This window comes from Janthinobacterium silvisoli (assembly GCF_014200725.1).
Classification (GTDB): domain Bacteria; phylum Pseudomonadota; class Gammaproteobacteria; order Burkholderiales; family Burkholderiaceae_D; genus Janthinobacterium.
The window spans coordinates 801,830-857,141 of sequence record NZ_JACHCL010000001.1; the positions used below are offsets into that span (position 1 = coordinate 801,830).

Here is a 55,312-nt window from a genome sequence, read left to right on the forward strand (position 1 = left end):
GACAGCGCCACATTGACGGCGGTGACATCGATCATGGCCATGACGAAGCCGAAGGCCAGGGTCGCCAGGACGAGGAAATTACCTGGGCGAGAGGAAACGGGGGGAGCAGCAGAAGACACGGTCTTTCCTTCAAAGCAGACAAGGCAGTCATTGTAGGAGTGTTGCGTGATGCAGTAAATACGCATAAAATCGGCGCTCCGATGCAAAAATGCATCACTTAAAAGATTGCTATATGGATTGGGACAACGCGCGCATCTTCTTGGCCATCGGCCGTGCCGGTACCTTGCGCGGCGCAGCTGCCTTGCTGCACATCGACCAGGCCACTTGCGGGCGCCGGCTGGCTGCGCTGGAAACATCGCTGGGGGCGCGCCTGTTCCTGCGCACGCCGTCCGGCTACCTTCCCACGCCCGCCGGGGAACTGGCCCTCAAGGCGGCCGAAGCCATGGAAAAGGCGGCCGACAAGCTACAGCGCGACATGCAGGGTGTCGACAACCGCCTGTCCGGCCTGGTGCGCGTGGCCACCACCGACACCATGGCCCGCCATTTTGTCATCAGGGCGATCCAGGGCTTGCAGGCGCTCCACCCCGATATCCGCGTGGTGCTCAACGTAGCGCCGCAGATGGCCAGCCTGACGCGGCGTGAAGCCGACCTGGCCGTGCGCGCCGCCCGCCCGCTGGACCCCGACCTGATTTCGCGCCACCTGGTCAAGCGCAGCCTGGGCCTGTATGCGGCCAAAACCTATCTGGAAAAGCGCGGCGCCCCCGTGCGCGGCACCGGCCTGGCCGGCCACGACATCGTCATCTATCACGAGTCGGTCACGCCGCGCCACGCCGAAAAAATCGCCGGCGAACCGGTGCACAACGCCAGGGTGGCGATGGAAGTCAATACCGGCCTGATGCTGCAGGAAGCCACGCGGGCAGGCCTGGGCGTAGCCGAGCTGGCAACCCATCTGGGCGACAGCGACCCGCTGCTACAGCGCATCTGGCCCGAGGTGGCCGAACCCTACGACGTCTGGCTGGTGATGCATAACGACCTGTCGCGCTCGGCGCGCGTGCGGGCCGTGGCCGATGCGATTATCGAGAGCGTATCGCTCAATGCTGCCGTATCGCGTACAGCTCCCGTCTGATGCTAAGATGCCACGATGAGCCGCTCCGCCTCCATCGTCCTCGGTTTGCGCCGCCTGAACCGGACCACCATCGCGTGGCTGGCCAGCTGGTGGCGCCTCGCGCATTTCTCTATCCTGATCTTTTCGCTGGGCCTGTCGCCATCGAGCTATAACCGCAAGCACCGCCCCCTGCTGGCATACCGTTTGGTGACCAATACGGCCCCCAACCTGGTCTGGTTCAGCGTCGCCTGTGCGCTGGTCAGCCTGGTGCTGATACGCATCGTGGTGGTCAGCGCACAAAGCTACGGCCTGTCGCGCTATGCGCTGGAAATGGTGGTACGCGTGCTGGTGCTGGAATTGATCCCTTTGACGGCCGCCCTGTTCGTGGCCTTGCGCATCACCCTGCCCGATGGCATTGCGTTTGCGCAGATGCGCGCCTCGGGCGTACTCGACACCATGCAGCGCGAGGGCAAGGATCTGCTGCGCAGCGAATATTTTCCCCGCGTGATGTCGGGCATCTTCGCCGTGTGGATGCTGGCCATCGTCAGCTGCGTCACTTCGCTGATCCTGGCCTACTTGACCATCTACGGTTTCACGCCATGGGCGCTGCAGGGCTACACGCGCGTGGTGGGCCAGATCTTCAATCCCGCCGTGGCCCTGATCCTGATGCTGAAAGTGATCTTCTTCAGCTTTGCCGTGGCCCTGATTCCGCTCGCCTCGTCGTATTACCAGGAAGACGCACAGAGCCGAAGAAGCCGCATGTGGGCTGCGCATGGCCTGTCGGAAATGCTGCGTTTGTTTACCGTCATCCTGCTGATCGAAGTCGCCTCGCTGATGGGGAACTACTATTAAATGACGAATGATAATGCCCGCCCACCGTCCAACACAGAGCCTGAAGCCATGAGCCAGACACCCATACCCGACCAGACCGACGTCACGGCGCCTGACACCACCCTGCCCGCGCCGCCGCCCGTGCGCCACGCCGAGCTGAAGGCCGCCATTTTGCTCGTCTCGATGTTCGTGCTGATCGTCGGCTCGGTGCTCTACCTGATGTATGCGCGTGGCGCTTTTGAAGCGACCCAGGTGCTGGTGCTGACGACCGACGATTCCGATGGCGTGGGAGTGGGCGCCGACCTGACTTTTTCCGGTTTCCCCATCGGCCGCGTGCAGCGCATCGAACTGTCACCGGACGGCAAGGCGCGCGTCATCATCGACGTGCCGAGAACCGATGCGCACTGGCTGCGCACCAGCAGCATCTTCACGCTGGAACGCGGCATCGTGGGCGGGGCCAAGCTGCGCGCCTACAGCGGCATCCTGACCGACCCACCGCTGCCCGACAACGCCACGCGCGACTTGCTGGTGGGCGATATGGCGGCGGAAATCCCGCGCATGCTGGCCGCCGCCAAGGATTTGCTGAACAACCTGGGCACCCTGACGGGCGCCGATTCCCCGCTCGACTCCACCTTGCGCAATGTGCAGGCAGTCACCGGTAAATTGAGCGGTCCGGCAGGCGCCATGGGCCTGATCACGGGCAATGACAAGCAGTCGCAATTGCTGATCGAGCGGGCCAATGCCCTGCTGCTCACGGCCGACCAGCTGGCCCGCCGCACCGATGGTCTGGTCGCCAACGCCGACACGCGCGTGTTCGGCGACAAGGGCGTCATGACGGATGCGCAAGCGACCATCGTGCAACTGAACGCGCTGCTGGCCGATACCCGCAACAGCCTGAAAAAAGTCGACGCCGTGCTGGTCGAAGCGCAAGCCGTGGGCGCCAACGCCAAGGCCGCCACGGCCGATCTGGGGCCGCTGCGCGCCGACGTGGAAAGTAATCTGCGCAAGGTCGAACAGCTGGTCAATGAAATCAACCGCAAATGGCCGTTCAAGCGCAATCCGGAGATCACCCTGCCATGAGAATTGTCAACACCACCCTGTGCGCCCTGGCCATGGCCGCCTTGGCAACACTGGCCGCCTGCTCCAGCGGCCCGCCCGTGCCGGACTGGAAAATGAATGCGCAAAGTTCGGTCGAGCGCTTTCAGGCGGCCTATTTGAATGGCAATGCGCTGGTCGAACAGACGGAATTTGGCCGCGCCCGCGACCAGGTGGGGTCGACCGGCAAGATCGAGCTGATCGCCCGCATCGAACTGCTGCGCTGCGCCACGCGCGTGGCCAGCCTGGTCTTCGATGAATGCCCGGGATACGAAACGCTGCGCAATGACGCCTCACCGGCCGACCGCGCCTACGCCAGCTACCTGGCCGGCAAGGCCGGCGCCGACGTCACACTGCTGCCCGAAGCGCAGCGCGCCGCAGCCGGCGCCGCCAGCGACACGGCGGCGGCCAGCGCGGTGGCCGCCATCAAAGACCCGCTGTCGCAACTGGTGGCGGCCGGCGTGCTGCTACGCTCCAACCGCGCCACGCCAGCGTTACTCGATACGGCGGTGGCCACGGCGTCCGACCAGGGCTGGCGCCGCCCGCTGCTGGCCTGGCTCGGTGTACAGCGATTACGCGCGGAACAGGCGGGCGATACGCAGGAAGCGGAACGCCTCCGGCGCCGCATGGATATCGTGGAAAAGAGCGGCAAGCCGCTAGCTGGATGATTTAGCAGCCACGCAAGGCAAGTCGCGATAGAAAACAAAGCCACCGATGCCTATCGATTTGGTCGCCGCATTGACACGGTACACCAGTATATTTTTGGCAGCATCGAGGCGCAGCAGATTCTGGTGCAGCGACACATCGCCATGCCCTTCGGCCAGGGTGGTCGTCGGATGGAGGGTCAGGCTTAATTCGGACTTGGCCGCATCGTAAGTCCAGCTGCCGGGATTAAAAAAGGTAAAGCCGCCATCGAAACGCACACGGCCATCCTTGAACTGGGTGAGGCAGATGCCGCCGAATTCGCCGGGCGGGTTATACCAGGTGGCCGCCACCTCGGGTTTTGATGCTGGCCCGGCAGCGCCGGGCATGGCCGACACGGGCTTGGCACCACCCTGTATGCCCGCGCAGGCCACCAGCAAGGTAGCGCACGCAAAGAAACTCGCCAGTCTGATTGTTTTCATCTGCATGCCCGCTCCATTTAGTTTCCGTAAAGAACGGCCATCTTAAAACGGGAAAGCCAGCCGCTCAAGGGGCTGGCGCACATAAGCGGCTTTATTTATTGCCAACCTGATCCAGTTTGGCCGCCGCTTCGCGCAATTTATCCTTTTTGCTCTTGCGCGCGCCCTTGATGCCGCCATTCACCGTATCGGTCACGGCGCTGACGGGGCTTGGTTTTTCCGTCGGCTCGAAGCCGGCCACCACTTCGCGCACGATGCGCAAGTCATTGCGGTTTTCGATCAGGCGGAAATGCGCTTCCGTATCGGCCGTGATAAAGCTGACGGCCGTGCCGCTCTCGCCTGCACGGCCCGTGCGGCCGATACGGTGCGTGTAGTCGACGGCCGAACGGGGCAAGTCGTAGTTGACGACGGCTGGCAAGCCGGCGATGTCGATGCCGCGCGCGGCCACGTCGGTGGCGACCAGCACTTGCAGGCGACCGGCCTTGAAATCGGCCAGCAGCTGGCTGCGCGTGCCCTGGCTGAATTCTCCGTGGAAGGCGCCCACATGCAGGCCGGCGCGCTGCAGCTTGTCGGCCACGTGTTCGGCCGCGTATTTGGTGGCGACGAACACCAGCACCCGCTCCCATTGCTGCTGCAAGATCAGGTAGCGCAGCAGCTGCGTGCGGCGCGGCACGTCGACCGTGATGGCGCGCTGCACGATATCGGGTTTATCCTGCGGTTCGGACGCCACTTCGATGCGGGTCGGGTTTGCCAGCAAAGTGTCGGCCAGCGCCTGCACGCTGTCGGGGAAGGTGGCGGAGAAAAACAGGTTTTGCCGTTTCGATGGCAGCAGCGCCAGCACGGCGTTGATTTCTTCGGTAAAACCCATATCCAGCAAGCGGTCCGCCTCGTCGAGCACGAACAGCGATACGCCGCCCAGCTTGACGGCGTTATGCTTGACCAGGTCCAGCAGCCGGCCTGGCGTGGCGACCACGATATCGGCACCGCCGCGCAAGTCCATCATTTGCGGATTGATCGAGACGCCACCGAACAGCACGGAAATCTTCAGCTTCACGGGCAGCGGCTTGGCCAGCGCATGCACGGTTTGCCCCACTTGCGCCGCCAGTTCGCGCGTGGGCACCAGGATCAGCGCGCGCACCTGGCGCGGGCCGGCAGCGGGCGCCATCAGGGCTTGCAGCAGCGGCAGCGCATAAGCGGCCGTCTTGCCGGAACCCGTTTGCGCGGCGCCCAGCACATCGCTGCCGCGCAGGATGGCAGGAATGGCGGCCGCCTGAATGGCCGTCGGCGCGGCATAGCCGGCTTTCTCGACAGCGCGGACCAGGGCGGGAATCAGACCCAGTGAGGAAAATGGCATAGCGGGCCTTCGTGTATTCTTGGAAAGGCGCCAGTATAAAGCAATGCCAGTCCAGGCCCAAGCAAGCGCCCACTATGGCCGTTTGCGTCCCTGCGCCTGCCTGGGCATTTGCAGGCTCGGGTAGCCCTCTTCATCGTAGCCGGGCATGCCACGTCGGATCGCATGTGAAAAATCGCGGTCTTCATTGGCCGCCCGCGCGCGCGCCGTGATATGGCCACCATCGCGCAATTGCTGGAAGGTCCAACCCGGCACCAGTCCCCGCACATCGAACAGGTAGCGGTCCAGGTAGCCGGAAGCCAGCAAGCGGTAATCGACGGGCAGACCAGGCACGATACGGCGCACCATCTCAAACACGATGGTGGTGCAGTTGGCCGTCAGGGTGTTGTAGAACTGCGGCTGGTTTTTCAGCGACTGCGCCTCGTCCAGGTAGGCCAGGAACAGAGAACGCATGGCGGCGCGCGGCATCATCACGCGGTACAGATGCATGTCTTCGCCGCGCACATTGGTGCGAACGCGCAGGATGTCGCGCTCGTCGGCGGCGATCAGGCTCATTTCAAAATGCTTGAAGAAGCCGCCGATGGCAGAAAAACTCTCGCCCTTTTCCTTGCGGATTTCGATGGAAAATGTCAGGAAGCGGCCATCGGCAAAACCGAACGACACCAGCGTATGGGCGATGAATGGCCCGGTCCAGTACGACAGCGCCGTGTCCACCGTACGCAAGTCATCGAGATTGTAGCTGCGCTGTTCCCACTTGACCGTGTAGTCGTCATCGCTGCGCCAGTCGAAATTGCGCACATTGTCCAGGGTGACGATATTGCCCCTGATCGTGCCCGTCACATTGTGCGCCACGTCGTCGGCCCAGGCACGCTCCTGCTTGGGCGTGATAAAACTCCACCACACCAGCATCAGCACGAAACCGCCCGCATACGGCAACAGCACGGACGCTCCACGGTGCTGCCACCACAGCACCACGCTGGCCACGCCCAAGCCGGCCCACAGCAGCGCACCGATGGTTTGCGCGGCAGCACCACCGCCGAGGTGGTACCACAGCGCCAGCGCGCCCCACAGCGCGGTCAATAAAATAATGAAGGAAGCGGCAGCCTTGCCGATGGTGCGCAGCACGGCGCTTGCGCGGTTTGATAGGAAAGTCATGCCGCGATTATAAGACGAAGTTCAGAAAAGCAAGTTTTAATGGTGTCGCAGAGTGCAGGCATAGAACCGGGACACAGCATGCCCCGGCACCGTCGCAGGCTTATTTCAATTTGGCTGCCAGTTCCGCCACCCGCTTGCCCAGCAGGCGGGCCATTTCCAGGTCGCCGCTGCGTGGCGCTTCATCTGGCGATGCATCCGAGGGCGAAATCGCCAGCGCGCCGCCAAAACCGGCGCTCCAGTTGACGTCGGCCGGGCCATGCTCTTTCTTGTTCGATGGCAAGATGCCCGTGCCCACCCATATCTGGCTATGCTGCATGGCCAGGGTCCAGAAATACTGGATGGTCGAGAATTTATCGCCATTGAGCGAGGCCGAATTCGTGAAGCCTGCAGCAAGCTTGTTTTTCCAGTCCTGGCCGAACCAGGCGCTGGACGACTTGTCGGCGAATTTCTTGAACTGCCATGCCGGGCCGCCCATATAGGTCGGGCTGCCATAGATGACGGCGTCGGCCTTGCCGATCACGGCCAGGGCTTCCTCGTGCAAGTCGCCGTTCTGGTCGATACGGTACAGATGCACCTGGGCGCCGGCCACGCTGGCGGCGCCGGCCTGCACGGCCTCGGCTTGTTTGACGGTGTGGCCGTAGCCGCTGAAATACACGATCGCAATGCTGGTCATGGTTTTTTCCTTAAATGATGGATGGAACAGGTGGCCACGCGCCGATCTGGTTCAGCATGCCAAACCAGTCTTCCAGGTGCCAGGTATGTGTAATGCGGTCCGCATCCAGATAATGAAACTCGTGGATAGCAATAGCAATAGGTTTGTTACTTGCGGGAATGCCAAAAAACTCGCCGCGATGGGTGCCGGTGATCTGCGCCCGCACGGCGGCGCGGCCGTCACGGCCGAACATATCGAGAATCGTGATGTGCACATCCGGGAAGGCGGCGCCGAACATTTCGACCACAGGCTTCATGCCGGCCAAGCCAGGCTGCTGGCCGGGACCGAGCGGCGTGTCTTGCCATGCCGGCACCAGCGCCTGGTCCAGCAAGTCGGGATTGCGCTCGTTGAAGGCGCGGTACAGGGTTTCGATGGCGCGTTGCTGGGCCTGTGTCAGGCCGTTTTGCTGCATGCTCATGATGGGCTTTCTGTCTCAGTGAATGACGCAGTCACTGTAGCAAGCCGCGACAACGTAAGTCCAATCGATATTTGATATGCGGTATTATCCATGGCATGGATTTACATGGAATCGACCTCAACCTTCTCGTCGCCTTCGACGCCCTGATCTGCGAGCGCAATGTGACGCGCGCCGGCGTGCGCATCGGCCGCACCCAGCCCGCGATGAGCGCGGCGCTGGCCCGCCTGCGCCTGCTGCTGAAAGATGAACTGTTCGTGCGCAGCGCCGGCGGCTTGCAGGCCACACCGCGCGCGCTGGAACTGGCCGTGCCGCTGGGCGAGGCGCTGGCCAGCATCCAGCGCACGCTGGACTTCACGCAAGACTTTATCCCGGCCAGCGCGACGATACGCTACACCCTGGCCGTCTCTGACCATCCCGCCTTCGTGCTGCTGCCTGCGCTGCTGAAACGGCTGGCGCAGCAGGCGCCGGGCATGACGCTGCGCATCAAGGCTTGCACGGCGCGCGAAGAGGCGCTGTCGCTGCTCGACGCGGGAGAAGCCGATGCGGCAATTGGCGTACCTGGCGGCAATACGCCACGCATTCCTACCATGCCGCTGTTCGAAGAGCGCTTCGTCTGCGTGGCGCGCAAGGGCCATCCGCTAGCCAGCCAGGACATGACACTGGAACGTTTTTTGAGCTATCAGCACCTGCTGGTATCGCCGGAAGGCGATGGCGTCGGCCACGTCGACCTGTGGCTGGCGCAACGGCAGCGCCAGCGCCGGATCGCCATCACGCTGCCGCATATGTACGCAGCCCCAGCCATTATCGCCGGCAGTGACTTGCTGGCCACCATGATGGCCGGCGTGGTGGCGGCCAGCGGACTGGGTAGTGCGCTGGCGGTGCTGCCGCTGCCCGGCATCGAACTGCCGCCCGTGCCCTTCGTGCTGCACTGGCACCGCCGCAACGATGCGCATCCGGCACAGCGCTGGCTGCGCGAACAGATCGTGCTGTTATGCCGCGAGTTGTACGGCGTCAACGACGCCCCTTGAATTCCCATTCTTGAGATGGCGTTCCTGTCTCAAAAGACAGATTGCCATCTAATTAATTTCATGAGAGCATCTTTATTTACCGGCATGCTGATTGTGACAAAACAGATGACTAAAAAAATCCCGCAATTTATCTGGATCGGCCTGGCCACGGCCGCCGGCACCCTGCTATACACACGCTACCTGGGAGCGGAGCAGCAGTTCGACTGGGGATGCGCCATCGTTGTCGGCCTGGTTTGTGCCTTGGGAAATTTTATCTGGCCGACTAAAAAATAACGCTGCCACATGCACGAGTTGCCCCTTCCCGTAGCAGCCTCCCTCATCACTGAACGGCTGATACTCAAGTCCCCCACTGTCGACGATGCAGCCACCATACTGGATTTTCGGATAGCAACGCGCGAGCATCTGCAAGTGTGGGAACCTGCCCGCAGCGATGCGTTTTATACCCTGGCAGCAGTGGAAAGCCAGCTGCGCGACATGCTACAACAGATCAGGCATCAATCGGCTGTTCACTGGTTGCTGCATGCGCGGCAACAGCAAGAACAGCAAGGCGGCGCAAAAATCATCGGCGCGTGCAACTTCACGAATATCGTGCGTGGGGCCTTCCAGGCTTGCCACCTGGGATTTTCCCTGGCGCGCGAGTATCAAGGACAGGGCCTCATGCATGAAGCCTTGCAAGCGGCGATTGTCGATATCTTCAATCATCATGGACTGCACCGCATCATGGCCAACTACCAGCCGCACAACCAGCGCAGCGGGCAATTGCTGAGCCGGCTGGGATTTGAACGGGAAGGCCTGGCCCGGGCCTATCTGCACATCAATGGCGCTTGGGCCGATCACGTTTTGACGTCCCTGATCAATCCCCAGCAAGCCGGCGAACAATAATAAGGCCCGACAAAACCGTGGCCAGAGGAAGAGAGTTGTGGCTGGGAAGCGCAACTGCGGCAAGCGGCAGGCGCTGGCCTGGACTGGCCTGCATGAAAAAATACTAGAATGGTCTTGTGATCAACTGCCTGAGGCCAGACTGCCATGCACCTGTGCAACGCCATCCCCATCCTGCGCATCTTTTCCGTCGACAAGGCGCAGGAGTTTTATGTCGATTTCCTGGGCTTCAGCAAGGCGTGGGAGCACCGCTTTGACCCGACCGCCCCTGTCTATATGCAGGTGCAGCGGGGCGAACTGGTCCTGCATTTGTCCGAACACCATGGCGACGCCACGCCGGGCGCCGCCCTCTTGATACCCGTCGATGACATTGCTGCGCTGCATGCCGAACTGACGGCCAGGAATTACCCATATGCGCGGCCCGGCATCCGCGACGAGGAATGGGGCCGCATCCTGGAAGTGGGAGATCCGTTCGGCAACAAGCTGCGCTTCTGGCAGAGAAATTAGTCCAGGCTTAATCGGCTGCTCAGGTAGCCGGATAGCACCAACTTGAATTCCGCCACCAGTTGCGCCCGTTCGGCAACGTCGGCCTGCGACAGCAGCGGGTTCAGGCTCTTCACCACTTGCAAGGCCACATTAGCCAAACGCAAGGCTTGCTCATCGCTGAGCGCTGGCTGCTTTTGCTGAAAGGCACGGCCGAACCGTTCACGCAGGCGGTGGCGCGCATCGGCGTCGCGCCGGTAGTTCAGCGAAGCATTCAGGACGGCAAAATACGCGGGCCGTTCAGTCGCAAAACCCACCATCAGATCGATGATGCGTTCGGACAATTCCAGCACGCTCAACTGATCCGCTTCCGCGATCAAGCCATCCCACAGCCGCTCCATCTCATCGCCATACTGTGCCCGCAAGGCGCGCACGATGGCATCCTTGTTCGGAAAATACTGGTAGACGGCGCCGATCGACGAAGCCGAACGGGCGGCAATCTCCGTCATGGTGGCGGCGTCATAACCGGCTTCGCCAATCACCTCGGCAGCGGCTGCCAGCATGGTCTGCATGCGCAAGGCGCCACGCTGCTGTTGCGGCGTGCGGCGGGCGTTTTTTGAAGTGGCATTAGGATCTGAGGACATCCTCAGATTATAGCGTATAATAATCTGAGCATACCCTCACATATAGGAGTTCAGCATGAGTACGACAAATCCGATTTCGTTTGACCCAGCCAGCACCGCCCTGGTGCTGATCGACTTGCAGCACAGCAATGTGGCGCGCGAACTGGCGCCCCACTCCGCGCAGCAAGTCGTCAACCATAGCGTGCAACTGGCCGAAGCCATGCGCCAGCGCGGTGGCACGGTGGTGTATGTGCGCGTGCTGATCCAGGAGTTGCTGCACCTGCCGGCCGACGTGGCGTTGTCGCGTCCCGCATCGGCTCCGCCGTTACCTGAGAACGCCACCGAACTGGTGCCGCAAGCCGGCTACAAGGAAGGCGATATCGTGGTCGCCAAGCGTCAATGGGGCGCCTTCCAGGGCACTGACCTGGAACAGCAATTGCGCCGCCGCGGCATCACCACCCTGATCTTCACGGGCATCGCCACCAACTTCGGCATCGAATCGACGGCGCGCGCCGCTACCGACCTCGGTTACGCCGTGATCTTTGCCGAAGATGCCATGAGCAGCTTGCGCACCGACCTGCACGAGTTTTCCATCAAGAACATCTTCCCCTTCATGGGCAAGGTGCGTTCGACCGCCGAACTGCTGGCATTCCTGGCGGCCGACTAGCACTAACTCTACTGACCTGACAGCAAGCGCATCTCCCCATATAGGTGCGCAGCACGCTGGCCACGGCACCCTGCTGCGCTCGGAATGGGCCCTGGCCAGCTACCTCGACAACGGCCGCCAGCAATTACCGGCCAAAGTACGTGGTTTTATCAACTTTCTGCGTCAACATTTGCAGCCGGAGTCATCCTGAGGCCCATAAATCCGGTTACACTATAATATTGCGTTGCGGCAATATTATGAGGGAGTAAGTTTTGTTAGTCATACTCGGATTTATCGTGGTCCTGTTTTCCGTCTTCGGCGGCTTTGCCTTGAACGGGGGACATCTCGCGGCCCTGTTCCAGCCGCTGGAATTGATGATGATCGCCGGTGCCGCGCTGGGCGCCTTCTTTGTCGGCAACGATGCCAAAGCCATCCGCGCCACCTTTGCCGCCATCCCCACCCTGTTTGAAAGCGCGAAATACACCAAGGCCCGCTATATGGAACTGATGGGCCTGATGTATGAAATCCTCAGCAAGATCCGCAAGGAAGGCCTGATGTCGATCGAAGATGATATCGACGACCCTTATCGCAGTCCCATCTTCGTGAAATACCCGTACACCCTGGGCGACGAACACATCCTGGAATTCATCACCGATTACCTGCGCCTGATGGTGTCCGGCAATATGGACGCTTACCAGATCGAAAACCTGATGGATAACGAAATCGACACGCACCACGAAGATGCGGAAATGCCGATCCAGACAATTTCACAACTGGCCGACGCCATGCCCGCTTTCGGCATCGTCGCCGCCGTGATGGGCGTGGTCCACACCATGGCCTCCGTCGGCCTGCCGCCAGCCGAGCTGGGCGTACTGATCGCGCAAGCGCTGGTGGGCACCTTCATCGGCATCCTGCTGGCCTACGGCTTCATCGCCCCCCTGGCCAGCCTGCTGCGCCGCAAGCACCATGAAACGTCGAAGATGTACCAGTGCGCCAAAGTCACCCTGCTGGCCAGCCTGAACGGCTACGCCCCCGCCCTGGCCGTGGAATTCGGCCGCAAGGTCATTTCCGCCACCGAGCGCCCCTCGTTCAACGAGCTGGAAAACCATGTGCGGCAGGTCAAGATACGCAATTAAGCCCCACGATACGTTCCACGGGCGCCGACAACAGTCGGGCGCCATATCCGCAGAAAACCAAGGCCTGTCCCTTCCATTACTTACTTTAATCTTGTTTTGGTAATGCGAAGGGCAGCTTTCGCCCCATACCGGTCATTGAAGTATTGCTCCTGACTCTGGAACTAGGCTAAATGGGCGCCAGCCGCCTGGTGGGTCCCATTCACCATCACCACGAATCCGACCCGCGCTCGCATCGTGAAGGACTACACCGTCGATCCCAAGCGGCGACTGCTCCCAGATCAGACCTCCTGTATGGTCAAAAGCAAGAACTTCAGATGCCGAAGTTACAAGCACTGCGATGCGGCTATTTAGGTTCTCAAGGTCGCACGAATCGTACAGATGGCCAAAGTAACCGTCCAGCTGATGGCGACGAACTTCGCCAAGGTAAAGATCAACGACGAACACGAACTGCCCAAAGCCGATGTAAACGATGCCCTCAGCGAAACGTGTACTCTGAAAGCACGAGTACCCTGCGCTGGCAAGAATGTTTACGCGAGTCACCGGCGCACTATGGTGAGCGATCAAGACACTGGCAACGATGTTGGATTCTGAGGTTGGGCCGCGAGCAACAAGGACGCGACCATGTTCACTTTGCTCGCCAAGACTAAGAAATTTAACTTCCATCTGCATTTATTTCCAAGGAATACGTCGAGTGACCGCTTCTGGCCCAGGCTGTGTAAAAACGCAAAAACTTGAAATTTTCATGGGTAGGGTTACCCTTCCCGACCCTGAGAAGATCGCTTAGCGAGCGTTTTGAGAGGCCGATTTTTTTGTTCGCGGTTTTTCCTCACGTTTTTACACAGCCTGGGCCGTTGGCGGTCATCCGTCTACGACTGCATCTGGCCAAACCCGGCCAGTTCCCACCAGGATAGCATTTTATCTATCTGTAAAATATGCAAGATTCAATACCGCCGGCATACGATGTGCGGGGGATAAAGGGATGCCAAGGCAGCAGGGCGACACCCGGCCTGCGGTATCAGCCGAGGTTTGTTTTGTCGTCCGGCTTGAAGAGCATGCCCGCTGAGTTGCAGGTGAGTTGCCGGTGAATTGCCGGTGAGCCGGCCGCTATTCTTCCGGGCAGCTCAATTCATCTTCGTTGCCATATAAACTCATCGGCACACGCACGCCATCGATTTCCAGTTCGCGCGTTTTGGGTGGCAGTAGCTGGAAGTCGCCGGCCTGCAGCCGTTCGCGCAGGGGCTTGCAGCGCAGTGCTTCGGATGGGATCTGGCCGCGCGCGTACCAACTGCCATCGGCTTTTTCGGCCAGCAAGACGGAGCTGGCGCGTGGGTCGTTGCTGATCAGGAGTACTTCCTGCTTGCCGTCGCCATCAAAGTCCAGCAGGTATGCGTCGCACTGCTGCCCTGCCCGCTTCAAACAGGCGGGCAAGCGCCAGGCTGGGCCTACCGCGCTCCAGTCCTGGCGCAGGAAAGACTCTGGCAGTGTGGCCGTGGCGGGGCGCACGGTCAGGTTGATCGCCACGTTGCTGAGCGCACCGCTTTCATCGTAACGGCTTTCGCGCTTGAGCACGGCTTCGGCGCGGGCCTGCAGAATCGCGGCGTCGGCACCTGTGCTGCGGTTCTTGAGTTGCTGCAAGGCAGCCTGGCCATAACGGGCGCCCTCGAAACGCAGGTACTCGACATCAAATTTGTCTGCACTCACCTTGCCGCTGTCCAGCCGCGCCATCTGGCTGGCGACCGACAGGCGGGCCGGGTCGGCCAGTGGCGTGAACAGCGCGAACAGCACCAGCAAGCTGACAAAGGCGGTGGCTACGTTGATATGGGAAATTAAATGCAGCCAGTCGCCATATTTGCTGGCCGCCCAGGCGTAGCCCAGCGCATAACAGGTGGCAATCACCATGCAGGCGGCGGCGATCAGGCGGTCGGCCGTCCAGCCATGCGACATCACGCGCAGGGTCAAGGCATAGATGGCGATACCGACCAGCCATGGCAGCAGCAGACAGGACAGCCGCGTGCCGATGCGGATGGCGCGCGCCACGCCCAAGCCCACTTCGCCATTTTGAAACGCGGCATTGATCAGCACCACCAGCAGACCGGCCATGCCCAGCAGCACGGAAGCCGCATGGCGCGTGGCCCACAGGCGCTCGAAGCCGATAAATGGCAAGGTCAGCAGGAAGCCGGCCACCAGCACGGCGGCGATCGGCAGCAGCCAGGACATCAGCACCAATAACAGCGTGCGGATGCCGCGCACGATGGCCGGGCGCACATCGGTGATGTGGATGGCGAAGGAAAACGCAAAACACAGCACGGGGATCACGAACCAGGCTTTACTGAGCAGCTTGCGCAGGAAATCGAGTTTAATCAGCAAGAACAATTGCCCGCCCAGCCACAGCACCAGCCATAGCACGGCCACGAACAGCAGGGAAAACAGCAGCTGGATAGCCAGTTTCCAGGCGATTTCAAAATAGGTGGCATAGCGCGCCACCCGCCGCCTGTCGTGCGCGCTCGACAGCACCAGGGCATGGGCGATAAAAAAGCCCAGCACGCAAAAACCGAATAGCTGCGATGAAACCAGATACAAGGGGTTGGCAGGCGCGTAAGCCGCTACCTGCCTGACGTCGCGCCACACATCGTGCGCAGCAAGCACCGTCAGCACGGCGGCCGCCGCCAGCATCCACAGCACGAGGCGCCTGGCAGACATATGGCCCAGGCTGGACACCAGCAGCACCGGCAGCAACACACCGATCAATATCAAGGGCGCCAGCAGATAAGCATGCGTGGCGATCCATGCCTTGTTTTGCACGGCGCTATACAGCCAGTACAGCAGCAAGCCCTGCAACAAACCCGTCACCAGGCGCGTGGCAGCGATGCGGGGCGCCACCACGGGATCGAGCAAGGGCGTATCTTTGGCTGCGGGGGCTTGCTGCATAGTCATTCCTTTAAAATCTGCAATGCCATATTGCATGCCCAGCCATTATTGCATTTCGTTATCCTCCTCTCAACAAAGATTCATCTGCTTTCGCGTCCCTGCCAGCATTGCGGGTGCCCAGCACGATCAGCGGCAGCGCAATCACATTGAGGACGACCACCGACAGCCAGATAGCGCCAGGCCACGTTTGCCGGACGACAAAATAAAAGCTGGAAAACGCCAGCGGTGCGATGATGGACGCCAGGCTGACCACCGACGCCAGCAAACCCTGGAACTGGCCCTGGCGATCCTCTTCCACCTGCCGCGTGGCCAGTGCTTGCAAGGCCGGCACGCCGATACCACCCAGGGCAAAGATGGGCATGATGGCAAAGATGATCCAGCCTTCCCGGGCGAAAGCCATCACGACCAAAGCGATGCTGGCGCAGCCCACGCCAAGCAGCACGGCGCCGCGCTCGCCCAATAAGCGCGTCGCCGGGCCAGGCAAGAATGCCTGCACCAGGGTCTGGCATACGCCGAACATGCCCAGCGACAAGCCGATCCACAAGCCATTCCAGCCGAAACTGTCATGGCCCCACAGCGCCCAGCAAGTGCCATACACTTCGCCGGTGGCGCTCAGGATAAAGAACACGCAGATAATGGGCAGCAAAGCCTTCATGGAAAACGCCCAGCGCAAAGGCCGCAGCGGGTTAAGTTCGGCCAGAACAATCTTTTGCTTTTGCGGCGTGCGCGACTCCGGCAGTACAAACAAGGCCAGCAAAAAGTTAGCCGCATTCAGCACGGCGGCGGCAATAAAGGGCAGCCGCAGCCAATAGTCGCCCAGCACGCCGCCGAGCACGGGGCCGACGATAAATCCCAAGCCGAACACGGCGTTCAGCAAGCCGAAGCGGCGCGCGCGCGTTTCTTCGGGGGAAATATCTGTGATATAGGCGGTGGCGACGGACACATTGGCGCTGGTCAGCCCCGCAATCGCCCGACCCAGCAGCAGCATCCACAATTGGGGCGCGAACGCCATCAGTACATAGTTCACCGCCGCGCCCGCCAGCGAAATCAGCAGCACGGGACGCCGGCCCAGCTTGTCGCTCAACAGACCCAGCACCGGCGCGCAGATAAATTGCATGGTGGCATACAGCGCCGTCATGATGCCGATATAGGGTGCGATATTGCCCGCATGCGTGACTTCCGCCAGCAGCCGCGGCAGGATCGGGAAAATCAGGCCGATGCCGGCCGCGTCGAGCGCGATGGTGGCAAAGATGATCAGCAGCGGCTTGTTCATTGCACAGTCACGGGCGATGAAGCGAACCAGCGGCGCAGCGCCTGCTCCAGGCCGTCCGTGCTGTCGCCATCGGCCGCCCAGGCAATGCAGGCGTCGGGACGGATCAGCATGGACGGTCCGTGATCGATGGCCACGCAGCGCAGCTGCTGCGTCGCTGCGGCAACGATACGGGAGGCGGCGGCCCCGTGCGAGGCGTCGAGAAAGACCCCCTTGCCATCCTGCATCACATCATACAGCGTCACGCCGGCGTCGCCATGGCCGATGGGCCTGTCGCCGATCAGCCGGCCCACCTCGTCGCGCTCAGAACCGAGCTCGTAGCGCGTGGACAGGCCGCTCATCATTTCGCCGATGCGCCGGTTGACGTCATCGAACTGCATCAGTTCGGCGATCAGTTCACGCATGGCGCCCGCTTGCGGATCGGGCCGCATGATGGCGACCTGGGCCAGGGTATTGGCCAGCACCGCCTGGGCCACGGGATGGCGTTCGGCCGTGTAGCTGTCGATCAAACTGTCGGGCATGTCGCCGCGCAAGACCGCCGCCAGCTTCCAGCCCAGGTTAGCCGCATCGGCCAAGCCCAGGCTCAGGCCCTGGCCGCCAAACGGCGTATGGATATGCGCCGCATCGCCGGCCAGCAGCACCCGTCCCTGGCGATAGGTCGCGGCCAGGCGCGTGTTGTCGGTCCACCGGCTGGCGCTACCCAGCGCGTTGACGCGCACCTCCATGCCGCTGATACGGCGCAGCACGCTTTCAATCTCTTCACGCGTGACGGGCGCCTCGCGATTTTCCGGCGTGCCTGAAAAATCGAGCATGAACAGGCGGCGCGACTCGGGGTGGGCCGAGGGGCCGTAGGAAAACACGCCGCCCGAGGTGCGGTTCCAGCCGATCGGCAACAGGCGCTCGGGATGGTCGATCTCGGCCACGGCCTGGTAAAACGTCGAGCTGGGCGGCGTGCCGGGAAAGTCAAAACCGGCCATCTTGCGGATGCTGCTGCGCCCGCCGTCACAGGCAATCAGCCAGCAGCAACGCAGCTGGCCGGCGCCCGTATCCGATATCCACGCCACCTCGACGCCATCGTCCTGCTGCACCACGCCGGTGACGTCGCAGCCGCGGCGCACCTCGATGCCGAGCGCCTGCACCCGTTCGGCCAGCATGGCTTCAATGCTGTGCTGGTCGACCGGACGCGGGCGCCGGTGCGGCTCTGTCTGCGCATCCTTGCGTATCAGGGGCAAACCAGCGAAATGGCCGCTGAACTTCGAGTCCTTGCCGCGCACCTGGGCGCCCGGCTGTTGCGCGAACGATTGCATCAGCTCAAAAGCCCGCGCCTCCACATCCCCCATGGCGGGCGCCATGCCGCGGCGCTGCAAGGCTTCACTTCCCAGGGGACCGATCCCCAGGGCCTTCATCACCTTGCTCGGTGCGGCCAGGCGCTCCAGCACCACGACGCGCGCACCGCCCAGGGTTAATTCGATGGCGGCCAGCAGCCCGACCGGTCCTGCGCCGACGACGACAACCTGTGTTTGCTCATTGATTTGATTCATAATATACCCAATCCAAATATGTACTAAGTACACATAAGATATGCTATGATCTGCCGCATGTCAACACCAACCGACCTGCGCACCCGCAAACGCCTGGCCACGCGCCAGACCATCTCCAATATCGCCACGCGGCTATTTCTCGAACGGGGCTTCGATCATGTGAAAGTCGATGAGATTGCGGCGGCGGCCGATGTGGGACGGATGACGGTGTTCAACCACTTCCCGCGCAAGGAAGACATGTTCTTCGACCGCGATGAAGAGGGACGAGAAGCCTTGCGCTCAGCCTTGCGCCAGCGCAATCCCGGCATCTCGCCGCTCGAAACCTTGCGCCTGCTGGCGCATGGCCTGGTGGCGGACGATAGTCCCTATATGCGGTTTTCTGCCGGAAGCCAGGGTTTTATCGCCACCATCGAAGGCAGTGAAACCCTGAAGGCCAGGGCCAGGGCGATACGCGACGAGATCGCGCAATTGCTGGCGGCAGAACTGGCGCACTCGGCAGGACGGGAAGTGGACGATAGCGATGCCCAACTGGCGGCGGGCCTGGTCGTAGCAAGCTGGACGGTGGCCCTGATCCAGGCGCACCAGGCTTACCGGCTGGGGCAAGATGTAAGCCAGGCACAAGCCGTGTTCCTGGCCATGATCGACAAGGGCAGCATCGGCGTACAGGCGGCGATGGCCGGCACGCCTTATGCCTGAAGACCAATTAGCGTCTTACAACGCTTAACAAAACTGTAGCGAGCGGAAGGGAGAGGTGGTCGAGAAGCACAACCGTACGCAGGTACGGTGAGCATCGCAGGCCGCCTATACCGACGCGCAGTAAGTTTTGATAGGCGTTGTTAATCGAGTTCCTGGCGTGACACCAGGATACCATCGGCGTCCGCGTAGATCCAGTCACCGGGCGAGACATCCACGCCGCTGATCTGCACGCGCACGTCCACCTGGCCGGCGCCCGTCTTGCCGCTCTTGCGCGGATGCGTGGCCAGCGCCCGCACGCCGATCTCGCAGACATTAATTTCATCGCAATCGCGGATGCAGCCATCGACCACGATGCCGGCCCAGCCATTATTTTGCGCCAGCACGCCCAGTTGCCCACCCACCAGCGCGCGCCGCAGGCTGCCACCGCCATCGATCACCAATACATGGCCATGGCCCGGCGTTTCCAGGGTGCTGCGCACCAGCGCGTTATCTTCAAACACTTGCACGGTGGTGGCCGGCCCGCAAAAACGCAGCTTTTGCCCGAACGAACGGTACACGGGCGGCAGCACCGCCAGGGTGCCGTCGTCCAGCATGGCAGCGTAATCATCGCACAGGTCGGTGGTGGCAAAGGTCATGGCATCTCCGTCAGCGTGGTCTCAGATGCCGCTAATTTTATGCCTTTTGCAGCGCCACGGCACGTGTCTTGCCCCCCACGCCCACGGCCGTGGCGATCGCCAGCGCCTGAAACACACCGATAAATACGAATACCAGAGCGGGATGATCGCCATCCATCAGCGCGCCAAACAGCAAGGGACCGACGGCCAGGCCACTATCGAGACCGGAGTAAACCACGCCATACACGCGCCCGGTGGCGTTTTTCGGCGCCGCCGCCCGTATCATCAGGTCGCGCGACGGCCCCGCTACGCCGGAAGTGAGGCCAATGGCGCCCATCAGCACCACGGCAGCCCAGGCCGGCACCGCCGCCAGCGCCAGCAGCACGGCCAGTATGGCGGCTGCCGAAAAGGCTATCGCCACATTGCGGTCCGGCTGCTTGCTGCGCGCGCCGACCACGCCGCCGGCCGCCATACCCACCGCCGAGGCCAGCATATATGCCGTGTAGGCGCTGGTGGCCAGGGGCAAGCTCATGTTGTACAGCTTGACCAGGGCCACGCTGGCAAAGCTCTGGATACCGCCCAGGGCGATCGCGGTAATGAAGAAAAAGGCAAAGCACATCCACACGGCCGGCAGGCGCAGGAAGTCGAGCGTGCCCTCGCCGCTGGCTAGCTGGCCCGGCGCCGCTTTTTTCACGGGTTCAGGACGGATGGCGTGGCGGTTCAGGAACAGGACCAGCAGAACGAAAAAAGGCAGTACCGCCGCGCACTGCAGCGCGATTCGCCAGTCATAGTGGCTGGCGACATAGGTCATGAACAGCGGCGCCAGGGCCCAGCCGATATTGCCGCTGATACCGTGCATGGAAAAACCGTAGGCCACGCGGGCCGGCGAGACGCGCTGGTTGAGGATCGTGTAGTCGGCCGGGTGGAATACGCTGTTGCCCGTGCCGGCCAGCATGGCGCCCAGCATCAGCGCCGTGTAGCTTTGCGCGTGTGCCAGCGCCAGCGCCGATAGACCCAGCAAAAAGATGCCGGAACACAACACGGCGCGCGCGCCGAAACGGTCGACCACGAAGCCGGCCAGCGCCTGTCCCACGCCCGAGATGACGAAGAACACCGTCATCAGCAAGCCCAGTTCCGCATACGACAGGTTGAAGGCAGGCTTGAGCCAGACGAACAGGGCCGCCAGGATCAAATGGTAAAAATGCGAGACGCCGTGCGCCAGGCCAACCAGGCTGATGACGCGGACGTCGCTGGCGAAGTTGCCATCGGGAGAGTTGCTAGTTGTTGTTATCATGTCATACCCTGTTTTATACTTGATGCCATCTAGTGTATGCAAAATACCATCGTCTGTTTTTCACCAACATGACATCATTTATCGAATTAAGGTCAAACTGATGGGTGTACCCGTGCTTCACCATACGCGCATGTGCCCGCCACGCGAGGCGCCCAGCGCCGCCATTCCCGTGACGATGATCGCGCGCGATCTGCAGCCTGACGAATTTCTCTCGCCGCACTCCCACCCCTGGGGACAGGTCACTTATGCGCTTGAAGGCGTGCTGCGCATTACGGCACTGAACAGCAGCTGGGTGTTGCCGCCCATGCGCGCCATCTGGATCGCGCCCCACGTCGAGCATGAAGTGACGATACTGGAAAAAACCCGGCTGCGGCCGCTGTGCATTTTTGCCGCGCGCGCGCCGTTTGCGGGCCGCGATTGCCAGGTGCTGGAAGTGTCGAATCTGCTACGCCAGCTGATCATCTCGCTGGAACAGCTGGACCCGGGCCAGGAACCGGCGCGCGAAGCCTTGCTGGCCGAGCTGATACTCGATGAATTGTCGCGCTCCAGCACGCGCCCCATCCGCGTGCCCTTGCCCAGCGACAAACGCCTGAAAACCCTGTGCGGCAACCTGATCGACAAGCCCGGCTCGCCTTTGACACTGGAGCAATGGGCGCAAGTGGTGGGCGCCTCGGAACGTACCCTGGCGCGCTTGTTTGAACGGGAGTTGGGATTAAGTTTTGGCCAATGGCGCCAGCAAGTGCGCCTGGCCCACGCCGCTCCGATGATCGCGCGCGGCGTGCCCTTGTCGCAGGTAGCCGAAGAACTGGGCTACGCCAGCCAGTCGGCGTTTTCCGCCATGTTCAAGAAGACCTTCGGCAGTTCGCCGACGGCCTTCTTTGGAAAGAGCGTGCAGGGCTAAATCGGCTGTATCAAGCCATAAAGTCAAACAGGGAATTCTTGCCCGTATAACCTGGCAGGGCCGAATTGCTGCCCATCTGCTCCTGCGCCGTGTAAGCTTTGACCAGCGCCTGGGCCTGCGCCGTCAATGCCTTGGCCAGTACGGCTTTCTTGTTGGTCAGGGTAGTGATGTCCTTGCCAACGGTCAGTTGCTCCTTGCGCAGAACACTGGTCTCACCCGTCAATTCTCCGATCTTGCTATTGAACTGGTCGGCCACACCCTTGCCATCGTTGGTAAACAGCTTGCTGACGGCGTCAGGATCGGCAGCGACGGCCGCCTTGAGCTTAGCCTCGTCCAGCACCAGCTCGCCATTCTTGCCGAGCGTAACACCTGCGCTGCTCAGCACCGACGATGGCACGCCCGTGCTGGCCGTGCGCAATACTTGTTCTAGTTGCGACTTGACCTGTCCCAGGGCCGTGTCCGATTTCAGACCGCCTTGCTGCAAGCTTTGCAGCTTGGTGTTGAGCTCGTTGTAGGCATTCACGAAACTGGCCACATTGGTGGCGATCTGGCTACTGTCCTTGGCGACGACGAGGTCGGTAATGCCAGTCGATTTGAGCTCGACGGTGGTGCCGTCAACGGCCGTCGTCAAGGTATTGCTGGCGCTCTTGATATCCTTGCCGTCCACCGTGACCAGCGCATCCTGTGCGGCGGCTGTTTGCTGCAAACCCTTATTGGCGCCCGGCGCGTACGACACCAGGTTGCTGACGGACGCGTCGCCCGTCACGCTGATGCGCATGCTGTTGTCGGCGCCGCTCTTGCCATTGATGGCCAGCGCATAGCCGTCGGCATTTTTCACCACGCTGGCATCCACGCCGGCCTGCTTCAAAGCGGCGGCGATGCCGTCCAGGCTATTGTTGCTGCTATCGATGGTCACTGCAATGAGCTTGCCGCCACCGGCCGTGAACTGCTTGCCGTCTTCGCTGCCCAATTCGATCTTGATCTGCGTCGGCGCGCCCGTGCCGATGGCGGCGGAAGACGATTTCTGCGCCCCGCTGAGCAGGGTTTGCCCTTGCGCCAGCTGCTTGACGTTCATTTCGTAGGTACCGCTGACAGCCTTGTCGGTGGTGGTGGCGCTGACCACGCCCGGCTTGCTGGACGTGGCCGAGGTGGCCAGGCCGCTGCCGGCCATGCTCTTGGCGATGGTCTGGAATTTGGCCAGCGCCGATTGCAGCTGGCCCAGGCCGGAAAACTTGGCTTGATCCTTGGCCAGGGTGGTGTTGAGTTTGACGACGCCCGTATTTTGCGATTGCATCTGGCGCTCCACCTTGGCGTAGACATCGGCCGATGGCGATGCCTGCGTGTTATTGGTGTAGACCTTGCTGTTGATCGTGGAATTAAACATGGTGGGCGTCCTGTATGTCCGGGTATGGCCAGATATAGCCTGTAAAGGGGGCACGCGGTACACTGCATGACCACATCTCTTCTGGTTGATTATTATGCAGCATGGCTAATATATCAAAACAGCGAACAGAGCCGTATTTTGCGCCCTGCAAACCCATTGCACCTGTCCTTACACGCTGATGACATCCATCTTAGCGCATAAACTTGGAAATGGCGCTCATGACCGCCATGTCCAGATGCAAGAAAGTCAATCCTACCTTGAAGCCTGCGCTGCTGAAAATACAATGCGAAACAGCGGTGCGGGCTTCGATGATTTGCGCCTTGCCTTCAAGAAATAACTCAAACAGCACCTTGCCCTGCTTGCCTGCCGGTACCGGTTCAGTCACCACGGCCGACATGCCGCCCGGCCCGACATCGAGGGTACGCGCCGCTACCGGCCCCGCACCATCCATGATCAACATTGCCCTGGTACGTAAAATCTTGCGTGCGCCCTGCCTTTGCTCTACTGACACTGTATTCCGCTTCTCTATCTATCGATTCATCTGTATTTCGACGCCCATATGCTACGCGAAATGTCGGGCGATATTATAGTTCCAAATGACTCGGCTTGCCGCCCGGCCACATGGCCTGCCCAGCCATAGCGTGTTTATTCGTGATCGCGCAGCTTGTTGAACGCTTCGTCAATACGCTCGACAGCAATCACCTTGATGCCTTCGATTGCCTGTTTGGGCAAATTCGACTTCGGGATCATGGCCAAGGTAAAACCCAGCTTGGCCGCTTCGCGCAAGCGCTCCTGCCCGCGCGGCGCAGGCCGGATTTCACCGGCCAGGCCCACCTCGCCAAACACCACCAAGCCGCGCGGCAACGGTTTATTGCGCATCGACGAGTTAATTGCCAGCAACACGGCCAGGTCGGCCGCCGGTTCGGTGATTTTCACGCCACCGACCGCATTGATGAATACATCCTGGTCAAACGCAGCAATACCCGCATGGCGGTGCGCCACGGCCAGCAGCATCGCCAGCCGGTTTTGTTCCAGGCCCACCGACAAGCGCCGCGCATTGGGCAAATGACTGGTGTCGACCAGGGCCTGGATTTCCACCAGCAGCGGGCGCGTCCCCTCCTGTGTCACCATCACGCAGGAGCCGGGGACCTGATTATCATGCTGCGACAAAAATAGCGCGGAAGGATTCGATACGCCCTTCAAGCCTTTTTCCGTCATGGCGAACACGCCTAACTCATTAACGGCGCCAAAACGGTTTTTAATAGCCCTCACCAGACGAAAACTGGAATGGGCGTCGCCCTCGAAGTACAGCACCGTGTCGACGATGTGTTCCAGCACGCGCGGGCCGGCCAGCGCGCCCTCTTTCGTCACGTGGCCCACCAAAATAATCGTCACGCCCGTCTGCTTGGCCGCGCGCGTCAATTGCGCCGCGCATTCACGCACTTGCGCCACGGAACCTGGCGCCGAACTCAAGGCATCTGAATACACGGTCTGGATCGAGTCGATTACCACCACTTCCGGCTTTAAATCAGCCAGGGTGGCGAGGATTTTTTCCAGCTGGATCTCGGCCTGCAGTTTCAATTCCTTGGCGTCGATCACCAGGCGCTTGGCGCGCAAGGCGATCTGCGCGCCCGATTCCTCGCCGCTGACATACAGCACGCGCTTCTGGTGCGACATGTTCGCCAGCGCCTGCAGCAGCAGGGTCGACTTGCCGATACCGGGGTCGCCACCGATCAGCACCACGCCACCAGCCACCATGCCGCCGCCCAGCACCCTGTCGAATTCTTCGATGCCGGTGCCGAAACGGGGCACGTCGATGGCGTCGATATCATCGAGCGACAGCACGGGCGCCGTCTGCGCCAGCGACATATGCTGGGGATTCGAATAGCGGTTGTTGCCGCCCGTCTCGGGCACGGTTTCCACCATGGTATTCCATTGATTGCAAGAGGTACATTGCCCCATCCATTTATTACTGATGGCGCCGCAATCGCTGCAAGTGTAGGTGGTTTTGACTTTTGCCATGGTGTGCTGTGCTCGGGTAGGAGTGAAAATAGCTGTTTATACATACAGTACCCTCACAGTATATACAAACAGTCCCCGCAGGTCACGTCTGGATCACGCCTCGATCACGGGAACGCGCGGCGCCAGCGCGCACATCAGCTCATAGCCTATGGTGCCGGCAGCACGCGCCACCTCATCGATCGGCATACCCTCGCCCCACAGGATGACATGACTCCCCACCCGGGCGCCCGGCACTTGCGTCAGATCAACCATCAGCATATCCATCGACACCCGGCCAATCAGGCCCGTGCGCACGCCGTCCACCAGCACCGGCGTACCCTCCGGCGCGTGGCGCGGGTAGCCATCGGCATAACCGCAAGCCACCACGCCCACCTTGACGGGGCCGCCCGCTTCATAACGGCTGCCATAACCGACCACCTCGCCGGCAACGATCTCCTGGATGCCGATGATGCGGCTGCGCAAGGTCATGGTGGGACGCAAATCAAAATCGAGCGCGGGAGTTGTGCTGGGCGTGCCGCCATATAACATGATGCCGGGCCGCACCCAGTCGCTATCGAGCTGGTGCAGCAGCACGCCCGCCGAATTCGATACGCTGCGCGGCAAAGGGTCTGCGATGGTGGCCGCGCCCGCCTCGAAGCGCTCCATCTGCTCTTCCATGGGCAGATGGGCAGGCGCAGCCTCGTCGGCATTGGCGAAATGCGTCATCAAGGTAATCGTGCCAACCCAGGGTATGGCGCGCAAGCGCGCGTAGGCGGCGCCCACCGCTTGCGGCGTAAAACCGAGGCGGTTCATGCCCGTGTTCATTTTCAGATGGACATCGACGGTGGCCGGCAAGCGGGCCTCTTCCAGCAGAGCGATCTGTTCCAGGCTATGCACGGTGCCGTTGAGGCCATACTCAGCCATGGCGAGCAAGTCATCGGCATCGAAAAAACCTTCCAGCATTAATATTGACTTGCTCCAGCCCCAGGCGCGCAGGCGCAGCGCGTAATCGAATTCCACCAGGGCAAGCCCGTCGGCTTCGGCAAAACCGCGCATCGCGCGCTGCAAACCGTGGCCATAGGCATCGGCTTTCACTACCGCCCACACTTTAGCGCCCCGCGCGCTGGCACGGGCGCGGGCCAGATTATGTTTCATGGCATCCAGATGGACGGTCGCGACGATGGGCCTGGGCATAAGCGTTTTCTACGGCAAGTAATAATCACCTATTTTACCGGACAGTATTGAGGGACTGCAGACCCCGCGCCAGGCAGACTCTCTCATTTACAAAATATTCATAACCATAGCTATTTTTCTACGGGAGAAAAATTAAGTCCCGCTTAGGAGACGGGCCCGCCCGGAGGGTGGCGCGAACTTGTAGGTTGTTCTTTCTTCGTGGTATAAAGCAAGCCAGATAAGATTTCAGGCACTCAAGAATGAATCGTGGTTTTTATACCATCATGGCAGCGCAGTTTTTTTCCTCGCTGGCTGATACCGCCCTCTTTTTCGTCGCCGTCGATCTATTGGTGTCCATGAATTCCCCGGCGTGGATCACGCCGCTGTTGAAATTGTCGTTCGTGCTGTTCTACGTCTTGCTGGCTGCCTTCGTCGGCGCCTTCGCTGACTCCATGCCAAAAGGCAAGGTCATGTTCATCGGCAACATGATCAAGATCTTCGGTTGTCTCCTCGTCTTTTTCCATGTCCACCCGCTGCTGGCATACGCTATCGTCGGCTTTGGCGCAGCCGTGTATTCGCCGGCCAAGTACGGTATCCTGACGGAATTGCTGCCGCCGGAAAAACTGGTGGCGGCGAATGGCTGGATCGAAGGTTTGACGGTCAGTTCCATCATCCTCGGCACCGTGATGGGCGGCGCGCTCGTCAGCGGCCACGTGTCGGCCATGCTGCTGTCATTCGACTTCCCGATGATCGATACGGGCATCACCACCAAGACCGAAGCGGCCCTGTGCGTGGTAGTAGGCACCTACATCCTGGCGACCCTGGCCAACCTGAAGATACCGGATACCCACTGCGTGTATCCGCACCAGGAACGCAACCCGATCAAGCTGATTTCCGATTTCGCCAATTGCTATTCCATTCTGTGGAAAGACAAGCTGGGCCAGATCACGCTGGCGGTGACGACCCTGTTCTGGGGCGCTGGCGCCACCTTGCAACTGATCGTGCTGGAATGGGCCAAGCAATCGCTGAACATGCCGTTCGACAAGGCCACCAGCCTGGTCGGCGTGGTCGCCATCGGCGTGGCCTTTGGCGCGGTACTGTCGGCGCGCTTCATACCGCTGCGTAAGTCCTTGACCGTGATACCGCTGGGCATCGCCATGGGCGTGATCGTCATGCTGATGACGCAAGTCCATAGCGTGTGGATGGCTTACCCGATGCTGGTGCTGATCGGCGCCTTGTCCGGCTTCTTCGTGGTGCCGATGAATGCACTGCTGCAACATCGCGGCCACGTGCTGATGAGCGCAGGCCACTCAATTGCCGTGCAAAACTTCAATGAAAACCTGTCCATCCTGACCATGCTGGCCGTGTATTCCATCATGATCCGTTTGCACTTGCCGCTCAACGCCATCATCGTGCTGTTCGGCCTGTTCGTCGCCGGCACCATGTACATGATCATGCGCCGCCACAAGATGAACCAGGCCGAGCATGATAATTTGTCCTTGATCGGCGAACAGAAGCACTAATCAGGCAACGTCCCTGCCAACCTGCGGGCCGCCGCTTGCGCGGTCCAGTTTTCAGGGACGATAAATCCCCTGCTCTGCTCCACTTCCCAGCCATCGATATGCTCGACCGCCGCCACCAGCACAGGTTGCGGCAGCTCCGCCAAATGCTTGCGTAAGGCGGCTGCATCGAACACTTCCTCCTCAAGACCTTTGTACGGCGCCAGCCACTGCAACTTGGGCAAGATCACATATCGCTGATCCTGCGGTAATTGTGCTGCCGTGCACCAGAAACCGTGTCCATGCTCGCTGGAAATGCCGTCCATGGGCGACACCTCGCCATGCTCATAAAACAGCCAGCCTTTCACCAGCGCCTGCGCCGAGGCAACAGGCTGCGTCAGCAGGCTGAGTGCTGCTGGATGGCGCGACAAGGCTAATTGCTTGTCGATAATCTTGCGCATCTTCAAGCCCAAAGTATCGGCCAGGTTGGGGCCGATCAAGTGGTTGAAAATACCTGGATCGGGCCTGCCTTCGAGCAGATAAAACTTGGTGGCAAATTCCCAGTGCAGCAATGCGTTTCCATCGTGCAGCAGGAAATCAAATTCCCCCACCGTATCGTTGCGGTTGACCTGCACTTGCAAGCCATGGACCTGCAGCAAGCCATGCTGTTCAAAATAAAAGGCCAGCAGCTTTTCAGCATACAGGCCGAGGCGGGAATAGAATTTGGGACCAAGTGCGGTTGCCAAAGGCGAGTGGTCGTCTTGCAATGCCGCCAGCCAACTTGCAACGGCAGGCGTCAACGGCCCCAGGCTGGCAATACGGCCGCTCCAGTGCGGGCTGGCCGGATCAAGCAGGTCGGGAGAATCGAGCAGCCAGGCCAGCGCACGTACGTGGGGATGCGTGAGATGGCCCCAGCGGGACTCGAAGCCCTGCTGGAACCGGTCAGCCGCGCCCGGCATGCGTACTTTTCGCCAGGCACAAATCGCCCCAGGCGCGCGCCTTGGCTTTGCCGCTTTCATCCTGCAACAGGTTTTCTGGATGGTAAGTGGCCACCACGGCGGCGTCGCCCAGCTGGCGCACCTTGCCGCGCACGGGCTTTTCGCCAGGCAAGATACCGGCGGCAGCCATTTGGCCCAGGGTAACGATGGTGCGCGGTTGCAGCAAGGCCAGTTCGCGTGCAAAGAAGGGACGGCAGGCGGCGGTTTCACCTTCGGTCGGCAAGCGCTCCTGGCCCGCTTCATCCAGCGGACGGCATTTCAGCAGGTGCGTGATATACACGTCGGTTTCCGGCGCGATATCGATAGCTTTCAGCATATTGTCCAGCAGCTTGCCCTGCTCGCCGGGCAGGGCGCGCCCTTCCCGCTCTTCGCCACGCGACGGGCTGCTGGCCAGCATCAGCCACGCGCCCTGGCGGTCGCCACGGCCCACCACCACACCCTTGCGGTTCTTGCACAGGTCGCAACGGGTGCACTTGGCTGTCGCCGCCGCCAGTGCATCCCAATCCATCACGGCGATTTCAGCGTCGGTCAGCTGTTTGGCAGGCGGAGGTGGTGGCGCATCGTCGAACCAGGCAGTGTCGTCGGATTCAGTAGCGGCAACCGGGACCGGGACCGGGACCGGGACTGGCGCGGGTGGCACGATAAGTGGAGCAACCACAGGCACAGAAACAGGAGCGATGACAATCTCGGCAACCGGCGCCACTTCCGCGACCGCTACCGGCACGGCAACTGCGACGGCTTCTTCCGCCACCACTTCTTCGACAGCAGCTACCCCACTGCGGCGCAAGCGCCACAAGGGACCGACGCCCATTTCATCAAGAAAGACGGCGCTGCGGCTCATAAGGTATAACGCATCACGATGGCGTCCTCACGTTGCGAATTGGCGGCAGGATAATATCCCTTGCGCCGGCCTATCGATTCAAATCCGTAGCGCTGGTAAATATCGAGCGCGCGCACGTTCGACGGGCGCACTTCCAGCAACATCGATTCCATGCCCAACTGGCGTGCACAGCTGCACGCCTGATTCAGCAAAAAACGGCCCAGACCCTGCCCCTGAATCGCACCTTCGACCGCCACGTTCAGCAAATGCGCTTCATCGACTACCAGCATCAGCAAAAAGTAGCCGAGCAGGGTGCCGTCCGTATCGCGCAAGACCCAGGCCGGATAATCGCTCTTGAGCGAATCGACAAAGTTGCCGTGCGTCCAGGGGTGCGGATAGACGCGCTGTTCCAGCGCCAGCACTTCAGGCAGATCCGCTTCCTGCATCGGCTGGTAATCGAGGCGCAGCAAGTCCCAGCCTGCGCTTTCTTTACCGGCTGGCGTCATTGCCCTGCCTCAGTGGCAGCCACAGCAGCAGCTTTCGCCGCAGCCATGTCCAGCCGCTCCGCGCTGGTGTAGGCGATCTTGTTGCGCAGATACAGCGGTTGCGCATCGGCCGCCTTCACAAAATGCCCGGCGGCAAAGGCAGTGCGGGCCAGCTGTGCTATCTGCACCGCGTGCGGCATGATGGCAGCGTCCGCCTCGGCAGCGCTGGGCAGTTCGGCAAGTTCAGCCACATAAGCAGAAAAACCATTACCGCAAGCCGTCACGTCGCCTTGCGGTGCTACGCCAGCCGGTGCGCTCAAGGCAGGCGGCAAGATGGTTCGCAAGCCATCGCGGTAATCGTATTGCGCCCAGTACACCTCGCCCATGCGCGCGTCGAGTACCGTCAGCACACGGATGGCGCCATGTTGCTGATGGCAAGCCAGGGCCATGGCGTCCAGAGTAACGACAGGCACTACCGGCAAGCCGGCACCATACGCCAGGCCTTGGGCGATGCCGCAAGCCGTGCGCACGCCTGTAAAGGAGCCGGGACCGGAACCGTAGGCGATGGCGTCGCAATCGGCCAGGCTGAGACCGGCTTCGGCCAGCAATTCCTGCACCATCGGCAAGATGGACTGGGAATGGGTACGCACGCCCGACGACTCGCGGGAAAGGACGGCATCGCCGCGCAGCAAGGCGCAGGATGCGAGTTCGGAAGAAGTTTCAATAGCAAGTATGGTAGACATAAGGTATTTTAACAGTACCCAATGTGTAGCAACATTGCCGCGTTGCACAACGCCCTGCCCTACGCTTCCATCAGCGCGGCTATAATGACCGACTGGCTGCCGGCAATACCGCAGCCCGACTTCGTTCCCACCCTACTGTCCTGGTCAGCCCGTGAATCCACTTCTTGCCAAACTGCAACCATATCCATTTGAAAAGCTGCGCCAGCTGTTTGCCGGCGTGACGGTCAATCCCGACTATGCTCCCATCAGCCTGGGCATGGGCGAACCCAAGCATCCGACGCCGGCCTTTATCGAGCAGGCGCTGATCGACAACATCAGCGGCCTGGCCAACTACCCGACCACCATCGGCTCGGACGCCTTGCGCGGCGCCATCGCCGGCTGGCTGGAGCGCCGCTACGGCATTCCAGCGCTGAACCCGGCCACGCAGATTTTGCCCGTGAATGGCTCGCGTGAAGCGCTGTTTGCCTTGGCGCAAACGGTGATCGACCCGACGGCTGGCGCGCTGGTGATCAGTCCGAACCCGTTTTACCAGATTTATGAAGGCGCAGCTTACCTGGCCGGCGCGGAACCGTATTTCGTCAATTCCGACCCGGCCCGCAATTTCGGCTGCGACTACGACCAGGTGCCTGCTTCCGTGTGGGAAAAAGTCCAGCTGCTGTTTTTGTGCTCGCCGGGCAACCCGACCGGCGCCGTGTTGACGCTGACGGATTGGGAACACCTGTTCGCTTTATCCGAGCGCTACGATTTCGTGATCGCCGCCGACGAGTGCTATTCCGAGATTTACCATGGCGACACCGCCCCGCTGGGCGCATTGCAGGCAGCGCACATGCTGGGCCTATCCACCGTGGAACGCCCGTACGCGCGCCTGGTGGTGTTTTCCAGCCTGTCGAAACGCTCGAACGTGCCGGGCATGCGCTCGGGCTTCGTGGCCGGCGACGCGGACGTACTGAAAAAATTCCTGCTCTACCGTACTTATCACGGCGGCGCCATGAGCCCCTCCGTGCAAGCGGCCTCTATCGCGGCCTGGAACGACGAAACCCATGTCGAGGAAAATCGCGCCAAGTACCGGACCAAGTTTGACGCCATCACCCCGCTGCTGCAAACGGTGATGGATGTCGCCCTGCCCGACGCCGGCTTTTACCTGTGGGCCGACGTCAGCCGCACCGGCTTGTCGGACACTGAATTCGCGCAACGCCTGTACGCCGAATATAATGTCACGGTATTGCCTGGCAGCTACCTGGCGCGCGACGCGCACGGCATCAATCCGGGCCGCAACCGCATCCGCATGGCCCTGGTGGCCGAAACGGCCGAAGGGCTGGAAGCGGCGCAGCGCATAGTAAAATTCTGCCAGCAGCTTTCCGCATCCGCATCAACCAACTAAAGAACACGACTTCATCATGAGCCAACAACTGCAAAACATCATCGACCAGGCCTGGGAAAACCGCGCCGAGATCAACCCGGGCAATGGCAGCGCTGAATTGCGCGACGCCGTTTCCCACGTCATCAATGGCCTGGATAACGGCAGCATCCGCGTGGCGGAAAAAACCAGCGGCAACTGGGTCGTCAACCAATGGGTCAAGAAGGCCGTGCTGCTGTCTTTCCGCCTGGAAAACAACGTCGCCATGCCGTCGGACGGCACGATGCAGTTCTACGACAAGGTACCGACCAAGTTCGCCAACTACACCGCTGAAGACTTCGCCAAGGGCGGCTTCCGCGTGGTGCCGCCTGCCGTGGCACGCCGCGGCAGCTTCATCGCCAAGAACGTGGTGCTGATGCCGTCCTACGTCAACATCGGCGCTTACGTCGATGAAGGCGCGATGGTCGATACCTGGGCCACCGTTGGTTCCTGCGCCCAGATCGGCAAGAACGTCCACCTGTCCGGCGGCGTCGGCATCGGCGGCGTGCTGGAGCCTATGCAAGCGAACCCGACCATCATCGAAGACAACTGCTTCATCGGCGCCCGTTCGGAAATCGTCGAAGGCGTGATCGTCGAAGAAAACTCGGTCATCTCGATGGGCGTGTACATCGGCCAGTCGACCAAGATCTACGACCGCGCCACCGGCGAAGTGACCTACGGCCGCGTGCCAGCCGGTTCTGTAGTCGTATCGGGCAACCTGCCTTCGGAAGATGGCAAGTACTCGCTGTACTGCGCCGTGATCGTCAAGCGCGTGGATGCTCAGACGCGTTCGAAAACGGGCATTAACGAATTGCTGCGCGGCATCTGATCGACTAGCTGCAAAGCAATCGCCGCACCCTGAATGTCCCGCCCTGGCGGGACATTTTCATTTCCAGGCAGACACGTCAATCGTCTCCTCTCCCTCGCTCATCTTGTCCTATACTCGATGGCATGAATACACCTCCCGTATTGATCGTAGGCGCCGGCCCTAGCGGCCTGATGCTGGCCTTGCGCCTGGCCCACCACGGCGTAGCTTGCCGCATCATCGACAAGAACAGCGGTCCCGGCCAGGCGTCGCGGGCCATGGCCGTGCATGCCCGTACGCTGGAGTTTTACCGGCAGATGGGCTTTGCCGATGAAGTGGTGAATCTTGGCATCAAGATCAATACGGTACACGTGCACGAAGGCGGAGAAGAACTGGTCAAGCTGGCGCTGGGCGAAATCGGCGAAGGCTTGAGTCCCTATCCTTTCGTGCTGAGCCTGCCCCAGGATGAGCATGAACGTTTCCTGGTCGGCAAGCTGGCGGAAGCAGGCGTACAGGTGGAATGGAATGTCACCCTGGACTTGTGGACGCAGGACGATAGCGAAGTGCAAGCCATACTGCTTAAAAGTGGCGAACGTCAATATTGCACGTTTAATTATATTTGCGGCTGCGATGGCGCGCGCAGCAAGGTACGCGAGATCGCCGGCATCGCATTGTCGGGCGGCACTTACGACCACCTGTATTACGTGGCCGACGCCAAGGTCGCTGGCAGCAATAGCGACTTGCATGCCCACCTGGGCGCCAACAGCTTCGCCCTGATGCTGCCCGTGCGTACCAGCGGCATGCAGCGCCTGATCGGCATCCTGCCTGACCGCCCGCAAGGTGCGCCGACGCCCGTGTTCGACGATGTGCGCACCGAGGTGGAAACCTTGCTCAATATTCAGGTAGAACAGGTCAACTGGTTTTCCACCTACAAGGTACATCACCGCGTGGCGACCCACTTCCGCGAACGGCGCTGCTTCCTGCTCGGTGATGCGGCCCATTTGCATAGTCCGGTGGGCGGCCAGGGGATGAATACGGGCCTGGGCGACGCCGTCAACCTGGCCTGGAAACTGGCGCAAAAACTGCACGGCCGCAGCCATGACGCCCTGCTCGACACGTATGAAGCCGAGCGCATCGTGTTTGCCCGCAAGCTGGTCGCCTCCACCGACCGCGCCTTCCAGGCCATCGTGTCGCAAGGCGTGACGGGGCAAGTGCTGCGCAAGTGGCTGGTGCCGCACGCGCTGCCTTTCCTGTCCGGCTTTGAAGCCGCGCGCCGGATGCTGTTCAAGACGGTGTCGCAAATCCAGATCAGCTATGAAGACAGCGCCCTCTCCGCTGGCCACGCGGAACATTTACGGGGCGGCGACCGCCTGCCCTGGTTTTCAGACGGTACGCAAGACAACTTCCTGGCACTGCGCAGCATGGATTGGCAATTGCACATCTATGGCACACCGGCGCCGGAATTGCTCGATGAAGCGCGTATCCTGAAACTGCCCGTGCATTGCTATACGTTCAATGTCGCCGCCAAATTCGCAGGCCTGGGCCGCGATGCCGCCTATCTGGTACGCCCCGACGGCCATATCGCACTGGCCCTGCACCAGCAGGAAAGCGGCGCCCTGCGGGCACTGGCCTTGCGTCTGGGTTTGCATTTTGGAGCACCGGAAAGCCAGGCGGCGCCTCGGCCTATGTAGGCAAGCGCGATGTCGTCATGGCTTCAGCCGATGAATATCGAAGCGCCCTGGCAACAGTGTCAGGTATCCGTAGCCTAATTCCTTGAGCAAACTGACTCTTGCTGCACCGCCGCATTGATACACATCAACTGTATAATACGGGCTACGCCCGCGTTTTTGCGTAAACGCAAGCACGGCGCTCAAGCAAACCGCATTCATTCCCCATAGCGCACCACATCATGACCATTACACTCTACGGTATCCCCAACTGCGATACCGTCAAAAAGGCCCGCACCTGGCTGGCCGCGCAGCAACTCGACTTCACTTTCCATGATTTCAAGAAACAGGGCCTGGAACGGGCCACTGTGGAGCTATGGCTGCAGCAATTGCCGTGGGATCTGCTGGTCAACAAGAAAGGCACGACCTGGCGCGCCTTGAGCGATGAGCGCAAGGCATCCGTCACCGACGCCGCCAGCGCGCTCGAGCTGATGCTGGAAAACCCGTCCATCATCAAGCGCCCGGTGCTGGACAAGGACGGCCAGTTCAGCGTGGCGTTTTCGGATGCACAATACAAAGCAATTTTTTCAGTTTGAGCCTTCATCTTCGCTTTAGCCCCATGACCACTTCCAAAACCCTCGCCCTGACTGAAAAACTGATCGCCTTGTCCTCGGTCACGCCTGACGACAAGGGCTGCCAGCAGCACTTGATCGATATCCTCACGCCGCTGGGCTTTGTCTGCGAAACGATACAATCGAACGACGTCACCAATCTGTGGGCGCGCCGCGGCACAACCTCGCCCGTGTTCGTGTTTGCCGGCCATACCGACGTGGTGCCGACCGGCCCCGTCGAGCAATGGCGCTCGGAACCGTTCATCCCCACCGTGCGCGACGGCAAGCTGTATGGCCGCGGCGCAGCCGACATGAAGACCTCGATCGCCGCCATGGTGGTTGCCTGCGAAGAATTCATCGCCGCCAGACCCGAGCACACGGGGTCGATCGCCTTCTTGATCACCAGCGACGAGGAAGGCCCTGCTACCGATGGCACCGTCATCGTTTGCGACAAGCTCAAGGCGCGCGGCGAGCAGATCGATTATTGCCTGGTCGGTGAACCGACTTCCAGCGCCCAACTGGGCGACATGATCAAGAATGGCCGCCGTGGTTCGCTGTCGGGCCGATTGACGGTCAAGGGTATACAGGGCCACATCGCCTACCCGCACCTGGCGAAAAACCCGATCCACGTGGCGGCGCAGGCGCTGGCCGACCTGGTGGCGGAACAGTGGGACGAGGGTAATGAATACTATTTGCCAACTTCGTGGCAAATGTCGAACATCAATGCAGGCACGGGCGCGAACAATGTGATTCCGGGCGCCATGGTGATCGATTTCAATTTCCGTTTTTCCACCGCCAGCACGGCCGAAGGCTTGCAAGAGCGCGTACACGCCATCCTCGACCGGCATGACTTGCAATACGATCTGGAATGGACCCTGAGCGGCCAGCCTTTCCTGACGCCGCGCGGCACGCTTTCCGATGCCTTATCGAGCGCAATCGAAGAAGAAACCGGCATTAAGACGGAGTTATCGACCACCGGTGGCACCTCCGATGGCCGCTTTATCGCGCAGATCTGCCCTCAGGTGATAGAATTCGGGCCGCCCAATGCCAGTATTCACAAGATCGACGAGCACATCGACGTGTGCCACATCGATCCGCTGAAGAATATTTACCGCCGTACGCTGGAGCATTTGCTGCCCGAATAACACCAGGCCCGCTTTAGCGGGCCATCACCCGCTCTATCGAGAATGCCATGACACCGAATCCGTTTTCCACGCCACGCGACCTGTTGCGCTACGCCACCACCCGTTTCAACGCCGCCAAGCTGTTTTTCGGCCATGGCAGCGCCGAAGCCTTCGATGAAGCCGCGTATCTGCTGCTGCACACCTTGAAGTTGCCGCTCGACAAGCTCGAACCATTCCTGGACGCCAAACTGCTGCCGTCGGAAGTGGCCGCCGTGATGGCCGTCATCGAGCGCCGCAGCATCGACCGCGTTCCGGCTGCCTACATCACCAAGGAAGCCTGGCTGGGCACCTACAATTTTTACGTCGATGAGCGCGTGATCGTGCCCCGCTCCTTCATCGCCGAGCTGATCCCTGAATACTTCTCGCCATGGGTGGCGGAACCGGAAGCGGTGGAAAACATCCTGGAACTGTGCACTGGTTCCGGCTGCCTGTCGATCATGATGGCTGATGCTTTCCCGAACGCTACTGTGGATGCAGTCGATATTTCCGCCGACGCACTGGCCGTGGCCAAACGCAACGTCGACACCTACAAATTGCAGGATCGCGTCAACCTGATCGAATCGGACCTGTACGCCAACGTGCCGGCCAAGAAATACAACCTGATCATCAGCAACCCGCCGTACGTGAATTCCGCCTCGATGGGCGCCCTGCCCCAGGAATACCTGGCCGAGCCGCAAATCGCTTTGGACGGCGGCAGCGACGGCATGGACCTGGTGCGCAAGATTATCGCCGGTGCAGCCGAGCGCCTGACCGACGACGGCATCCTGATGATCGAAATCGGCAACGAGCGCGAATACGCGGAAGCAGCGTTTGGCGAACTGGGCCTGACCTGGCTGACCACCAGCGCCGGCGACGATATGGTGTTCCTGCTGACGGCTGAGCAGTTGAAGCTGTAAGCGCTACGACGCAGCAATTAAATTCCGGGGTCAGACCCGCCGGGGCTCGGCGCCCCCGTCTTCCCCCAGCTTTGAAAAAGAAAAAAATGATACGTTTCATACAAGTAAGCCTGATGCGCGGCATCAAACCGTTGCTCGAACAAGTCGACGTCACCCTCAACCCGGGCGACAAGATCGGCCTGATCGGCGCCAATGGCGCGGGCAAATCGAGCCTGTTCGCGATGATGCGCGGCGAGCTGCATCCCGACCAGGGCGAGATCGATTTCCCGGCCAAGTGGCGCGTGGCTTACGTGGCGCAGGAAACCCCGCCTTTGGACCGTGCAGCGCTGGACTACGCGATCGATGGCGACGTAACCCTGCGTAAACTCGAAGCGGAACTGGCGCGCCTGGAAGCGGAGCCGGAAAGCTCGGAAAACGGTATCGCCATCGGCGAAATCTACAGCGCGCTGGCCGATGCCGATGCCTATACCGTGCAGTCGCGCGGCGAGCAATTGCTGCTGGGCCTGGGCTTTACGCTGGACCAGATGCAACAACCTGTCGCCAGCTTCTCGGGCGGCTGGCGCATGCGTTTGAACCTGGCGCAAGCACTGATGTGCCCGTCCGACTTGCTGCTGCTCGATGAACCGACCAACCATCTGGATCTGGACGCCATCATCTGGCTGGAAGACTGGCTGAAGCGCTATGCCGGCACTCTGCTGATCATTTCCCATGACCGCGACTTCCTCGATGAAGTAGTCAACGTGGTGGTGCATATCGACGAGCGCAAGCTGAAACGCTACTCGGGCAACTATTCGAGCTTCGAGCGTCAACGCGCAGCGCAAATGATCCTGGCCGCCGGCGCGCTGGAAAAGCAGCAGCGCAAGCGTGCCCATCTGGAATCGTTCGTGAACCGCTTCAAGGCGCAAGCTTCCAAGGCGCGCCAGGCACAGAGCCGCATGAAGGCGCTGGCCAAGATGGAAGAGCTGGCGCCATTGCGCGCCGCCGCCGAATTCTCGTTCGAATTCCGCGAGCCGCTGTCGGCGCCGAATCCGCTGCTGGTGATGGAAGACGTCGATGCAGGCTACAAGATCGAAAACGAGGCTACCGGCGACATCACCCACAAGACCATCGTCAACGGCATCAAGTTTTCCTTGCAGATCGGCCAGCGCATCGGCTTGCTGGGCCAGAACGGCGCCGGTAAATCGACGCTGATCAAGACCATCGCTGGCGAACTGTCGCCTTTGAGCGGCGACGCCACCATGGGCAAGGGATTGAATATCGGCTACTTCGCCCAGCACCAGGTGGAAATGCTGCGCCATGACGAATCGCCGCTGTGGCATCTGGCCAAGATTGCACCGACCACGCGCGAGCAGGAATTGCGCAACTTCCTGGGTGGCTTCAATTTCCCGGGCACCATGGTGACCAGCTCCATCGCGCCGTTTTCCGGTGGTGAAAAAGCCCGTCTGGCGCTGGCCCTGATCGTCTGGCAACGCCCTAACCTGCTGCTGCTCGATGAACCAACCAACCATCTGGACCTGGAAACGCGTGAAGCGCTGACGGAAGCGCTGGCCCAGTTCGAAGGTACTTTGGTAGTGGTATCGCATGATCGCCACTTGCTGCGCGCTACCACCGATGAATTCATCATCGTTGCCGACGGCAAGCTGCAACCGTTCGACGGCGACCTGGACGACTACAAGGATTGGCTGTTCAAGACCAAGCTGGGCAAAGGCACCGACGTGCTGCCGGCCGCCGGCAAGGCCAACAAGACCGATTTCCCGGTGACGTCTTCCGTACCTGCGCCAGCAGCCGCCCCTGCGGCACCGGTGCGCGACAAGCGCAAGGAAGCCGAGGAGCGCCAGAAAGCGGCGGCGCTGCGCAAGCCGATCGAAAACAAGATCAAGCGCCAGGAAGAGCAGATTGCCAAGCGCAATGCGCAAAAAGAGGAAACCGACGCCAAGTTGGCCGAACCGGGCATCTATGACGCCGCCAACAAGGCCAAGCTGAAGCAACTGCTGGCTGACCAGAGTTTCTTCACCAAGGACCTGGCGCAGCTGGAAGCGGAATGGCTGGACTTGCAGGATCAGCTCGAAAAGCTGGGCTGACAAGCAATGCAGAAGGCGGCTCGATGAGTCGCCTTTTTTTACGCTGCCTGCATCGGGCTGGATGTCGCGCTGGGCTGGCGCACTGCCATCAGGCGGTCGATATCGACCAGGATCAGGCGGCGGCCGTCCACCACGCCCACGCCCAGCAGGTAATCGGCTTCGGCAGCGCCAAGGCCGGCAACGGGTGTAATGTCGGCGGGCGCCAGGCTGACGATATCGGTCACGCCATCGACCACCATGCCCATCACGCAAGTGCTCAACTGCAAAATGATCACATCGGTGGACGGATCGGGAGCGGCATGGCCGCCGCCGAACGCGGCGCGCATGTCGACGATGGGGATGATCACGCCGCGCGACACGGCCACGCTCTGCAGTACCTCGCCTTGCGACGAAAAACGGTCGAGCTCCTTCAACGGACGCAACTCTTGCACATTGCCGTAATGCAAGCCATATTCCAGGCCGCCCAGGCGAAAACTCAGGTAGGGTGCGTACAGCGTGTCTGCGATGGCTGCCGCGCCAGGCGTCGTCGTGGGCTGCATGATATTCCTTTCATCCGGTAAGCACTTCCAGGATGCGCAGTAGCGCAAGACTGGGGTCATACTAACCAGCATCGCCTGTAGCGACGTTGAGGAACATCAATTTTTCCGGGATGCAAGTCCTTCCCAAGTGGCTGCCATGCATGCCGGCGCCTTCCATTACAATGCACACATTGTTTTTCATCAGGCCGGCCATGCAACACCTCGTCAATCCCGCCGACGTCGAGTTTTCCGCCATCCGTGCCCAGGGCCCGGGTGGGCAAAACGTCAACAAGGTTTCCAGCGCCATCCACTTGCGCTTCCCTATCGCGGCCTCATCGCTGCCAGAAGCGTACAAGGAACGTTTGCTGGCCCTGCGCGACAGCCGCATCAGCAAGGATGGCGTACTGGTCCTGAAGGCGCAGCAATCGCGCAGCCAGGAGCAAAACAAGGAAGAAGCCTTGCGGCGGCTGCAGGAAATCATCGACAGCGTTACCTTTCTGCCCGCCATTCGCCGCGCCACCAAGCCCACGCGCGGCTCGCAGCGGCGCCGACTCGACAGCAAGAGCACGCATAGTATGCTCAAACAGTCACGCGGGAAGGTCAGGGATTAGTCAGGGATTAAACTGGGGGCGCATACGTCCAATCGAGCGCCCCGCTGCTGTCGGCAAACACAGGCTGGGTGGGCGGCACGGCACTGCGCAGCAAGGCGCGGATTTCTTTCGGCGGCCGGTCATACACCTTGGCAAAGCCTGGCGGCACCGTCATCGCGCGCACGCTGGTATCGCCATCGACCAGGCCCAGCACGCAGCGCGACTGGCCAGCCGTGGCCAGCCTTTCCTGGCGCGCCTGCTCGGCCAGCGCCAGCATCTGCGCCTGCAGGATTTCCGATTGTTTTACTTCTACCCGCAGCCGCGCCACCTCCTTGAGCACGGGTGCGATACGGGCCGCCAGCTTGTCATACGGCGCTTGCTGGGCCGCTTGCAGCACCAGTTCACCGCGCCGCAGCTGGCCGGCCAGGGTCAGGTAATTACGCACGTCAGGAAGTTGCGCGATGTCATCAATTTCCTGCTGACGCTTGCGCTGTACCTGTTCATACTGGGCGGCACGCGCCAGATTGTCGGCGATCCGTTGCTCGATCACACTCAAATCGGGCACCAGCGGATACACCAGCATTTCCACGTGCTTGCGCGGCCCCGCGCTGCCGATGCCGATGTGGCGCGCCGCCACCGCACAGCCTTCGGCCAGTTCAATAACGACCTCGTCAGCAATGATGTCGCAATTGCTGGCATGGTCGATCACCACGCGCGTGCCGGAAATAACGCAGCTTTCCGCCCGCTGCAAATGGACTTCGCCCTGTAGCGCCTGCACCACCGAGCCGGAGGCCACGCCATCGATCTGGATGTTGCCGTGTTCGTTGAAAGCCGTGCCACCCACCAGGTTGCTGTGCAACACGATCGTTCCGCCATGCGAATGCAGATGGCCATACACATCGCCATGGATAGTGATGTCGCTGCCGTCGAGCATGCGCTGCTCCTGCACTTCGCCATACTCCTCGTAGGCGGCACGCAGTTTCAAATTACCCGTGGTACGGCTGCTGACGCCTTCCCGGCTGACGATTTTATTATCGATGGAAATCTTGCCGCGCTCATCGACATTCACATAGCCATCTTGCGTGGCTACCAGGTAGTCGCCGTCGCTGAAATGCTCGACTGCCGTACCGCTTCCCGCCACCGTGGCCAGGTCCACCTCTTGCGGCGCAGGCGGCGGCAATATGTTACCGGCCAGGTCATAGCCCGGCAATCCGGGCGCAGCCGGCATCTTGCGCAGCAGGCGCGCATGCTTTTTCACTTGCGGGAAACGGTTTTTAAAGCTGAGCAGATCGAAGCGGCCGTCGGCCAGCTCGCGTGGCGCATCGTCGCGGTGTATGCCTTGCGACACTTCGACCAGTTGCCCGTCGCGCCCCGGCTGCGGCGCCAGTACGCGCGCCACCGTGATGCGCTCGGCCTTGCCTGATTCGATGATGGCCCGCACGGTGGCGCTATCGATGCCATAGCGCACGCCCTTGCTCCACAAGTCGGCCACCAGCTCATCGAGATCACGCCGCGCCGGCAGCACGCCATCTGCATCGGCAGGCAGCGGTTCAAAATAGAACTCGGCCGTATCACCGCGCAGCTTGATGTTTTTATACAGGGTCCGGCGGGAGGCGGGAAAGGCGGCAATGCGGGCGGCGATGCGCAGCAGGGCCTCGCTGCGGGGCGCCCCGCGCGGCGCCGGTGCGTGGAACAGGGTCAGCAGAAATAGCGGGTAGTCGAGTCCCTCCAGCAGCCGGCCGGACTGGAACAGCTGATCGACGGCGCTACGCAGTTCCGCTGGCGCCAGGGACATGTCCAGGAACACCCCTTCCTTGCGCTGGATTATTCCATGCGGCAAATCACCAGCGGCAGCTGCATCAGGAACCGGCGTATCGTCGTCGCTCACCACTTTCCTCCACATCAAGAAAACTTGTCGTAATGCACAGGAACAATAGCATGAGGCGGGCCCGCGTGCCTGCCGATGAAAAAAATCTGGTCTGCAAAAATAGAACGCCGATATAAAAAAACAGGGCCTTGTTAATAACAAGGCCCTGTTTTATAAAATAATGAAGACGTGTTTAACGCCGTGGCGGATTGGCATAAATATCCTGCCCCACTTCATTGATCTGACGGCGCAGATCGCGGCGCTCATCGGGGGTCATGCGGCCATTGCGGCGCGATGCATCGACACCTTCATTGGCACGGCGCTGCTCTTCGTTACGCGTATCGAAGCTGCGTGCATCACGTTGATCGCGGATGCGCGTATCATTGACCTTGGGCGCCTGTTCGAAACGCTGGCTTTGCAGCTGTGGCGGCTCTTCGCGGCGCGGTGGCGGCGCCTGGGCATACGCCACGCTGGACGCGACAACGGATGTCAATGCGCAGCCAGCGACGAATGCGGACAGCACGGCACGTGCAGAAACAGATGCGCTGGGAGCGGCGTGAATTTTTTTGCTAACGATATTCATTGAGTTCCTCTTCCGCAATGCCGTAAACATAAGCTGTGAAGCAATAACATAAGCTATGAAGCCATAAAGCTAAATTCCACTATGGCACCCAGTGTATGATGCTTTAGACGGTGCAGTAAGAGTAATTGGGTAAAGTTTGTAACAGTTTGTAATGGGTTAACATACCCATTTCCGACTGCCGCGACAGGCGTTACTATATCAACTAAATCAAGATAACACGACACCTTAAATGACCACAACCTCCTCATCCGGCAGTAATACAACAACGCAATCGACGCATGGCCATCAGGCAAAAATCATGGTGGTGGACGACGATGTTCGGCTGCGCGATCTGCTGCGCCGGTATCTGACCGAGCAGGGTTTTAATGTCTTCACGGCAGAGAGCGCGACAGCCATGAACAAGCTGTGGCTGCGTGAACGCTACGATCTGCTGGTACTCGATCTGATGCTGCCCGGCGAAGACGGCTTGTCGATCTGCCGCCGCCTGCGTGGCGCGGGCGACCAGACGCCCATCATCATGCTGACGGCCAAGGGCGAAGATGTCGACCGCATCGTGGGCCTGGAAATGGGCGCCGACGATTACCTGCCGAAGCCGTTCAACCCGCGCGAGCTGGTGGCCCGCATCGGCGCCGTGCTGCGCCGCAAGGGGCCCGACGAAATCCCTGGCGCCCCATCGGAAACGCCGCAAAGCTTCGAATTCGGCGAATTCGTACTCGACCTGGGCACGCGCACGCTGAAAAAGAATGGCGAAACGGTGCCGCTGACGACTGGTGAATTTTCTGTGCTGAAAGTGTTTGCCCGCCATGCGCGCCAGCCACTGTCGCGCGAAAAACTGATGGAACTGGCACGCGGCCGCGAATACGAAGTGTTCGACCGCAGCCTGGACGTGCAGATCTCGCGCCTGCGCAAACTGATCGAGCCAGATCCGTCGAGCCCGCTATTCATCCAGACCGTCTGGGGCCTGGGCTACGTGTTCATCCCGGACGGACAGCCGCGCTGATCGCAGGCGAGGCACGATGAAGCTTGTTCCCGACATCAGCCTGGCGCGGCTGAAAAGTGGCTTGTTCTGGCGCACTTTTCTGCTGCTCGGCACCCTGACGACTGTCAGCATGAGCACCTGGATCGGCATGATTTCCGTGATCCAGCGCGAGCCGCAGGCGCAGCAGATTTCCGCCCAGATCATTTCCGTTGTCACCATCACGCACGCGGCGCTGACGCACTCGGCGCCCGAATTGCGCCGCGAACTGCTGTTCGACCTGGTCAGCAGCGAAGGCATCCGCATATTCTCGCTGGAAGACGACGACCACGTCGATCCGCCGCCCGACAATTACCTGATGCCTGAAATCGAAACCCTGGTCAAGGCAAAGCTGGGCAAGGACACGCGCTTCTCGGCGCGCGTCAATGGCGTGGCCGGCTTCTGGATCAGCTTCAAGATCGACGACGATGAATACTGGCTGATGCTGGACCGCGAACGCCTGCGCGGCCTGACGGGCTTCCAGTGGCTGGGCTGGGCCAGCCTGGTGTCCTTGCTGTCGCTGCTGGGCGCCGCCATCATTTCGAGCCTGATCAACCTGCCGCTGTCGCGTTTGACGGCGGCCGCGCGCGACATTGCCAAGGGCAAGCAGCCGGCGCTCCTGCCGGAAAAAGGCCCGATCGAAATCATCGAAGCGAACCGCAGCTTCAACCAGATGGTCGACGATTTAAAGCAGGTGGAATCGGACCGCGCCGTAATCCTGGCCGGCATTTCGCACGATTTGCGCACGCCGCTGGCGCGCATGCAGCTGGAAGTGGAAATGGCCAATCTGTCCGATGAAGCGCGCGAAGGCATCCAGTCCGACATCGGCCAGATGGACGCCATCATCGGCCAGTTCCTCGACTATGCCAAGCCGACGGAAGCGTCGAGTTTTATCGAGGTGGACTTGAGCGGCCTGCTGTCGGACCTGGCGCGCGAAGCGATGCGCCTGCCTGATGTGAAAGTCACGGCCGAGATCGCGGAAGGCGCGCATGCCATGGGTAACGCCACCGATCTGCGCCGCGTACTGAACAACCTGGTGGAAAATGCGCGCCGCTATGGCAAGACGGAAGGCAGCGAGATCACCGAGATCGATTTCGCCTGCCAGGTGAAAAGCATCCACGGCGCCAAACGGGTGGTGATTGAAGTGCAGGACCACGGTCCCGGCGTACCTGCCGACAAGATCGAGCAAATGCTCAAACCCTTCACACGCCTGGACTCGGCGCGCGGCCAGGCCAATGGCGCCGGCTTGGGCCTGGCCATCGTTGACCGCGTGCTGCTGCGCCACGGCGCCGAACTGCAAGTGCGCAACCGCGAAGGCGGCGGACTGGCATTCCAGATCAGTTTGCCAGCGGTCTAATCTGCCGGGGCAGGCGCCCCGGCATTTCATCTTTTACTGCGTCAGCAGCTTGCTCATCAACAATTCCGTCGCCCCATAACCGTACAGGGAATCGCTTTCCAGCCCCGGCGTGTCGAAGGGCACGGATTCCTCGCGGTCCAGCTTGGCCGGATCGGCGTCGGCATAAGTAGCGCGCCAGGCGCGCTGCAGGGATTCGTTACGGCGGATAAAGGCCGGCATCGGCCAGGTATCGCGCTGCCATTGGCCGCTGTCACCCAGCAAGGGCCAGCGCTCGTTGAGCAAAGCCATGTCGCCCGTGCGCAAGCGCCGCACGGCTTGCGACGGCTGCAGCATTTCCAGCTCGGCCAGCGGCGGCAGCGTATCGCGTTTCGGCCCGAACATATACGCCAGCATGATGCGGCCGGCCGGCGCCGTGCGCGCCACCACGCCGACGGCATAACCGCCGCCCGTCAATGGCACGGCAAACCAGCTGCCTTCCCGGTATGGCAAAGACTTCATAAAACCCCTGAAAAAAATGTTAAATGGAACAGGGGCGTAGTTTACGCGAGCCGGCGCGCCAGTGGCGCATGGTACGCCAGGGCATTAAACCATTAGTTACTCGTCTTACTTATATCTTTTCGTCGTAGTGATACTGCGCCACGATAGGGCCTGCCTTGAACAGCGCTTCCTTCATTTCCTTGTCCAGGCGCGCGTCGCGGCGGCGCATCCATTCGAGCAGCATCGATGCTTCCCTGCGGCTGGTATCGCCCGCATGCGCGAGCACGCGGCGCAGTTCAGGATCGGTGCAAGCCTCGAAGCGCTGGCTGTTCACGTCCAGCGCCTGCAGGCTGGCAATCAGGGCGCCGATGGCGCGGTGCATGTCCAGCGCAGTGGCCGGCAAATCGGATTCTTCGAGCGGGAGGGCAGTCATGCGTTTTCCTTGGTTTGCAGAGTCAATCGGACATCATCTGCGCTGCATTTTCCTCTGCGCGCCTGAAAATCTCAAGCGCTACATCTTGCATGGCATGTGTTGTAAAACCGTCAGCCATGGCGACAGCCAGCCCTGCTTCATGCTAAGCTGTCACTTCGCTAGGGGTCCTGGAAACGGCATATACGTTTTCCGGGTGAGAGATACCCTTCGTACCTGATCTGGATAATGCCAGCGAAGGAAAGCGCAAAGTACCTCCCTCCTTTGATAGCTCCCGCGTTGGCGCCAGCCGAACAAGCAGTTTAGCCGCACCACGAGCAATCAATGCCTACACCGAACTCATCTTTAAACGTATCTGTTTCCGTCCTGACACTGGCCATCCTGCACGCGTTTGCCGCGCCCGCATTGGCCGCCGATAATGACAACGCTGCCAACGATCCGCAAAGCATGGCCGAAGTGGTCGTCACGGCCAGCAAGGCGCCGGCCGCCAAGCGCGTGTCCGTCGGCGGTTTTAGCGATGCGCCGCTGCTGCAAACGCCTGCCACCGTCACCGTCATCTCGCAAAAAGACATGCAGGACCTGCAGATCCGCAACACCAGCGACGCCGTCAAGCTCGACGCCAGCATTAACGATTCCTACAACGCTGTCGGTTATGCCGAGCAATTTACTGTCCGCGGCTTTGCACTCGATAACAACTCCAGCTACCGCAAGGATGGCATAGCGATTCCTGGCGACACGCAAATTCCGCTGGAAAACAAGGAACGCATCGAAGTGCTGAAAGGCTTGTCCGGCTTGCAGGCGGGCATGGCTGCACCGGGCGGCGTGATCGACTACATCGTCAAGCGCCCGACCGCCACGCCGCTGCGCACGGTCACGCTGGAAGAGCGCGAACGGGGTACCCTGTATGGCGCGCTGGACCTGGGCGGCCGCCTGGACGACCCGCGTTTCGGCTACCGCATCAACGTGGCGGCCGAGCGCCTGCGCTCGTATATCAAGGGCGCCGATGGCAACCGCAAATTCATTTCCGGCGCCTTCGACTGGCAGATTTCACCGCAAGCCTTGCTGCAGCTCGATGCCGACTACCAGGACAAGGCGCAAGTCACAGCCCCCGGCTTCCAGTTGCTCAGCAACGGCAGCCTGCCCTCCCACGTCAGCGCCGACACCATGCTCAACCAGCAGCCATGGACGCACCCGGTGGAAACCGTCACCGCCAATCTCGGCCTGCGCTTCCAGTACGCATTCAATGACGACTGGCACGCCACCTTGTCGGCCAACCAGCACGTGTTCAAGCGCGATGACTATACAGCCTATCCGTATGGTTGCAGCCCGGCAGGCGACGCCCCGGTGTTTTGCAACAATGGCGATTTCTCGGTCTGGGATTACCGCAGCCTGGGCGAAACCAAGAAGCCGCTGAGCGCACAAGCCATGATCCAGGGCAAGTTTGCCACCGGCAGCCTGCGCCATGAATTCACGGCCGGTATCTCTACCTTCCACCGCAAGGATAGCGCCGGCAACTATGTCTACGATGAAACGGGTATCAGCAATATCTACCATCCGGTGATCGTGCCCTCTTCGCCGGGCGTAACGGGCCCCGTGCGTCTGGTGCGCAAGGACCAGGAAAACTCCATCTTCGTGCAAGACATCATCAGCCTGACAGCCAATTGGAAACTGCATGCTGGCTTGCGCCATATCAGTGTCGATGGCTACCAGTACATCCTGGCGGCCGACCCTGCCGACGCAGAAGTGCGTTCCAAACATGGTTTCCTATTGCCCAATGCGGCGCTGGTGTATAACCCGCTCGACAACGTGGCCGTATATGGCGCCTACTCGCAAGGCATGGAACATGGCGGTATCTCCAGCATCTACACGGCATTGCCCAACGTGGAATTATCCCCCAGCCGCTCGACGCAGATCGAGTTCGGCGTGAAAGCCGATTTGACACCCGATTTCATGGTGGCCGTCAGCCTGTTCCAGATCCGCAAAGGGCTGGAGTTTGTCAACGCCGACAATTATTTTGTGCGCGCCGGCCAGGCCCAGCACCGCGGCCTGGAATTGTCGGCCCAGGGCAAGGCATCAAACGAGCTTCGCCTGAGCGCATCGGCCACCTTGCTGAACAGCCAGCAATCAGGCACGGGCAGCACAGACCTGGACGGCAAGCGCGTACCGAATGTGCCCGCCTTCAAGACGACGGTGCACGCCGACTATACGGTGCAGCAAGTGGCGGGCTTGTCCGTCAACGGCAGCTGGGAATATGCGGGCAAGAAGGCATTCGAGTTCAACAACACCACCTTCGTGCCATCGTATAACGTCTTCAATGCAGGCGCCGCCTACGCTACCCGCATCGCGGGCACACCGGCCATCCTGCGCGCCACCGTGAACAATCTGTTCGACAAGTTTTACTGGCGCGACGTGACGCCGCAAGCGGGCGGCTACCTGTTCCCGGGCGCCAGCCGCACCTTGCGCGTGTCGGCCCAGTTCGACTTTTAAAAAGTTTTCAGCCGCGCTGCAAGGCGGACTCTATCAGCGGCATGGCCAATGCCATACGCTGCTCCAGGGTGCCTTGCAGCAACTGATACGGAATCTGGCGCTTTGCCAGTTCATCGAGCAAACCCTGATAAATCAACTGGCGCACGGCTTCCGACTCGCGCTGCAAGCCGTCCGCCACCCACGGCGTATCGGGCGCCGTGACCAGGGTCACATCATACTGGGCAGCCTGTGCCAGGGCGGCCAGCGCTTCATCTTCGCCACCAAAATAATGCCGGCTGTAAATCACCGTGATCAGCGGCGTGGTGTCGCAAATCAGCACATCGCGTGCTGAGACCATCGCCTCGTCCTCACGCGCCAGCTGGGTGCTGGCGATCAGCAACTGATCGTCAGCAACCGGCACCCTGCCCCTTGTCTCGACAAATTCACGTAAATACTCGGGCACCCATACCGTGTCGAAATGCGCCGCCAACGCGGCCGCCAAGGTCGACTTGCCTGACGACTCGGCGCCCAGTATGGCCACGCGCAACAATGGCGGGTTCAGCACGCCGCTCACTTCAAGACCATCGCATCGGGCGCGGCCGGCGCAGAATTTTTCCAGGCCCGCCAGCCAGCCGCCGCCATCAAGACGAAGATACCGTACAACACGGCCGTCAGCGGCAAGCCCTTATGGATGTACAGGGCAACGTACAAGATATCGACCACGATCCAGACGATCCAGTTTTCCAGCTTCTTGCGCGACAACAGGAATTGCCCCACCAGGCTGCCGGCCGTCAGGAAACCATCGGCATTGGGCACGTCCGTGTCGGTCGAAGTCAGCAGCCAGGCGATCAGCGCAAAACCGATGGCCCAGGCAACAATGCTGGCCAGCCAGCCGCGCCACGTCAGGACGGTGACAGGCAGGACGGGCGCGCCGTTATCGGGATGCAGCCACTGGTACCAGCCCCAGAACGAAACGCTGATAAACACCAGTTGCAAGACCATGTCGCCATACAGACGCGAATCGAAAAAGACAAAGCCGTAAGCGCCCGAGGAAATAATCCCCAGCAGCCAGGCCCAGTGATTCTGGCGGATATTGAGTGCTACGGTGGCGATCGCCAGGACAAAGGAAATCAGTTCTAGCGGCGTGGTGGTAAAACCCAGCAGGAGGAGCGAGTCGTTCATGAGATCGAGAATAGGCGCGGCAGGGCGCGCGGGATGAGGCTGGTGGTGCAGTATGCAATACCGGGCTTGAATAAGCAAGATTGCAAGCGCAACGCCTTAGCTAAAGCCGCCCCTCACCGCGCGTACCAGCGAGCGCTGCACGATCAGCTTGTGAAACGGCTTGATCATGGCGATGTAAGCGCGGCCCACCTTGTTATGGCAATGCACGACGCTCGACATCGTGATACTGCCATATTGCCCTTCCTGCCGCTTGCGCAGCAGGGACAATCGAAAATCGAGGTGGCTGTCATCTTCACCCACAATGATTTCATCGTCACCGACGGCATAAATACGGAAGATGCCGATACGCCCAGCCGGATGAGCCGCCAATTGCTTGGCCGTCTTGATGCCGAAAGGCTGGACGATAGCGTCGCGCACGGTCATCAGAGACTGCGCCCAACCGGGCTGGCTGCCCAGCACATGGCGCGCCAGGCTGTCCATCGCCATCTGGCGCGCTTGCTGATGCGGCAGATCGACGGCATACGCGTCGGCCAGATTGCTACCCGCATACAGGTGGACGATGCTGCTCTCTGGCGGCATGGCCACGGCGCGTACGGCTATCTTCATCGCTTGCATAAAAGCCCCATGTTTTCAGTGATAACATAGTGATCATACACCATAATGTGAACACCGATAACATCTCATGACAGCAAACTATCACCATGGCAATCTGCGCGACACCCTGATCGCGGCGGCCATCACGCAACTGGCGCAGCAAAACGATGCCGCCCTCTCGCTGCGCGAACTGGCGCGCACGGTGGGCGTATCGATCGCCGCCGTCTACCGCCATTTCCCCAGCAAGGAAGCCTTGCTGGCCGAAGTGGCCGCCGCCGGCTTTGCCGCCATGATGGCCAAGTGGGACCGGCAATTGCCGCCAGCGGGCAGCCTGCCGGCCGAGCAACGCTTTCAATTGCTGGGCCAGCTCTACATCGAATTCGCACTCAACGCGCCCGCCCATTACCGTTTGATGTTCGAACACCAGGACGTACGCCAGTTCCCTGCCCTGCAAGAGGCGGCGCAAGCGTGCTTCAACTATGTGCTGCAAACGGCAGGCGCCGCCGTGCGCGAAGCGGGCGTCGATCCACGCTGGGAACGGGCAGCCGCCAGCGCCGGCTGGTCGCTGGGCCATGGCTACGTGATGCTGCTGCTCAGTGGCCGCCTGGCCATGGCCGACGGCGGCAATGACTTGTCGCCCGCGCTGGTGCCGCGTTTTTTTCAGTTGCCGGTGGAAGCGTTAGCCAAATAAAACAGGGCGATCGCATACCACATAACTGCTCTTCAAAAAATAAATAATAGCATAGTCGAATTTTTATTGTGACAATGTTGCCCAATACATATATTGGTGTCAAAATACAAATGTCAATTATCCTTTTTGGCTCAAGGCTTACCTGTAAGCCAAAGCAGGAATTGCGACATAAAATATTCGAACAATCAAAAAACGGCATGCCGTTCTTATTTTTCAGGAGACTTAATGCGTAAATTAGTATTCGCGGCTGCCATGCTGGCATTTGGAACGGCCCATGCGGATTGGAAACCGCGCATTACATCACAGACCTTAACCACAAAAATTAATTACGGTGGAGGCTCATTTTCCTATTCCGTCCCGGGCGACCAATTCAATCCTATTACCGATTTGCGCGGCAAGACCAGTGAAATACCGCGCGCCATACGTGGCACAATGGATGAGTTTCTTACACGCTTTGCGCGAGAAAAAGGCGGCACCCTCGGTTCCACCTTTATCGAGGGTGACCTGGATATTCTTATGGCTCCGCAGCAGGGCGGTATAACACTAACAACACTTAGCGGGCTGAGCTACAAAGCAATTACACGCTTTACGGGGCGAAAACTCGGCCTGATAAGCTACGATTGCTACAATACAATGGAGTTGAAAGACATATCCATCACAGCTCAATTCGGAGGACCATTACAATCGGAAAGCGTCAGAATGACTGCGACGCCAAGCTCATCGACCAATTGCGATTCCAATCTCGGCTGGATATTACCGGTTCTTAGCGATTTACTCATCAATAAGGCAGAAGGTATTCTGGACGTCAAGGCGTTGGAGGGAATAGCGTCAGCTCTGAATAAATCGAAAGACTATCTATACTTCCTACCAGAGACAAATTGGATTAATGTCCTGGTACGCCCCGAGCACAAAATAACCTTGCCTAATGGCGTTATCTTCCCTATTGGCGCCGAAGTACACAGAAATATTCCTGACCTGATCAGCAACAGCACGCTACGCGTCAAATTTGGCAAAGGTGCAAATGTTGCCGGCCTGTATAATGCCGTCGATCCCGGCCCACCAGTCATGATGGGCGATGTGTTAACCGTGTCACTCAATTCGCCTGTCCTGCCGCTTTCCATCATACTCACGGAGCACGCCGATGTCGACTGGAGCTGGGTATGCCAATTGGAACGTCCCCCCAATGATTTCGATTGCTATCCCCAATAAGGCTTTCCATATCCTCCAATGAATTATTATTGATTTTGAAATTAAATCCATTCGTGGCCAACTACCTGTAATAGATTCATAATTTGCCGAGGATGGCCGAGTACCATAAAAAAAACCGCGATCCCCATGTTGGGCACCGCGGTTTTTTTAGCTTGCACTTACTTTTTCTTTGGATACTTGATCGCCATTTCCTTGAGCAAATTATCTACATGATCCACTTCCTTCATGACCCACAGCATGTAGCGGATATCAAGGTGGATGGCGCGGGTGATGGCGGTGTCGAAGTACCAGTCCTTGGTGATCGATTTATAGGTCAAACCAAAGTTCATGCCTATCAGTTCGCCACGTTTGTTCAATCAGGTCGCCCCACCTGATACCACGCTCTCTCAGTTAGCACTGGCAACACCGCAGCCAGCAAATACGTAGTATTTCTACACTGGCGGGCAAAGCAGTGTATGGTGTCGACATCTGTTGACATGACAGCTACTCCGCGTATTCCGATTGACTCACCGAGGATGCTCCATCCCTATCATGAACGATAACGCGGAAACCGGCGGGCAAGCCGGCTCGCCTGCCCCACCGGACCGGCACGACCAGCGCTGGCAAGCCTTGCACGACAAGGAGCTGGGGGACCTGCGGGACGTGATTGCGCAATTACTGATACAGCTCGACCATCTGCAGCGGCAACAAGAGGTCGCGCAAGCAAGGGAGAGCAACGTCATTCAGTTGCGCGAGGCGAATGAACACCTGATGCTGGCGACCTTCAGCGCGCAAGACAAGCAAGCCGATGCGGAAGCATCGATGCAGCGCCAAACCAACTTTCTATCGATGCTGGCGCATGAACTACGCAATCCGCTGCAGCCCATCGCTTACGCCAACACCTTGCTGAGCAAACTTGCGGGCAACAATCCCGAGCTGCCCCGTCTTCTGGCCATCATTGAGCGCCAGATGAACCATATGACGCGATTGATCGATGATCTGCTCGACGCCTCGCGCATTAGCAGCGGCAAGATCAGACTGGATAAATCCATATTGTCGCTGTCCGATATCGTTGGACTGGCGGCGGAAGCTAGTCAGCCAGGGATAGACAAGCGCCAGCAACAATTGCAGATCGTATTGCCGCCATCGCCGGTGTACATCGATGGCGACCGCATAAGGCTGGTGCAGGCGCTTTCCAATCTTCTCAACAACGCCTCCAAATTTTCGCCTGAGAACGAAACCATCTTACTGAGCGCTGAACTTGTGGGCAAGTCGGTACAGATCAAGGTCTGCGACAACGGCATGGGTATTGCCAACGAACTGCAACCGTTTATCTTCGATCTCTTTACACAGGGTTTGCAATCGTTGGACCGGGCACAAGGAGGACTGGGCATCGGCCTGACACTGGTGCGCTCGCTGGTAGAAATGCATGGCGGTACGGTGCGGGTACTGAGTAGTGGCATCGGCCTTGGCAGTACCTTCACTGTACTGCTGCCATTGATCGCCCCGGATGAGCAGACTGAGCTGGCAACCTTGTCATTGCCGCCTTTGTCCACCGAGCGCCCGTTGAATATACTTCTGGTGGAAGACAATCTGGACGCCGCTGAAACGCTGAGCATGCTACTGAAACTGGCTGGCCATGCGGTAAGGCAGTGTCACGACGGTGTGACGGCCGTCGAACTGGCGCTGAAACATCCCTACGACCTGATCATCTGCGACATCGGGCTCCCCGGGCTGGACGGCTTTACCGTCGTCGAGCGCATCCGCGCCACCTTGCCTGGCAAGCAGCCATTTTTTGTCGCGGCATCCGGCTACAACCAGGAACAAGACCGCGCCCGCGCGGTTCGCAGTGGCTTCGATCACTATCTGGTCAAGCCGGTGGCAATCGACGTGCTGCTGGCCTTGATAGAACTGCATGTACGCTGAGCACCCGCTTGCGCCCTCTGGCGGCAACCACTCCTACGCTTCACTGCACTGATACTCACATGGCGATTAAAGACGAACGGTACGAGATGATCGAGCGCAATGTGATGCGCCATCCAGAACAAATCACAGCCGACGCCATCGCGATGTGGAACCGGCTGGCTGTCGAGCTGGTCGCCATTATCGGGCGTAGCGGCTTCGACACGCTGTATGCGCGCAACATCCATCTGGTGCGGGCGCGGCACCCATGGCTGTCCGATGGCAATGACCCTGGTTTCGAACAGCTCAAGACTAGCCTCGAAGGCCAGGAAACGGCGGCAGCGGGTGCTGCTGCCGTTGATCTGCTCACCACTTTCATCGACACGCTGATCCAACTCATCGGCGAACCCTTGACCACCGCCCTGCTGAAATCGGCCTGGAGCCAGGACATCGCGGACACTGCCGCTAAGGAAATTAACAATGAGCAATAAAGTCAGCATTCAGCGCCTGGCATCGGGCGTACCAGGCCTGGATGAATTGCTGGGGGGCGGCATTCCGGAATTTTCCTTCAACCTGCTCGCCGGTACGCCGGGCAGCGGCAAGACCACGATGGCGCACCAGATCATGTTTTCACTGGCCGCTCCAGAGCGGCGCGCGCTATTCTTTACCGTACTGGGCGAACCACCGCTGAAAATGCTGCGCTATCAGCAGCAGTTTCCTTTCTTCGACGTAAGCAAGATCAATCACTCGATCAAATTCGTCAATCTGGCAGCCGATCTGCTTGATGGCAATTTCGACCGGGTGCTGGCGCGTATCGCGGACGAAGTACGCGATTACCAGCCTAGCCTGGTATTTGTGGATTCCTTCCGTTCGGTGGCGCAG

At 60.3% G+C, this 55,312-nt stretch carries 58 protein-coding genes, 1 pseudogene and 1 riboswitch (2 of these 60 cut by a window edge); of the genes and pseudogenes, 29 read left to right on the forward strand and 30 right to left on the reverse strand.

Annotated elements, in window-relative coordinates; translation table 11 throughout:
• Positions 1–41: the start of an MFS transporter gene (locus tag HDE75_RS03615; RefSeq protein ID WP_409254906.1), read on the reverse strand. 1,264 nt of this gene lie to the left of the window's left edge; 41 of the gene's 1,305 nt are visible here — the first part of the coding sequence; its start codon is at positions 39–41; its stop codon lies beyond the left edge, outside the window.
• 191 nt (positions 42–232) lie between these two features.
• Between HDE75_RS03615 and HDE75_RS03620 the strand changes: the two genes are divergently transcribed.
• The 4 genes from HDE75_RS03620 to HDE75_RS03635 are packed head-to-tail and all read left to right on the forward strand — an operon-like array spanning position 233 to position 3,699.
• Positions 233–1,126 carry a LysR family transcriptional regulator gene (locus tag HDE75_RS03620; RefSeq protein WP_183676185.1) on the forward strand — a complete coding sequence of 298 codons (894 nt, stop codon included), beginning with the start codon at positions 233–235 and terminating at the stop codon, positions 1,124–1,126.
• A gap of 15 nt (positions 1,127–1,141) precedes the next feature.
• Positions 1,142–1,957, forward strand: a complete 816-nt coding sequence (locus HDE75_RS03625; RefSeq protein ID WP_183676184.1) for an MlaE family ABC transporter permease — start codon at positions 1,142–1,144, stop codon at positions 1,955–1,957.
• Between the two features lie 48 nt (positions 1,958–2,005).
• On the forward strand, positions 2,006–3,016 hold the full coding sequence (locus HDE75_RS03630; protein ID WP_183676183.1) for an MlaD family protein: 1,011 nt from the start codon (positions 2,006–2,008) through the stop codon (positions 3,014–3,016).
• Positions 3,013–3,699, forward strand: a complete 687-nt coding sequence (locus HDE75_RS03635) for a hypothetical protein (RefSeq protein WP_183676182.1) — start codon at positions 3,013–3,015, stop codon at positions 3,697–3,699. The genes HDE75_RS03630 and HDE75_RS03635 overlap by 4 nt, the downstream gene beginning before the upstream one ends.
• Here HDE75_RS03635 and HDE75_RS03640 read toward each other — a convergent pair.
• From HDE75_RS03640 to HDE75_RS03660, 5 genes are all read right to left on the reverse strand, one after another.
• Positions 3,688–4,155 carry a hypothetical protein gene (locus HDE75_RS03640; RefSeq protein ID WP_183676181.1) on the reverse strand — a complete coding sequence of 156 codons (468 nt, stop codon included), beginning with the start codon at positions 4,153–4,155 and terminating at the stop codon, positions 3,688–3,690. The two genes, HDE75_RS03635 and HDE75_RS03640, sit on opposite strands and share 12 nt — an antisense overlap.
• A gap of 91 nt (positions 4,156–4,246) precedes the next feature.
• Positions 4,247–5,506 (reverse strand): DEAD/DEAH box helicase, encoded by a 1,260-nt coding sequence (locus tag HDE75_RS03645; protein ID WP_183676180.1) that lies wholly within the window; start codon positions 5,504–5,506, stop codon positions 4,247–4,249.
• Positions 5,507–5,578: 72 nt separating this feature from the next.
• The gene (locus HDE75_RS03650) at positions 5,579–6,658 is read right to left on the reverse strand and encodes an Lnb N-terminal periplasmic domain-containing protein (RefSeq protein WP_183676179.1); all 1,080 of its coding nucleotides are present in this window, start codon (positions 6,656–6,658) and stop codon (positions 5,579–5,581) included.
• 100 nt (positions 6,659–6,758) lie between these two features.
• Entirely contained in the window at positions 6,759–7,331 is a 573-nt protein-coding gene (locus HDE75_RS03655) for a flavodoxin family protein (protein WP_183676178.1), read from the reverse strand.
• Between the two features lie 10 nt (positions 7,332–7,341).
• Positions 7,342–7,788 (reverse strand): ester cyclase, encoded by a 447-nt coding sequence (locus HDE75_RS03660; protein WP_183676177.1) that lies wholly within the window; start codon positions 7,786–7,788, stop codon positions 7,342–7,344.
• Positions 7,789–7,883: 95 nt separating this feature from the next.
• Between HDE75_RS03660 and HDE75_RS03665 the strand changes: the two genes are divergently transcribed.
• The 4 genes from HDE75_RS03665 to HDE75_RS03680 all read left to right on the forward strand — a co-directional run bounded on the left by HDE75_RS03665 (position 7,884) and on the right by HDE75_RS03680 (position 10,202).
• On the forward strand, positions 7,884–8,816 hold the full coding sequence (locus HDE75_RS03665) for a LysR family transcriptional regulator (RefSeq protein WP_183676176.1): 933 nt from the start codon (positions 7,884–7,886) through the stop codon (positions 8,814–8,816).
• A gap of 105 nt (positions 8,817–8,921) precedes the next feature.
• Entirely contained in the window at positions 8,922–9,089 is a 168-nt protein-coding gene (locus HDE75_RS03670) for a hypothetical protein (RefSeq protein ID WP_183676175.1), read from the forward strand.
• A gap of 9 nt (positions 9,090–9,098) precedes the next feature.
• Positions 9,099–9,698, forward strand: a complete 600-nt coding sequence (locus HDE75_RS03675) for a GNAT family N-acetyltransferase (protein WP_183676174.1) — start codon at positions 9,099–9,101, stop codon at positions 9,696–9,698.
• Between the two features lie 144 nt (positions 9,699–9,842).
• Positions 9,843–10,202 (forward strand): glyoxalase superfamily protein, encoded by a 360-nt coding sequence (locus HDE75_RS03680; RefSeq protein WP_183676173.1) that lies wholly within the window; start codon positions 9,843–9,845, stop codon positions 10,200–10,202.
• On the opposite strand, the gene HDE75_RS03685 is transcribed toward HDE75_RS03680, so the two are convergent.
• Positions 10,199–10,822, reverse strand: coding sequence for a TetR/AcrR family transcriptional regulator (locus HDE75_RS03685; RefSeq protein ID WP_183676172.1), 624 nt, complete (start codon positions 10,820–10,822; stop codon positions 10,199–10,201). The genes HDE75_RS03680 and HDE75_RS03685 overlap by 4 nt on opposite strands.
• A 55-nt stretch (positions 10,823–10,877) precedes the next feature.
• Here HDE75_RS03685 and HDE75_RS03690 point away from each other — a divergent pair, with 55 nt between their 5' ends.
• The gene (locus tag HDE75_RS03690) at positions 10,878–11,468 is read left to right on the forward strand and encodes an isochorismatase family protein (protein WP_183676171.1); all 591 of its coding nucleotides are present in this window, start codon (positions 10,878–10,880) and stop codon (positions 11,466–11,468) included.
• Positions 11,469–11,719: 251 nt separating this feature from the next.
• Positions 11,720–12,583 (forward strand): flagellar motor stator protein MotA, encoded by an 864-nt coding sequence (motA, locus tag HDE75_RS03695; protein WP_183676170.1) that lies wholly within the window; start codon positions 11,720–11,722, stop codon positions 12,581–12,583.
• A 132-nt stretch (positions 12,584–12,715) separates the two neighbouring features.
• Here motA and HDE75_RS03700 read toward each other — a convergent pair whose 3' ends face one another.
• The 4 genes from HDE75_RS03700 to HDE75_RS03715 all read right to left on the reverse strand — a co-directional run bounded on the left by HDE75_RS03700 (position 12,716) and on the right by HDE75_RS03715 (position 18,322).
• On the reverse strand, positions 12,716–13,252 hold the full coding sequence (locus HDE75_RS03700; RefSeq protein ID WP_183676169.1) for a hypothetical protein: 537 nt from the start codon (positions 13,250–13,252) through the stop codon (positions 12,716–12,718).
• A 435-nt stretch (positions 13,253–13,687) separates the two neighbouring features.
• Positions 13,688–15,511: a DUF4153 domain-containing protein gene (locus tag HDE75_RS03705; RefSeq protein ID WP_183676168.1), complete on the reverse strand. Its 1,824-nt coding sequence runs from the start codon at positions 15,509–15,511 to the stop codon at positions 13,688–13,690.
• 58 nt (positions 15,512–15,569) lie between these two features.
• Entirely contained in the window at positions 15,570–16,784 is a 1,215-nt protein-coding gene (locus HDE75_RS03710) for a TCR/Tet family MFS transporter (RefSeq protein ID WP_183676167.1), read from the reverse strand.
• Positions 16,781–18,322, reverse strand: coding sequence for an FAD-dependent monooxygenase (locus tag HDE75_RS03715; protein WP_221291748.1), 1,542 nt, complete (start codon positions 18,320–18,322; stop codon positions 16,781–16,783). Before HDE75_RS03715 ends, HDE75_RS03710 begins: the two co-directional genes overlap by 4 nt.
• Positions 18,323–18,379: 57 nt before the next feature.
• Between HDE75_RS03715 and HDE75_RS03720 the strand changes: the two genes are divergently transcribed.
• On the forward strand, positions 18,380–19,018 hold the full coding sequence (locus tag HDE75_RS03720) for a TetR/AcrR family transcriptional regulator (protein WP_183676166.1): 639 nt from the start codon (positions 18,380–18,382) through the stop codon (positions 19,016–19,018).
• 140 nt (positions 19,019–19,158) lie between these two features.
• Here the strand turns inward: HDE75_RS03720 and rraA are convergent, their stop codons facing one another.
• Together rraA and HDE75_RS03730 are read right to left on the reverse strand one after the other, a co-directional pair.
• Positions 19,159–19,653: a ribonuclease E activity regulator RraA gene (rraA, locus tag HDE75_RS03725; protein ID WP_183676165.1), complete on the reverse strand. Its 495-nt coding sequence runs from the start codon at positions 19,651–19,653 to the stop codon at positions 19,159–19,161.
• A 37-nt stretch (positions 19,654–19,690) separates the two neighbouring features.
• The gene (locus tag HDE75_RS03730; RefSeq protein WP_183676164.1) at positions 19,691–20,926 is read right to left on the reverse strand and encodes an MFS transporter; all 1,236 of its coding nucleotides are present in this window, start codon (positions 20,924–20,926) and stop codon (positions 19,691–19,693) included.
• Between the two features lie 100 nt (positions 20,927–21,026).
• On the opposite strand from HDE75_RS03730, the gene HDE75_RS03735 reads away from it, so the two are divergent.
• Positions 21,027–21,827 carry a helix-turn-helix transcriptional regulator gene (locus tag HDE75_RS03735; RefSeq protein WP_183676163.1) on the forward strand — a complete coding sequence of 267 codons (801 nt, stop codon included), beginning with the start codon at positions 21,027–21,029 and terminating at the stop codon, positions 21,825–21,827.
• A gap of 10 nt (positions 21,828–21,837) precedes the next feature.
• Here HDE75_RS03735 and fliD read toward each other — a convergent pair whose 3' ends face one another.
• The 4 genes from fliD to alr form a co-directional block, all read right to left on the reverse strand.
• The gene (fliD, locus tag HDE75_RS03740) at positions 21,838–23,211 is read right to left on the reverse strand and encodes a flagellar filament capping protein FliD (RefSeq protein ID WP_183676162.1); all 1,374 of its coding nucleotides are present in this window, start codon (positions 23,209–23,211) and stop codon (positions 21,838–21,840) included.
• 190 nt (positions 23,212–23,401) lie between these two features.
• Positions 23,402–23,722: a PilZ domain-containing protein gene (locus HDE75_RS03745; protein ID WP_300751018.1), complete on the reverse strand. Its 321-nt coding sequence runs from the start codon at positions 23,720–23,722 to the stop codon at positions 23,402–23,404.
• Between the two features lie 134 nt (positions 23,723–23,856).
• The gene (gene radA, locus HDE75_RS03750) at positions 23,857–25,233 is read right to left on the reverse strand and encodes a DNA repair protein RadA (protein WP_183676160.1); all 1,377 of its coding nucleotides are present in this window, start codon (positions 25,231–25,233) and stop codon (positions 23,857–23,859) included.
• A gap of 93 nt (positions 25,234–25,326) precedes the next feature.
• Positions 25,327–26,406 carry an alanine racemase gene (gene alr / locus HDE75_RS03755; protein WP_183676159.1) on the reverse strand — a complete coding sequence of 360 codons (1,080 nt, stop codon included), beginning with the start codon at positions 26,404–26,406 and terminating at the stop codon, positions 25,327–25,329.
• Positions 26,407–26,645: 239 nt separating this feature from the next.
• Between alr and lplT the strand changes: the two genes are divergently transcribed.
• Positions 26,646–27,908, forward strand: coding sequence for a lysophospholipid transporter LplT (lplT, locus tag HDE75_RS03760; protein WP_183676158.1), 1,263 nt, complete (start codon positions 26,646–26,648; stop codon positions 27,906–27,908).
• On the opposite strand, the gene HDE75_RS03765 is transcribed toward lplT, so the two are convergent.
• From HDE75_RS03765 to tsaB, 4 genes are read right to left on the reverse strand one after another with little or no spacing between them, the layout of a single operon-like run.
• Positions 27,905–28,843 carry a DUF1853 family protein gene (locus HDE75_RS03765; RefSeq protein WP_183676157.1) on the reverse strand — a complete coding sequence of 313 codons (939 nt, stop codon included), beginning with the start codon at positions 28,841–28,843 and terminating at the stop codon, positions 27,905–27,907. The genes lplT and HDE75_RS03765 overlap by 4 nt on opposite strands.
• Positions 28,827–29,723 (reverse strand): uracil-DNA glycosylase, encoded by an 897-nt coding sequence (locus HDE75_RS03770; RefSeq protein WP_183676156.1) that lies wholly within the window; start codon positions 29,721–29,723, stop codon positions 28,827–28,829. Before HDE75_RS03770 ends, HDE75_RS03765 begins: the two co-directional genes overlap by 17 nt.
• Positions 29,720–30,208: a ribosomal protein S18-alanine N-acetyltransferase gene (rimI, locus tag HDE75_RS03775; RefSeq protein WP_183676155.1), complete on the reverse strand. Its 489-nt coding sequence runs from the start codon at positions 30,206–30,208 to the stop codon at positions 29,720–29,722. The genes HDE75_RS03770 and rimI overlap by 4 nt, the downstream gene beginning before the upstream one ends.
• Entirely contained in the window at positions 30,205–30,930 is a 726-nt protein-coding gene (gene tsaB / locus HDE75_RS03780) for a tRNA (adenosine(37)-N6)-threonylcarbamoyltransferase complex dimerization subunit type 1 TsaB (RefSeq protein WP_183676154.1), read from the reverse strand. The genes rimI and tsaB overlap by 4 nt, the downstream gene beginning before the upstream one ends.
• Before the next feature lie 151 nt (positions 30,931–31,081).
• Between tsaB and dapC the strand changes: the two genes are divergently transcribed.
• From dapC to HDE75_RS03815, 7 genes are all read left to right on the forward strand, one after another.
• Positions 31,082–32,311, forward strand: coding sequence for a succinyldiaminopimelate transaminase (gene dapC / locus HDE75_RS03785; RefSeq protein WP_183676153.1), 1,230 nt, complete (start codon positions 31,082–31,084; stop codon positions 32,309–32,311).
• Positions 32,312–32,327: 16 nt separating this feature from the next.
• On the forward strand, positions 32,328–33,155 hold the full coding sequence (gene dapD, locus HDE75_RS03790; protein WP_183676152.1) for a 2,3,4,5-tetrahydropyridine-2,6-dicarboxylate N-succinyltransferase: 828 nt from the start codon (positions 32,328–32,330) through the stop codon (positions 33,153–33,155).
• Between the two features lie 122 nt (positions 33,156–33,277).
• A complete protein-coding gene (locus tag HDE75_RS03795) occupies positions 33,278–34,822 on the forward strand; it encodes an FAD-dependent monooxygenase (RefSeq protein WP_183676151.1) in 1,545 nt (514 codons plus the stop codon).
• 218 nt (positions 34,823–35,040) lie between these two features.
• Positions 35,041–35,394, forward strand: coding sequence for an ArsC family reductase (locus tag HDE75_RS03800; RefSeq protein ID WP_183676150.1), 354 nt, complete (start codon positions 35,041–35,043; stop codon positions 35,392–35,394).
• Between the two features lie 23 nt (positions 35,395–35,417).
• Positions 35,418–36,554 carry a succinyl-diaminopimelate desuccinylase gene (dapE, locus tag HDE75_RS03805; protein ID WP_183676149.1) on the forward strand — a complete coding sequence of 379 codons (1,137 nt, stop codon included), beginning with the start codon at positions 35,418–35,420 and terminating at the stop codon, positions 36,552–36,554.
• Positions 36,555–36,601: 47 nt separating this feature from the next.
• The gene (gene prmB, locus HDE75_RS03810; RefSeq protein WP_183676148.1) at positions 36,602–37,489 is read left to right on the forward strand and encodes a 50S ribosomal protein L3 N(5)-glutamine methyltransferase; all 888 of its coding nucleotides are present in this window, start codon (positions 36,602–36,604) and stop codon (positions 37,487–37,489) included.
• An 86-nt stretch (positions 37,490–37,575) separates the two neighbouring features.
• Complete coding sequence (locus tag HDE75_RS03815; protein WP_183676147.1) at positions 37,576–39,570, forward strand: ATP-binding cassette domain-containing protein; 1,995 nt, start codon at positions 37,576–37,578, stop codon at positions 39,568–39,570.
• Positions 39,571–39,608: 38 nt separating this feature from the next.
• On the opposite strand, the gene HDE75_RS03820 is transcribed toward HDE75_RS03815, so the two are convergent.
• A complete protein-coding gene (locus HDE75_RS03820; RefSeq protein ID WP_183676146.1) occupies positions 39,609–40,109 on the reverse strand; it encodes a chemotaxis protein CheW in 501 nt (166 codons plus the stop codon).
• A gap of 191 nt (positions 40,110–40,300) precedes the next feature.
• On the opposite strand from HDE75_RS03820, the gene arfB reads away from it, so the two are divergent.
• Positions 40,301–40,699: an alternative ribosome rescue aminoacyl-tRNA hydrolase ArfB gene (arfB, locus tag HDE75_RS03825; protein WP_183676145.1), complete on the forward strand. Its 399-nt coding sequence runs from the start codon at positions 40,301–40,303 to the stop codon at positions 40,697–40,699.
• 7 nt (positions 40,700–40,706) lie between these two features.
• Here the strand turns inward: arfB and HDE75_RS03830 are convergent, their stop codons facing one another.
• On the reverse strand, positions 40,707–42,566 hold the full coding sequence (locus tag HDE75_RS03830) for a flagellar assembly protein A (protein WP_183676144.1): 1,860 nt from the start codon (positions 42,564–42,566) through the stop codon (positions 40,707–40,709).
• Positions 42,567–42,738: 172 nt separating this feature from the next.
• Positions 42,739–43,128 (reverse strand): hypothetical protein, encoded by a 390-nt coding sequence (locus HDE75_RS03835; RefSeq protein ID WP_260173668.1) that lies wholly within the window; start codon positions 43,126–43,128, stop codon positions 42,739–42,741.
• A 229-nt stretch (positions 43,129–43,357) separates the two neighbouring features.
• On the opposite strand from HDE75_RS03835, the gene ompR reads away from it, so the two are divergent.
• Together ompR and HDE75_RS03845 are read left to right on the forward strand one after the other, a co-directional pair.
• Positions 43,358–44,128, forward strand: a complete 771-nt coding sequence (ompR, locus tag HDE75_RS03840; protein WP_183676143.1) for an osmolarity response regulator transcription factor OmpR — start codon at positions 43,358–43,360, stop codon at positions 44,126–44,128.
• A gap of 16 nt (positions 44,129–44,144) precedes the next feature.
• Positions 44,145–45,500, forward strand: coding sequence for a sensor histidine kinase (locus tag HDE75_RS03845; protein WP_183676142.1), 1,356 nt, complete (start codon positions 44,145–44,147; stop codon positions 45,498–45,500).
• Positions 45,501–45,533: 33 nt separating this feature from the next.
• On the opposite strand, the gene HDE75_RS03850 is transcribed toward HDE75_RS03845, so the two are convergent.
• Together HDE75_RS03850 and HDE75_RS03855 are read right to left on the reverse strand one after the other, a co-directional pair.
• Entirely contained in the window at positions 45,534–45,998 is a 465-nt protein-coding gene (locus HDE75_RS03850; protein WP_183676141.1) for an Imm26 family immunity protein, read from the reverse strand.
• A 109-nt stretch (positions 45,999–46,107) separates the two neighbouring features.
• Complete coding sequence (locus tag HDE75_RS03855; protein ID WP_183676140.1) at positions 46,108–46,410, reverse strand: ferritin family protein; 303 nt, start codon at positions 46,408–46,410, stop codon at positions 46,108–46,110.
• 150 nt (positions 46,411–46,560) lie between these two features.
• Positions 46,561–46,667, forward strand: a riboswitch (TPP riboswitch).
• Positions 46,668–46,731: 64 nt separating this feature from the next.
• Between HDE75_RS03855 and HDE75_RS03860 the strand changes: the two genes are divergently transcribed.
• Complete coding sequence (locus tag HDE75_RS03860) at positions 46,732–48,894, forward strand: TonB-dependent siderophore receptor (protein WP_183676139.1); 2,163 nt, start codon at positions 46,732–46,734, stop codon at positions 48,892–48,894.
• Between the two features lie 7 nt (positions 48,895–48,901).
• On the opposite strand, the gene HDE75_RS03865 is transcribed toward HDE75_RS03860, so the two are convergent.
• The 3 genes from HDE75_RS03865 to HDE75_RS03875 form a co-directional block, all read right to left on the reverse strand.
• A complete protein-coding gene (locus tag HDE75_RS03865) occupies positions 48,902–49,435 on the reverse strand; it encodes an AAA family ATPase (protein ID WP_183676654.1) in 534 nt (177 codons plus the stop codon).
• A gap of 8 nt (positions 49,436–49,443) precedes the next feature.
• A complete protein-coding gene (gene pnuC, locus HDE75_RS03870) occupies positions 49,444–50,055 on the reverse strand; it encodes a nicotinamide riboside transporter PnuC (protein ID WP_183676138.1) in 612 nt (203 codons plus the stop codon).
• 96 nt (positions 50,056–50,151) lie between these two features.
• Complete coding sequence (locus HDE75_RS03875; RefSeq protein ID WP_183676137.1) at positions 50,152–50,670, reverse strand: DUF2867 domain-containing protein; 519 nt, start codon at positions 50,668–50,670, stop codon at positions 50,152–50,154.
• Between the two features lie 67 nt (positions 50,671–50,737).
• Here HDE75_RS03875 and HDE75_RS03880 point away from each other — a divergent pair, with 67 nt between their 5' ends.
• Positions 50,738–51,340: a TetR/AcrR family transcriptional regulator gene (locus tag HDE75_RS03880; protein ID WP_183676136.1), complete on the forward strand. Its 603-nt coding sequence runs from the start codon at positions 50,738–50,740 to the stop codon at positions 51,338–51,340.
• 225 nt (positions 51,341–51,565) lie between these two features.
• A complete protein-coding gene (locus tag HDE75_RS03885; RefSeq protein WP_183676135.1) occupies positions 51,566–52,549 on the forward strand; it encodes a hypothetical protein in 984 nt (327 codons plus the stop codon).
• Positions 52,550–52,707: 158 nt separating this feature from the next.
• Here the strand turns inward: HDE75_RS03885 and HDE75_RS03890 are convergent.
• A pseudogene (locus tag HDE75_RS03890) lies at positions 52,708–52,905 on the reverse strand (S46 family peptidase); the annotation flags it as partial.
• A gap of 175 nt (positions 52,906–53,080) precedes the next feature.
• Between HDE75_RS03890 and HDE75_RS03895 the strand changes: the two are divergent.
• The 3 genes in view from HDE75_RS03895 to HDE75_RS03905 are tightly spaced (at most 59 nt apart) and all read left to right on the forward strand, a layout consistent with a single transcriptional unit that may run on beyond the window.
• Positions 53,081–54,454 (forward strand): hybrid sensor histidine kinase/response regulator, encoded by a 1,374-nt coding sequence (locus HDE75_RS03895; RefSeq protein WP_183676134.1) that lies wholly within the window; start codon positions 53,081–53,083, stop codon positions 54,452–54,454.
• A gap of 59 nt (positions 54,455–54,513) precedes the next feature.
• The gene (locus HDE75_RS03900) at positions 54,514–54,921 is read left to right on the forward strand and encodes a hypothetical protein (protein ID WP_183676133.1); all 408 of its coding nucleotides are present in this window, start codon (positions 54,514–54,516) and stop codon (positions 54,919–54,921) included.
• A protein-coding gene (locus HDE75_RS03905) for an ATPase domain-containing protein (protein ID WP_183676132.1) crosses the window boundary here: on the forward strand, positions 54,911–55,312 show its 5' portion. Its footprint extends 1,062 nt past the window's final position; the window shows 402 of its 1,464 coding nt (coding positions 1–402); it begins with the start codon at positions 54,911–54,913; its stop codon lies beyond the right edge, outside the window. The genes HDE75_RS03900 and HDE75_RS03905 overlap by 11 nt, the downstream gene beginning before the upstream one ends.

What these genes read in the sequence shown, in the direction of transcription:
- HDE75_RS03620 (WP_183676185.1), top strand. Translation starts at nt 233, where the DNA reads ATGGATTGGGACAACGCGCGCATCTTCTTGGCCATCGGCCGTGCCGGT.
- HDE75_RS03625 (WP_183676184.1), top strand. Translation starts at nt 1,142, where the DNA reads ATGAGCCGCTCCGCCTCCATCGTCCTCGGTTTGCGCCGCCTGAACCGG.
- HDE75_RS03630 (WP_183676183.1), top strand. Translation starts at nt 2,006, where the DNA reads ATGAGCCAGACACCCATACCCGACCAGACCGACGTCACGGCGCCTGAC.
- HDE75_RS03635 (WP_183676182.1), top strand. Translation starts at nt 3,013, where the DNA reads ATGAGAATTGTCAACACCACCCTGTGCGCCCTGGCCATGGCCGCCTTG.
- HDE75_RS03640 (WP_183676181.1), bottom strand. Translation starts at nt 4,155, where the DNA reads ATGAAAACAATCAGACTGGCGAGTTTCTTTGCGTGCGCTACCTTGCTG.
- HDE75_RS03645 (WP_183676180.1), bottom strand. Translation starts at nt 5,506, where the DNA reads ATGCCATTTTCCTCACTGGGTCTGATTCCCGCCCTGGTCCGCGCTGTC.
- HDE75_RS03650 (WP_183676179.1), bottom strand. Translation starts at nt 6,658, where the DNA reads ATGACTTTCCTATCAAACCGCGCAAGCGCCGTGCTGCGCACCATCGGC.
- HDE75_RS03655 (WP_183676178.1), bottom strand. Translation starts at nt 7,331, where the DNA reads ATGACCAGCATTGCGATCGTGTATTTCAGCGGCTACGGCCACACCGTC.
- HDE75_RS03660 (WP_183676177.1), bottom strand. Translation starts at nt 7,788, where the DNA reads ATGAGCATGCAGCAAAACGGCCTGACACAGGCCCAGCAACGCGCCATC.
- HDE75_RS03665 (WP_183676176.1), top strand. Translation starts at nt 7,884, where the DNA reads ATGGATTTACATGGAATCGACCTCAACCTTCTCGTCGCCTTCGACGCC.
- HDE75_RS03670 (WP_183676175.1), top strand. Translation starts at nt 8,922, where the DNA reads ATGACTAAAAAAATCCCGCAATTTATCTGGATCGGCCTGGCCACGGCC.
- HDE75_RS03675 (WP_183676174.1), top strand. Translation starts at nt 9,099, where the DNA reads ATGCACGAGTTGCCCCTTCCCGTAGCAGCCTCCCTCATCACTGAACGG.
- HDE75_RS03680 (WP_183676173.1), top strand. Translation starts at nt 9,843, where the DNA reads ATGCACCTGTGCAACGCCATCCCCATCCTGCGCATCTTTTCCGTCGAC.
- HDE75_RS03685 (WP_183676172.1), bottom strand. Translation starts at nt 10,822, where the DNA reads ATGTCCTCAGATCCTAATGCCACTTCAAAAAACGCCCGCCGCACGCCG.
- HDE75_RS03690 (WP_183676171.1), top strand. Translation starts at nt 10,878, where the DNA reads ATGAGTACGACAAATCCGATTTCGTTTGACCCAGCCAGCACCGCCCTG.
- HDE75_RS03700 (WP_183676169.1), bottom strand. Translation starts at nt 13,252, where the DNA reads ATGCAGATGGAAGTTAAATTTCTTAGTCTTGGCGAGCAAAGTGAACAT.
- HDE75_RS03705 (WP_183676168.1), bottom strand. Translation starts at nt 15,511, where the DNA reads ATGCAGCAAGCCCCCGCAGCCAAAGATACGCCCTTGCTCGATCCCGTG.
- HDE75_RS03710 (WP_183676167.1), bottom strand. Translation starts at nt 16,784, where the DNA reads ATGAACAAGCCGCTGCTGATCATCTTTGCCACCATCGCGCTCGACGCG.
- HDE75_RS03715 (WP_221291748.1), bottom strand. Translation starts at nt 18,322, where the DNA reads ATGAATCAAATCAATGAGCAAACACAGGTTGTCGTCGTCGGCGCAGGA.
- HDE75_RS03720 (WP_183676166.1), top strand. Translation starts at nt 18,380, where the DNA reads ATGTCAACACCAACCGACCTGCGCACCCGCAAACGCCTGGCCACGCGC.
- rraA (WP_183676165.1), bottom strand. Translation starts at nt 19,653, where the DNA reads ATGACCTTTGCCACCACCGACCTGTGCGATGATTACGCTGCCATGCTG.
- HDE75_RS03730 (WP_183676164.1), bottom strand. Translation starts at nt 20,926, where the DNA reads ATGATAACAACAACTAGCAACTCTCCCGATGGCAACTTCGCCAGCGAC.
- HDE75_RS03735 (WP_183676163.1), top strand. Translation starts at nt 21,027, where the DNA reads ATGGGTGTACCCGTGCTTCACCATACGCGCATGTGCCCGCCACGCGAG.
- fliD (WP_183676162.1), bottom strand. Translation starts at nt 23,211, where the DNA reads ATGTTTAATTCCACGATCAACAGCAAGGTCTACACCAATAACACGCAG.
- radA (WP_183676160.1), bottom strand. Translation starts at nt 25,233, where the DNA reads ATGGCAAAAGTCAAAACCACCTACACTTGCAGCGATTGCGGCGCCATC.
- alr (WP_183676159.1), bottom strand. Translation starts at nt 26,406, where the DNA reads ATGCCCAGGCCCATCGTCGCGACCGTCCATCTGGATGCCATGAAACAT.
- lplT (WP_183676158.1), top strand. Translation starts at nt 26,646, where the DNA reads ATGAATCGTGGTTTTTATACCATCATGGCAGCGCAGTTTTTTTCCTCG.
- HDE75_RS03765 (WP_183676157.1), bottom strand. Translation starts at nt 28,843, where the DNA reads ATGCCGGGCGCGGCTGACCGGTTCCAGCAGGGCTTCGAGTCCCGCTGG.
- HDE75_RS03770 (WP_183676156.1), bottom strand. Translation starts at nt 29,723, where the DNA reads ATGAGCCGCAGCGCCGTCTTTCTTGATGAAATGGGCGTCGGTCCCTTG.
- rimI (WP_183676155.1), bottom strand. Translation starts at nt 30,208, where the DNA reads ATGACGCCAGCCGGTAAAGAAAGCGCAGGCTGGGACTTGCTGCGCCTC.
- tsaB (WP_183676154.1), bottom strand. Translation starts at nt 30,930, where the DNA reads ATGTCTACCATACTTGCTATTGAAACTTCTTCCGAACTCGCATCCTGC.
- dapD (WP_183676152.1), top strand. Translation starts at nt 32,328, where the DNA reads ATGAGCCAACAACTGCAAAACATCATCGACCAGGCCTGGGAAAACCGC.
- HDE75_RS03795 (WP_183676151.1), top strand. Translation starts at nt 33,278, where the DNA reads ATGAATACACCTCCCGTATTGATCGTAGGCGCCGGCCCTAGCGGCCTG.
- HDE75_RS03800 (WP_183676150.1), top strand. Translation starts at nt 35,041, where the DNA reads ATGACCATTACACTCTACGGTATCCCCAACTGCGATACCGTCAAAAAG.
- dapE (WP_183676149.1), top strand. Translation starts at nt 35,418, where the DNA reads ATGACCACTTCCAAAACCCTCGCCCTGACTGAAAAACTGATCGCCTTG.
- prmB (WP_183676148.1), top strand. Translation starts at nt 36,602, where the DNA reads ATGACACCGAATCCGTTTTCCACGCCACGCGACCTGTTGCGCTACGCC.
- HDE75_RS03815 (WP_183676147.1), top strand. Translation starts at nt 37,576, where the DNA reads ATGATACGTTTCATACAAGTAAGCCTGATGCGCGGCATCAAACCGTTG.
- HDE75_RS03820 (WP_183676146.1), bottom strand. Translation starts at nt 40,109, where the DNA reads ATGCAGCCCACGACGACGCCTGGCGCGGCAGCCATCGCAGACACGCTG.
- arfB (WP_183676145.1), top strand. Translation starts at nt 40,301, where the DNA reads ATGCAACACCTCGTCAATCCCGCCGACGTCGAGTTTTCCGCCATCCGT.
- HDE75_RS03835 (WP_260173668.1), bottom strand. Translation starts at nt 43,128, where the DNA reads ATGAATATCGTTAGCAAAAAAATTCACGCCGCTCCCAGCGCATCTGTT.
- ompR (WP_183676143.1), top strand. Translation starts at nt 43,358, where the DNA reads ATGACCACAACCTCCTCATCCGGCAGTAATACAACAACGCAATCGACG.
- HDE75_RS03845 (WP_183676142.1), top strand. Translation starts at nt 44,145, where the DNA reads ATGAAGCTTGTTCCCGACATCAGCCTGGCGCGGCTGAAAAGTGGCTTG.
- HDE75_RS03850 (WP_183676141.1), bottom strand. Translation starts at nt 45,998, where the DNA reads ATGAAGTCTTTGCCATACCGGGAAGGCAGCTGGTTTGCCGTGCCATTG.
- HDE75_RS03855 (WP_183676140.1), bottom strand. Translation starts at nt 46,410, where the DNA reads ATGACTGCCCTCCCGCTCGAAGAATCCGATTTGCCGGCCACTGCGCTG.
- HDE75_RS03860 (WP_183676139.1), top strand. Translation starts at nt 46,732, where the DNA reads ATGCCTACACCGAACTCATCTTTAAACGTATCTGTTTCCGTCCTGACA.
- pnuC (WP_183676138.1), bottom strand. Translation starts at nt 50,055, where the DNA reads ATGAACGACTCGCTCCTCCTGCTGGGTTTTACCACCACGCCGCTAGAA.
- HDE75_RS03875 (WP_183676137.1), bottom strand. Translation starts at nt 50,670, where the DNA reads ATGCAAGCGATGAAGATAGCCGTACGCGCCGTGGCCATGCCGCCAGAG.
- HDE75_RS03880 (WP_183676136.1), top strand. Translation starts at nt 50,738, where the DNA reads ATGACAGCAAACTATCACCATGGCAATCTGCGCGACACCCTGATCGCG.
- HDE75_RS03885 (WP_183676135.1), top strand. Translation starts at nt 51,566, where the DNA reads ATGCGTAAATTAGTATTCGCGGCTGCCATGCTGGCATTTGGAACGGCC.
- HDE75_RS03895 (WP_183676134.1), top strand. Translation starts at nt 53,081, where the DNA reads ATGAACGATAACGCGGAAACCGGCGGGCAAGCCGGCTCGCCTGCCCCA.
- HDE75_RS03900 (WP_183676133.1), top strand. Translation starts at nt 54,514, where the DNA reads ATGGCGATTAAAGACGAACGGTACGAGATGATCGAGCGCAATGTGATG.